This is a genomic window from Pedococcus sp. P2_E5, from assembly GCF_056403895.1.
The window spans coordinates 1-49,421 of record NZ_JBFUEP010000036.1 but is presented as its reverse complement, the minus strand read 5'-3'; the positions used below and the strand labels follow the sequence as shown (position 1 = coordinate 49,421).

Below are 49,421 nucleotides of genomic sequence, written 5' to 3'. Positions count from 1 at the left end.
GCTGCGGGCGTTGTGGCTGCGTGACGGCGGGTGCACCTTCCCGGACTGCACGGTGCCGGCGTCCTGGTGCGACGGTCATCATCTGCGGCACTGGGCCGACGGCGGTGCCACCGACCTGGGGAACGCCGCCCTGTTGTGCGGGCGGCACCACACGATCGTGCACCGCAAGGGCTACCATGCCGAACTCGTCGACGGGCGGGTCCGGTGGGACCTGACCGCCGGCGCCTACGACCACTGGCTCGCGGAGCTATCGAGCGCGGGCGCGGGCGGGGGTTCCGGCTTCGCAGAGCCGCCGGCGATCAGGACCTACGACGTGTGGGGCGAGCTGGAGACAGCCGCCGCCGGGCAGAGCGCCGTCGAGGGCGCGGCAGGGGCCCCACCCTGGCGACCATGACCTAGCCCCACAGCCCGCCACACCCGGCGGGCCCGCCGGCATGCCCGCTGGCCTGCCCGCCGGCGGGGCTGCAGGTCGACAGGGCGCGCGTCACACCGGGGCGAACGAGCGGTCGTCAGGGTGCCGCTCCCGCTGACGAGTGAGCGAAGTCTCTGGTCGCGCGGCCCTGGCATCGGCTACCGTCGCCGAGCACCGAGGAGGCGCCGATGTCACTCACACGGATCCACAACTTCTCCATCTCCCTCGACGGCTTCGCCACCGGCGAGCCGCAGTCCGCCGAGGCGCCGTTCGGTCATGCGGGCGAGCGACTGCACGAGTGGATGTTCGCCACCCGGTTCTGGGACGCGAGCGGCGGCACCGTCGGCGTCGACAACGCCTTCGCTGAGCGCCACAGTCCCGGCGTCGGCGCCGAGATCATGGGTGCCAACAAGTTCGGTCCGCCGGGTTGGCGGGACGATCCGGACTGGAAGGGCTGGTGGGGGCCGAACCCGCCGTTCCACACACCGACCTTCGTTCTCACTCACCATCCGCGGTCCTCGCTGGAGATGGAGGGTGGCACCACGTTCCACTTCCTCGACGCCACTCCGGCCGAGGCGCTCGAGGTCGCCCGCGAGGCAGCCGACGGGCAGGACGTCCGGATCGGCGGAGGGGCCACCGTCGTGCGCGACTTTCTCGTCGCCGGCCTCGTCGACCACATGCATCTCGTCCAGGCCCCGATCGTGCTCGGGCGAGGTGTCCGGATCTGGGATGGTCTGGAATCCCTCGAGGATGCCTACGACATCGAGGCGGTCTCGTCCCCCAGCGGCGTCACCCACCTCACGTTCACGCGCAAGATCCCCTCGTGAACGTCATCGCGAACGTCCGTCCTCAGGGCGAATCACGAAGGCTCAGGCCCGCGCCCAGCACCCACAGCGGTACGAGGAGCAGGGGCAACGTGTAGAGGCTGAACAGCTGCGCCGACGCGACGACGTACCCGGCAACACACATCCATCCAGGCAGCTGCCTCGTCCGCGCCGACGCTCGAGCCAGCAGGAGGATGGTGACCCCCGCGCAGAGCGCAGCCGGTACGAACATCACGACATATCCGAGCTGCGGTAGGAGCTCGCGTCCCTGTTCGATGCCCGGGTCGCCGGTGAGTCGACCGAATTCGACGCTGAGTGAGACCGTCGCGAACGCCGCCGCAGCCAGACCGGCAAGCGCTGCGAAGGCTGTTGCAGTCAGACGCGCCACGAGGTTCTCTGTGCTGCCAGAGCCCGGAGCGTCGAGGGACTGCGTCATGCGTACGACGAAGGCGATGAAGAGCAGCCCCGAGAGTGTCAGCAGATATCCGCCCGCAGCATGCCGCAGCCGGTCGACCGTGCTGTCGAAATAGGCGAAGGATGGAGCGGCATCCGCGAACGCGCCAACCAGGTCCCCGAGCAAGGCGGTCGACGATGCAGTGAAGAGCAGTGCAAACCCCAGGCCCAGGAGCCTCACGACTCGGGTGTGGCGGTCGCCGTGTTCCATGGGCCAATCGTCGCCCATCTGCAGCCGCGGCGCAGGGGTCGCCCTGGGGTCCACAGCTGTGGCCCAACAGCTGACGAAGTCGAGACCCTGGGGAGGATGACGGGAACGGCTGTTGGCGAGACTGTTGAAGCCCCACCCGGAAGGCGAAGAGAGATGCTGCACTCACCAGGGAACGACGCGCCGCGGAGCCCGACCAGGTGGGCGCGTCGAGGAGCGAGGCTGGCCAGCATGGGGTTCACGGTGGCCTTCATCGGGACGACCATGACGGCGTGCGCAGGGTCAGACGCCAACACGCCGGTCGCCCAGAGCCCTACCGCGAAGGACGAGGCGCCCACCACTGCCACCAAGGCCCCTTCGACGTCGGCCGCCGAGGTCACCTTCGTGCAGGATGCAGGAGGCGAGGGGGGTGAATCCTCGGGACGAGTCGAGATGGAGGTCATCGCTGCCTCCGGACTGGGGGTGCACGTCACCATCTCCATGTTCACCGACCCCGACGCCAAGGACCCTGAAGAGGTGATGAAGCAGACCTGGGACGGGTCCAGACTGCTCACCTTCGGCTCGATGAGCGATCCGCAGTACGTCCTCTATGAGGCAGTACAGGAACACCCCGACGCCTGGAGTGGCCTGGGCCTGTGGTCACGCGAGCTGATTGGACCGGCCACGGGGACGACCTGCGACGCCCGTGATCGAGGCCGCACCATCCTGAAGCGAGACGCGGTCGGATACCGCTGCGCGACCGTCGCCACCGCTCAGCAGGACGGCTTCAGCTCCGACTACTGGTTCGACAAGGACACCGGAGTGCTCCTGGAGACCGGGGCCCTGCACGCAGCAACCTTCACACTGCGTCCGCAGACGGATGCTGCGACCTTCTCCACAACTCCTCCATCGGGTTCGAGAGCCACCGTTGTTGCTGCGCGCAAGCCATCGGCGGCAGGCACTGACAAGGTGCCGCCCTTCAGCCTCGAGCTGCTCACCGGCGGGACGGCAACCTCGGCCGCGTACGGCGGACACTCCTACGTCCTCGCCTTCTTCAACTCAGACACCTACTGGGACTCGCCCGACTCCTGCCCTGGCTGCCTGTCCGCCCTCAAGGCCCTCCAAGAGATGACAGGCAAGGGCAGGACGCCCCCCGTGCTCGCGGTCCAGGTGGGCGAGAAGGGCAAACCAGGGTTCCCGCTGGTCCCGCCCGGCGTCACCCTGCCGATCGCCAACGCCCCGACACCCGAGCTGCGCAACGCCCTGGGCCTGTCCAACGAGCTGGCCATCGCGTTCGTCGGGCCGGACGGGACAGTGAAGGTCAGCTACGACTCGGCACCAACCCCTGCGCAGCTGCGGCAGGCACTCGCCACCATCAGCTGACGAGGGCCGACCCACGGCCAGAGCCCGCCCACCCGCCACAGACCTGAACGACCCCTGGGAGCCCTCATGTTTCGCCACCGAGCCGCCCGCTCCCTCTCCCGCTCCCGGTCCCTGCCCCGCTCCCGCTGCCCCTCAGCGCGGTACGTGGCGCGCGCGGCCATCGGGGTGCTGACGTTGACCCTGTTCGCATGCGGCTCGGCGCCTCGGGGCGACGAGATCGCCCGAAACGAGGGTGACTTGGTGGCGGGCGTACCTCCTGATCAGCTGCCGCGAGTTGCCGCCGAGCTGGCCGCCGCAGGGCGGATCGCGTACTACCTCGGGCCGACAGCGGCGGGTCACGATTTTGACGGGATCGCCTGGATCGACAACCAGGGACCACTGCTCATCATCGAGGCCAACTACGGCCCTTGCGACCCCGGGGTCGAGGGATACTGCGGCGACCCGATCTCTGTCAGCACCCAGGAATGGGAGCAGTTGCCGACCGGTTTCCCCTGTGCGCGGCTCGAGCCACGGCTGTCGGTGCCGACCGCCGTGATCAGCGGCCAGCTCCACCTGTTCACCGGGCGACTTCAAGTCAAGATCGTCGACGACGCCGATCTCGACGTCCCCGACCGCCCGGTCGAAAACGCCCTCGCACTGGTGGCCCAGTTGCGGAATCTGTCCGGCACGGAGCCACTGGGCCAGCTGCCTCCCCCTGCACCAGAGGTCGTCGGATGGCTGGACCAGAGCTGCCCTGCGGACGACTGACTGTGGACCTCGTGGAGTCGACGGGTGCGGATGTCGTCGTCGGGTTCAGCACCTGATCTCGCATTCCGATATCCGATCGGCGGCCGAGGTTGACACCAGAAGACCGACGGGTCGACCTTGGGGTGGTCCAGGAGCCCAGCCAAGGAGACGGTGTCATGGCCAGCTCGATCTTCGCCAGGATCGGCACGATCAAGGGCGAGTCCCGCGATGCCAAGCACAAGGACGAGATCGAGGTCCTGTCGTGGTCGTGGGGCGTGTCCCAGTCCGGCACCACAGGACACGGCGGAGGGGGTGGTGCAGGCAAGGCGAGCTTCCACGACTTCACCTTCGCCCACCACGTCGACAAGGCCTCGCCGCTCCTGATGAAGGCGTGCGCCACGGGGCAGCACCTCAAGGACGCGACGATCACCCTGCGCAAGGCCGGCAAGGGCCAGCAGGAGTACCTCATCATCACGATGACGGACCTCCTCGTGACGAGCGTCTCCACGAGCGTCAGCGCCGAGGGGGACGCCACGATGGAGAGCGTCGGGCTCGCGTTCGCCAAGGTCGACCTCGAGTACAAGCCGCAGAAGGCAGATGGATCGCTGGAGGCCGGAATCCACTTCAAGTACGACCTCAAGGCGAACAAGGAGGGCTGACCGTGGCACGCCCACAGGGGCACTAGTCTCGGTGGGTGAGGATCCAGGAGCTCGACTGGGGCACCACCCCGTGGGGGGAGATCAGCCTTCGCCAGCGCTGGGACCGCGTCACGGAGCGGGACGTGTACGAGGTCAAGCTCGGGGACGACTTCCTCATGTCCAGCCAGTTCACCGCGGGTGAGCGGGAGCTGGCGCGGATCGGCCTCGCGGCGGTCACCGGCGCCTCGCTGACCGTCCTGGTGGGCGGGCTGGGACTCGGCTACACCGCCGCGGCAGCGCTCGAGGACGACCGGGTCATCGAGCTGACCGTGGTCGAGGCCCTGCCGATGGTCATCTCGTGGCACGAGCGCGACCTGCTGCCCGACACCGTCGGGCTGGCAGCGGATCAGCGGGTGCGCCTGGTGAACGACGACTTCTTCGACGTGGTGCGCGCGGGCCGCGCCGACCGCACCTACGACGCCGTGCTGGTGGACATCGACCATGCACCCGACTGGCTGCTGCGTGACGACCACGGTGACCTCTACACGGTCGAGGGCTTCGCCCGGGTCGCCGCCATGATCACCGACGACGGGGCGTTCGCGCTGTGGTCGGACGAGCCGCCCGAGCCCGAGGTGGTGCGGCGCATGGGCGAGGCCTTCGAGCGCGCCGACGCCCATGTGGTGCCGTTCCCCAACCCGCTCACGGGCGGACAGTCGACCAACACCGTCTACCTGGCGGTCCGGCCACGTCGGTTGGTTCGGCCATGACGCACGGCGAATCCTCCGCTCGCGCCGGCGTCGCTCGATCCGCGGCCGCCCTCGCCCTCACCGCCACGCTCGCGATCATCGCGCTCTGGTCCGTCGCTGCCATGGAAATCCAGACCGCATTCTCCCAGTGGCTGTTCAATGACCACCTGCCCCTGGCCATTGCCCTCACGATCACGGGGGGAGCGGTCTCCGGCGGATTGGCGCTCATGGCCCTGAATGAACCCAGCAGCTCTGCGAGGTCAAGGACCCAGGCGCGATTCGCCCTCAGGTGCCTCGGCGTCGCTGTCCTGGTTTCAGCAGGCATGCTCCTCATCGTCAGCGGGCAGGGGGCGTGACCCGCCGCGCCCACTGACTGCCCTCCGCCTTGGTCCACTGACTGACTCAGCCTTGGCCCACTGACTGCCTCAGCCTTGGCCCGCCGACGGGCACATATTCGGTTGTCGTCAGGAGGGCGCCCTGAGAGGCTCTCGCCATGCAGCCCAGCGCCGTGGACCCGCCGTTCGACCAGCTCCTGGCCACCGCAGAGGCAGTAGCCCAGGCTCGTCCGGAGGTGGACCTCGAGATGGCTCGGGAGGTGTTCCTGGAGGCGGCGACGTTGCTCTACAACGGCCTGGCCCTCGATGGGCTCGACGAGCACGACGCCAACGCCGTCGTCGCTGGGCTGTGCCTCGACCTCGTTGCCGCGGATCCGGGCTCCGCGGTGCGGGCGCATGCGCTCGCAGCCCTGGAGGCACCCGGGGACCTGCATGACGCAAAGGGTGTGGCCGCGGCATACGAGGTCTCGGCGAGGATCCTGCAGCTCTGAGAAGGTGACGCTGGAAGCGGCACCCACCTTCGAAAATGTCGGGCGTCCAGTCAGTGCCGTCCGTCAGAACGCCGCGACTGTCAGAACGCCGCGACTGTCAGAACGCCGCGACCCCGACGGTCACCGCGAGGGCCAACCCGAACGCGTAGGTGCCCATGGCGCCGGTCATGCGTGGCGCAGACTCCGAAGCGAGGGTCGTGGACCTGAGCATCGAGTAGGCGTGCAGCAGGCGGGACGCTGTGGCGGCGACGATGAGCGCGGAGGCCCAGGGCCCCGGCGACAGCCATCCCACGAGCAGGAACAGGGCGATGAGGGTCGGGACGTACTCGGCCGCATTCCCGTGCGCCCGTTGCGCGATCAGCAGTGGGTCGGCGGGATCCGTCGGCATCTGGCTGCCGCCGCGCTTGGCTGCGTAGCCACGGTTCAGCGAGACGTTGAAGCCGAGGACGAAGATCGCGGCGGCCAGGATGGCTGAGCAGACGATGGCTGTGGTCATGACGGTTCCTTCCATGAGGTGTGGGTGAGGACGTGCGAGACCAGGTCGGCGCAGTAGGTCGTGCCCAGCAGGGCGTCGGCCTTGCGCAGCGCCCCGGGTGAGGTGACGTTGACCTCGATGAGGTGGTCGCCGATCACGTCGAGGCCCACGCACCGCAGGCCGTGCGCGCGCAGGGTGGGAGCGAGCCGGTCGACGATCTCGAGGTCGCGAGGAGTGAGCTCGGCCGGGCCGTCGGGGCTGACGATGCGGAAGTCACCCGGCACGGGGTGCCTGATGCTGGCACCGACGGCGACCCCGTCCAGCACGTAGATCCGCTTGTTGCCGGCTTCGACCTGCGCCAGGTAGGGCTGGGCGACCACCGTGCGAGTCCCACCTGACGTGGAGGTCTCGATGATCGACGCGAGGTTCGGATCGTGGTGCGACAGCACGAAGACACCACGTCCGCTGAACCCGTCCACCGGCTTGACGACGATGCGCTCGTGCTCGGCCAGGAAGGAGCGGATCGTCTCGCCGTGCGCCGTCACGACCGTCGGTGGCACGAGGTCCGGGAAGGACAGGCCCAGGAGGTGTTCGCTGCACGCCCGCACGCCGCCGGGGGCGTTGACCATCGCCGTGCCGCTGGGGTCGACCTGGTCGAGCACGTACGTCGCCGCGAGGAAGTCCAGGTCGATCGGGGGTTCGAGGCGCATGAACACCGCGGACACGTCCTCCAGCCGCACCAGCACCTCGGGCCCGGCGTCGTACCAGGGATCCGGCACGGTCCAGCGGCACCCGGCCGCCGGAGTGGACGGCGCGAGCTTCAGCGCCCGAGCCCGCGCCACGGCTCGTCCGTCGACGACCTCCAGCTGTCGCGCCTCGGTGACCAACACCTCGACGCCGAGCTCCTGCGCGGCGTGCATCAGGCCGATGCTCGTGTCCAGGGAGGCGTCGAGCCCGTCGAGCGGGTCGACGACGAACACGGTCCTCATGCCGCCACCTCCCGGGTGCCGACCAGGTCCAGGAGCTGGCTGGGGTCGGCCGTCTGCCACTGGTCCCCGTACGTCGAGAGCGTGGGTAACAGCAGCTCGAGCGCCTCGCGACGCAACCGCTCGTCGTACAGCAGCGCCCAGATGGTGCCCAGCAGCTCGGTCGTCGGGCGCTGGGAGTCGAGGTACCTCAGCTCCAGGTACCCGCCGCGGGGCCGGACCGGCGGGAAGATCGTGCCGAGGTGGTACCGGTCGTCCTCGGCTTCCGGGATCGGCAACCGTTCGGCGGCCAGGGCGAACGCGGCATACGCGCCGATCGGGTCCCGCACGTCGAGGTGCCGGCCGTCGTAGCCCGTCCTGGCCGGGTCGATGCCCTGCCAGATCAGGGTGCGCTCGAGAGAGTCGCCGTAGGCCGCGACCAGCGCCGGCCCGGCGAGGTTGGCGACCAGCCACTGCTCGCGACCGGCGGTGCCCGGCAGCAGGTCCACGCAGACCTGCAACGAGGCGGTGAGCCGCATCATCCGCCGGCCGGAGTCGCCGGTGCGGTCGAACAGCTCCTGCATCGCGAGGTATCGCGGCGTCGGCAGCGCCAGGGGAACCTGCGCCAGCGAGCGCCAGGGGTCGACGCCGGTGAGGGCGACCTCTGCGACCTCCGCGACCTCCGCACCCCCGGCGACGGGCGCGCTCCCGGTCACGGCGCGCAGGCTCCAGTCGACCTCCCGGAGCAGGGCCTCGACGGAGGTTTGCGGCGGCAGGCTGAGCTCGAGCTGGCCACCGGGTTCGTATGACGGGTGGCCGCGTTCGACGAGGTCGTCACCGATGCGCGGCGTGCCGAGGACGTGCATCTCGAGCTCCAGGCCGATCCGGCGCGGTCCGGTGGAGGGGCTGAACGCCCGAATCACTGCTTCCCTCATCGGTCCTTCTCCATTTCGGTGCAGTTGCACTGCGGTCAATTACCGCTAGAGTGACCCTCGTGGCCGAACCTGTCAAGAGGCATTACCGCTCGCCAGCTCGCACGGCGGCGGCGGAGGAGACGCGGGCCCGCATCCGCCGCGCCGCGCTCGAGCTCTTCGTCGAGCGCGGGTTCCAGGGCACGACGCTCAAGGACGTGGCCGACCGGGCAGGTGTCGGTGAGCGGACCCTCTATGACGGCTTCGGCACCAAGCTCGGCCTGCTCAGGCACACGATCGCCATGCTGACGATGGGTGACGAGTCCCGGGTGCGGGCCGTCGACCGGCCCGAGGCGGTCGCCGCTCGCTCGATGGACGACCCGCGCGAGGCGCTCGCCGCACACCTCAAGGGCGCGACCGACCTGATGAACCGTGCCGGCGACCTCATCCTGATGGGCGACTCCGTGCCGGGCGTCGACCCAGGCCTGGCACGCACCGTCACCCGCGGCAACCAGGCTGCCTACGAGCTGAACCTGAAGCTGGCACAGCGGTTCCACGACCGAGGTGAGCTCCGGCCGGGCCTGGGCGCTGCGGACGCCGCGGACATCATGTACACCCTCACGTCCCCCGGTGTGTTCCGCACGATGCGGCGCATGCGGCGCTGGAGCCAGCGCAGGTACTACGAGTGGGTCCTCTCCACCGCGACCCAGCAGCTGCTCTGTGACGGCAGCACGTGAGGTTCGCCATGCACGTTCGGCGCGTGAGACTGGCACACAACAGTCGCCAACATGAGACAGACTCAGGCTCATGACGATTGAGGAATCGGTTGCCAGCGAGATCCTCCAGGTCGCCCGTGAGCAGGTGCTCGAGCGCGGTGAGCCCCTGACCTACGGCCAGATCCTCGACGTGCTGAGGACCCCGGACGACCAGCTCGAGGAGCTCCTGGCGCTTGCCCACGAGGTCCGGCTGCAGTTCAACGGGCCCGAGGTCGAGGTCGAGGGCATCGTCTCGATCAAGACCGGCGGTTGCCCGGAGGACTGCCATTTCTGCAGCCAGTCCGGCCAGTTCAGCTCTCCGGTGCGCTCCGTGTGGCTCGACATCCCCGAGCTCGTGCGCGCCGCGCGGCAGACCCGTGACACGGGGGCGAGCGAGTTCTGCATCGTCGCCGCGGTGCGTGGACCCGACGCCCGCCTGATGGCCCAGATGCGCGAAGGTGTGGCCGCGATCAAGGCCGAGGTCGACATCCAGGTGGCCGCCTCCCTGGGCATGCTCAGCCAGGACCAGGTCGACGACCTGGTCGACATGGGCGTGCACCGCTACAACCACAACCTCGAAGCCGGGCGGTCGTTCTTCCCGCAGGTCGTGACCACGCACTCGTTCGAGGAGCGCTGGGACACCTGCCTCATGGTCAAGGAATCCGGGATGGAGCTGTGCTGCGGCGGGCTGGTCGGCATGGGCGAGACGCTCGAGCAGCGCGCCGAGCTGGCCGCCCAGCTGGGCGAGCTGGCCCCGCACGAGGTGCCGCTCAACTTCCTCAACCCGCGCCCCGGCACTCCCTTCGGTGACCTGCCGGTCATGGACTCGGGCGACGCCTTGCGCACGATTGCCGCGTTCCGTCTCGCGCTGCCGCGCACGATCCTGCGGTATGCCGGCGGACGCGAGCTCACGCTCGGCGACCTCGGCACCCGAGACGGCCTGCTCGGTGGGATCAACGCCGTCATCGTCGGCAACTACCTCACGACCCTGGGCCGCGACCCGAAGGAGGACCTCAGCCTGCTCGCGGAGCTCGAGATGCCGATCAAGGCGCTGAGCGAGACGTTCTGAGAGCGGGACGGGTATGCCGGGCGAGGACCCTTGGTGCGGCCGCTGCGGCCTCGCGCGCGAGGAGGTGGACCACTCCGCCTGCGACCGCGCGCTGGCGCTGGAGCCGCCCCGGTTCTGCGGTCAGTGCCGACGGCGGATGAAGGTGCAGGTCCTCCCTCGGGGGTGGTCGGCGCAGTGCGCCGTGCATGGAGAGACCCGCAGTGATAGCTGACGTCCATGGCTGACCTCGACCGCTTGATGGCTTTCGACCGCGACCATGTCTGGCACCCGTACTCGTCCGCCGGGACGGCCTCCGCGCCGTACCTCGTGGAGTCGGCGTCGGGAGTTCGGCTGTCATTGCGTAGGCCGGATGGCTCGGCTCTGGAGGCCATCGACGCCATGTCGTCGTGGTGGTGTGCGATCCACGGCTACGCCGTGCCCGAGCTCGACGACGCGGCCCGTTCGCAGCTCTCCCGGATGAGCCACGTGATGTTCGGTGGCCTGACCCATGAGCCGGCGATCGCGTTGGGCGAACGGCTCGTGGCGCTCACCCCGGAAACCCTGCAGCGCGTCTTCTTCGCCGACTCGGGCTCGGTGTCCGTGGAGGTGGCGATGAAGATGGCCCTCCAGTTCCACGTCGGCGCAGGCACACGACGCACGCGCTTCTTCACGATCCGTGGGGGCTACCACGGCGACACCTTCTCCCCGATGTCGGTGACCGACCCGGTCGGGGGCATGCACTCACTCTTCACCGGCATCCTGCCCGAGCACGTCTTCGCCCCCCTCCCGCCCGCCGGGATCGACGTCCCCGCCGACGACCCTGTCATGGCCGCCTGGGAGCGCGAGACCCGCGAGCTCTATGCGGCGCACGCGCACGACGTCGCCGCGGTCATCGTCGAGCCACTGCTCCAGGGCGCCGGAGGGATGCGGTTCCACAGCCCCCACGTGGTGCAGGTCCTTGCCGAGCTGGCGCGCGAGCACGGAGCCCTGGTGATCCTCGACGAGATCGCCACCGGCTTCGGGCGCACCGGTACCATGTTCGCGATGGAGCGGGCCGCGGTCGTCCCGGACATCCTGTGCGTCGGCAAGGCACTGACCGGCGGTTACCTCTCGCTGGCGGCAGTCCTGTGCACCGACGAGGTGGCCGAGGGCGTGAGCCGCGAGCTGGCCGGAGGCGCGCTCATGCACGGGCCGACCTTCATGGCCAACCCGTTGGCCTGCTCGGTCGCGCTGGCCAGCCTCAACCTGTTGCAGGACAACGACTTCAGCACCCAGGTGCGCCACCTGGAGACCGGACTCGCCACGGGCCTCGAGCCCGCCGAGGGCCTCGACGCCGTGGCCGACGTCCGCGTCCTCGGTGGGGTGGGCGTGATCCAGCTGCGCGCACAGGCGCGCGTGGCCGAGCTCACGGCTGCCGCGCTGGCGCGGGGGGTGTGGATCCGACCGTTCCGCGATCTCGTCTACACGATGCCCCCCTACGTCACGAGCCCCGAAGACCTGGCCACCGTCTGCGACGCCATGGTGCAGGCCGTCGCCACGGTCCACGGCTGAGAGGATGGACGCGTGAGCAGCTTCCTCGACTGGCTGGCCGACCGGGCCATCGAGCGTGACCGCAAGGGACTTCGCCGCGAGGTCAGGCCGTTCAAGTCCGGTGACCTGGTCGACCTGGCGGGCAACGACTACCTGGGACTGCGCCGACACCCGGCCGTGATCGCGGGTGCCGTCGCTGCCGCGGAGACCTACGGCGGTGGGGCCGGGGCGTCCCGGCTCGTCACCGGCACGCTCGAGATCCACGAAGAGCTGGAGCACGCGCTGTGCCTCCTCACCGGGGCACGCTCGGCGCTCGTGCTGTCGACGGGCTACCACGCCAACCTCGCCGTCCTCACGTCGTTGGCCGACCCCGAGACCCTCATCGTCTCCGACGCCCATGCCCATGCCTCCCTCATCGACGGCGCCCGCCTCAGCCGAGGCACGGTGGCCGTCAGCCGCCACAACGACCTCGCCCACGTTCGCGAGCTGCTTGCCGGCCGCACGCAGCCACGGGCGATCGTCGTGGTGGAGTCGGTGTACTCGGTCCTCGGGGACGCGGCTCCTCTTGCCGCGCTGGCAGACCTTGCCGAGGAGCTCGGCGCCGTGCTCGTGGTCGACGACGCCCACGGACTCGGCGTCGTGGGGGAGCGTGGAGAGGGCGGTGCCGCAGAGGCCGGGATCGCCACTCGAGACCACGTCGTGGTGACCGTGACATTGTCGAAATCGCTTGCGGCCCAAGGCGGGGCGGTCCTCGCCCACGATGGCGTGCGCGAACACCTCGTCAACACGGCACGGCCGTTCATCTACGACACAGGGCTCGCGCCGGCTGCCGCGGGCGCCGCCCTCGCCGCCCTCGACGTCTTGGCCGGGGACGACCGCCTGCCCGCCGCCGCACGAGCGAACTCGGCGCTGCTCGCCGCGGCCTGTGGCGTCGCCACACCCGCTGGGGCGGTCCTGTCAGTCACGATGCCGGGCCCTGCCGAAGCACTCGCGGCAGTCGCCCACGCCGAGCAACACCGCCTGCGCATCGGCTGCTTCCGGCCACCGTCCACACCGGACGGCAGCTCGCGGCTTCGGCTGACCGCCCACGCCGACCACGGCCCCGAGGTCCTCGACCATGCCCTCGACGTCCTGCGCGCACTGGTCGCCCATGACTGATCCGATGTCGCCATGACTGATCCGATGTCGACTGACCCGACGTCGCCTGACCCGATCTCGCTGCCCAAGGTCGTCGTCGTCACGGGTACCAGCACCGGAGTAGGGAAGACCGTGGTGACGGCTGCCCTCGCCGTGATGCTGCGCAGACGCGGTGCCATCGTGGCCGTGGTGAAGCCCCTGCAGACGGGCGTGACCTCCGACGAGGACGGCGACCTCCAGGTCGTGCAGCACCTGCTCGGCGAGGACCCGGGTGTCACCTTCCACGAGTTCGTCCGGCTGCACGCGCCGCTGGCGCCGGACACTGCCGCCCGGCTGGAAGGGGCGACCCTGCCACAGGTGGCCGAGCACGCCCGGTCCATTGCCGCCCTCGCCAGCGAGGTCGACGTCGTGCTCGTGGAAGGCGCCGGCGGGCTGCTGGTCCACCTCGACAGTCGCGGAGGGACCTTGGCCGACATCGGAACCGCGTTGCGCTACAAGGGAATCAGCGTCGGGTTCGTCCTCGTTGCGGGCCCGAGCCTCGGCACCCTCAACCACACCGCCCTCACTGGCGAGGCCCTTGCCTCCCGACACCTCCCGCTGCTCGGGGTCGTGGTCGGGTCGTATCCAGAGGATCCGGGCCTTGCCGAGCAGTCGAACCTCATCGACCTGCCGCGCACAGCCAAGGCACCCCTCCTCGGACGCCTGCCAGAGGGTGTCGGCGGCCTGACCAGCAGCGAGTTCGGCCTCCAGGCACCTGGCTGGCTGTTCAGGAGCTAGTCATCGCGTCCCTGCGCCAGGGACTCCGCCTCGGCCTGCCTGGCTCACGGACGTGCTATAACCCTCCGTCAGAGATTCCGACTCTCACGGGACCCCGCGGGAGTAGATTCCAGGTGACGGGCAGACTGCTTGTCACGGGGAGGTCTTGGGAATGTTTGCAGTCATCTTGTATGGCTTGTTCGGCCTGGGGGCGGTGGCCTTCCTGGCGGTGCTGGTGCTCGGCGCGGTCAACCGGGTACGGGGCCGCGACAACGGGGAGTGGCAGGACGAGCGTGTGGAGGGCCAACCGCCGAACGTGCGCCCAGGTCCCGGCTGGGGCAACGGGGGATCCTGGAACTAGCCGCGCCGCTGCCGGCGTGCCGGGACGGATCGGGGCCAGGTCAGGTGGCGTCGGTCGCGCGGTAGACCTGGATGCAGGTCGGGCCCACCTCGACCGGACCCGGAGGGGTCGGGGGAGCCGGAGGGCCGGGCCGCTCGTCGGTGGAGTCCCACAGCAGCTGGTATGCCGTGAGGCCGGGTACCTCGGGAAGCGTCACCTTCTCGGGATCGCGGCCGCCGTGGAGCACGACGAGCACCGATGCGTGACCGATCCAGGCGCCGTTGAGCAGCATCTGCAGCGTGCGGGTGGACGGGTCCTCCCACCGCCCGTTCTCCATCAGCTCCCCGTCGGCTCCGAACCACGCGAGATCGGTCGACCCGTCCTCGTGCACCTCGCGACCGGTGAAGAAGGTGCGCTGCCGGAGCACCGGGTGGTCGGCGCGCAGGCGCGTGAGGAACCGCGTGGTGGCGAGGAGGTCCTGCTGCCACCCGTCCAGTCCCCAGTCGAACCACGACGTCTCGTTGTCCTGGCAGTAGGGGTTGTTGTTGCCCCCCTGGCTGCGGCCGAACTCGTCGCCCGCGTTGAGCATGGGTACTCCGGTCGCGAGCAGCGTCGTCGCGAGCAGGTTGCGCGTCGACCGGCGCCTGGCTTCCTCGACGTCCGGCTCGGCGGGGCCGGTCTCCGGTCCCTCGACCCCGTGGTTCCAGGAACGGTTGTTGTCGCTGCCGTCGCGGTTGCCCTCGCCGTTCGGGCCGTTGTGCTTGGCGTTGTAGCGGGTGAGGTCGGCGGTGGTGAACCCGTCGTGCGCCGCGACGAAGTTCACCGACGCGACGGGCCCGCGGTCGCGGGAGCCGAAGAGGTCCTGGGACCCGGCCATCCGGGTCGCGAGCTCGCGCACGCCGTGGCCCTGGTGGTGGCCGGCCGCCTGCGCCTTGAGGTCGTCGAGCCAGAAGGTGCGCACGGAGTCGCGGAACCGGTCGTTCCACTCGGCGAACGGCGGCGGGAACTGGCCGGTGCGCCAGCCGTGCATGCCCACGTCCCAGGGTTCGGCGATCAGCTTGACGCGGGACAGCACCGGGTCGACGCGGAGCGCGACGAGGAACGGGTGGTTGGGGTCGTAGTCGTCGTTCTGGCCGCGCCCGAGGGCCACCGCGAGGTCGAACCGGAAGCCGTCGACGTGGCACTCGTTGACCCAGTACCGCAAGGAGTCGAGCACCATCTTGCAGACCATCGCGTGCCGCAGGTCGAGGGTGTTGCCGCAGCCGGTGACGTCGATGTCCTGACCGCGCTCGTCCAAGCGGTAGTAGGCCCGGTTGTCCAGGCCGCGCCACGACAGCGACGCCCCGGCGCGGCCGGACTGTTCGGCGGTGTGGTTGTAGACGACGTCGAGGATGACCTCGATCCCCTCGGAGTGCAGCAGTCGCACCATGCCCTTGAACTCGTCGAGGGCACCCTGCGGGTCGGGGGTCGAGGCGTACATCGCGTGCGGGGCGAAGAAGCCCAGCGTGTTGTAGCCCCAGTAGTTCGTCAGCCCGCGCTGGACCACCTCGGGCTCGGACGCGAAGGCCTGCACCGGCAGCAGCTCCACGGCGGTGGCGCCCAGGGCCTTGAGGTGGGCGATGACGGACGGGTGGCACAACCCGGCATACGTGCCCCGGAGGTGCTCGGGCACCTCGGGGTGCTGCATGGTGAGGCTGCGCACGTGGGCCTCGTAGACCACGGTGTCGGCCAGCGGCGTGTGCGGCGGCGCGTCGCCGCCCCAGTCGAAGCCCTCGTCCACGACCACGCAGCGCGGCACCGCGCCGGCGCTGTCCATCGTGCTCTGGACCAGGTCGTCGCCCTTGAGCCGGTGACCCACGCGGTGGGCGAAGACCTCCGGTGTCCACGACACGTCACCCTCGATGGCGCGCGCATAGGGGTCGAGGAGCACCTTGGCCGGGTTGTAGCGCAAGCCCTCTGCAGGGCGCCACGGTCCGTCGGCGCGCAGGCCGTAGCGCTGACCGGCCACGACGCCGGGGAGGAAGCCGAACCAGATGCCGTGGGTGCGCTCGGTGAGCGGCACCCGGCGCTCCGAGGTGCCGTCCGGGTCGTCGGTGTCGAAGAGGCAGACCTCGACCGAGTCGGCGTGACCTGCGTAGACCGCGAACTCCGCCCCGCCCTCGACGAGGGTCATGCCCAGGGTGGGAGGAAGGTCACGCGGGCGCGGGGCATGCGACATGGCCCCAAGCCTAGGCAGTGGTTACGGTTGGGCACATGACGGATCCCACCTCGCTGCCCAACTTCCCCCCGCCCGCGAACGAGCACCCGCTCCGCGGTCGGGTCCTGGACGCCCTGATCGACCAGGGACTGGCGCCCAACGTGGACAACGACGGCGATGTCGCCTTCACCGTGCAGGACCAGCAGCTGTTCGTGCGGTGCACCGAGGGCGACTTCCAGATCATGCGCCTCTTCGGCCAGTGGGCCATCAGCGACACCGTCCCCAGCGACCCGCTGACCCGCCTGGCGACCTGCAACGAGATCACGCTGCAGATGAACGTCGTCAAGGCCGGCCTCGCCAACGACACCCTGGTGGTCACCAGCGAGCACATCGTCGACCAGACCAGCAACGTGCCTGCCCTCGTCAACGTCTCGATCCAGCTCGTCCTGGCCGGCGTGCAGATGTGGCACGAGCGGATCATGGGCGGCGGGGACGGTTCCGGCCCCGACGCAGGCCAGCCCGCTCCCGAGGGCGACCCGGCATGAGCGACGGCACCTCCACCAGCGTCGTCTCCCTCGAGGTCGAGGGCGGCATCGCGACGATCCGCATCAACCGTCCGCCGATGAACGCGCTCAACGCCGAGGTGCAGAGCGCCCTGTCGGCCGCGGCCATCGAGGCCGGTCAGCGTCGCGACGTGTCGGGCGTGATCCTCTACGGCGGCGAGAAGGTCTTCGCCGCCGGCGCGGACATCAAGGAGATGGAGCGGATGTCCTACACGGACATGGCCGATCATTCCGTCTCGCTCCAGGACTTCACCCGCACCATCGCCAGGATCCCCAAGCCGACGGTCGCCGCCATCACCGGCTACGCCCTCGGCGGTGGCTGCGAGGTGGCCCTCGCGTGCGACTTCCGCGTCGCCGCGAAGAACGCCAAGCTCGGCCAGCCCGAGATCCTGCTCGGCGTGATTCCCGGCGCCGGCGGCACCCAGCGGCTGGCTCGCCTCGTCGGGCCGGCCAAGGCCAAGGAGATCGTCTTCTCCGGCCGTTTCGTGTCCGCCGACGAGGCGCTCGCGATCGGGCTCGTCGACGAGGTCGTCGAGGCCGAGGACGTGTATGCCGCCGCGAAGGCGCGACTTGCGCCGTACGTCGGCGGTCCCGCCTACGCGATCCGCGCCGCCAAGGAGGCCATCGACCGGGGGATGGACACCGACCTCGAGACCGGTCTGGAGATCGAGCGGATGCTGTTCAGCTCGCTGTTCGCCACCAAGGACCGTGAGATCGGGATGAAGTCGTTCGTCGAGAACGGCCCCGGCAAGGCGAAGTTCGAGGGCGCCTGAGCGATGGCCCCCCCGACCAAGGCGGCCAAGGCCGAGGCAGCCGCGACCAAGGCCGCCCCGGCCAAGGCCGCCCCGGCCAAGGCTGCCACGGCCGAGCAGGTGGCCGCCGCCTACGCCGACAACAAGCTGGCCCAGGTGCTCTACCACGACTGGGAAGCCCAGACCTATGACGAGAAGTGGTCGATCTCGTTCGACCGCCGCTGCATCGAGTACGCCCGCGACCGGTTCGACGCCATCACCGGCTCGCCCGATCCGTTGCCCTATGCCACGGCCCTCGAGCTCGGGGCGGGCACGGGATTCTTCTCGCTCAACCTCAAGCAGGCTGGCATCCTCGATGCGGTGCACGTCACCGACCTGTCGCCGGGGATGGTCGAGGCAGCCAAGGCCAACGCCGAGATGCTGGGATTCCCGGTCGAGGGCAGGGTCGCCGACGCCGAGCGAATTCCCTACGACGACAACACGTTCGACATCGTCGTCGGCCACGCCGTGATCCACCACATCCCCGACGTCGAGGCTGCGTTCCGCGAGATCCTCCGCGTGCTGAAGCCGGGCGGGCGGTTCGTCATCGCCGGCGAACCGACCACGGTGGGGGACCGTTATGCCCGCCGGCTCGGCAGCCTCACGTGGAAGGCGACCAAGGCCGTCACACAGCTGGCGCCCCTTCGTGAGAAGTGGGCCAAGGACCAGGAAGCCCTCGACGAGTCGTCCCGGGCCGCTGCGCTCGAGGCAGTCGTCGACCTGCACACGTTCGACCCGGACGACCTGGCGCGGACGGCCCTGCGAGCCGGTGCCATCGGGGTACGCACCCAGACCGAGGAGCTCACCGCGGCCTTCGCCGGGTGGCCGATCCGGACCTTCGAGGCGGCCGTGAAGCCCGGTGCGCTGGGGTGGAGCTGGGCGATGTTCGCGTACGGCTCCTGGAAGCGGCTGTCGGCCGTCGACCGGGTCCTCGCCAAGGCCGTGCCCGCGCGGTTCTTCTACAACGTCGGCATCACCGGCGTGAAGCCCTGACGGCTCGACCTCGCCACGACCTGGAATCGAGTCACGTGACCTCGGCAGCCAACGCGGACATGTCGCCCGCCGACCACGGCGAGCGGGCCGAGCACGGTCCCTTCGGGCTGCCCCGACCCCTCGCCTGGGCTCGCTGGGTGGGCTGGGCGATGGCCAACCGCGCCTTCACGCGCCACCACCTGTTGAGCTACCTGCGGATGGCCCGGGCCAGCGCCCGATACCCCTCGTTGCGGTTCGAGGGGCCGTGCTTCATCGGTCCCGACGTCCGGTTCGAGGTGCGCGAGGGCTACGGCAGGCTGGTCGTGGGCGCCTACACCCACGTCGGGGCGCACGCACGGTTGCGGGCCCACGAGGGGACCCTGCGGGTCGGACCCAAGTCGGTCATCGGCATCCGCAACACCATCAACTGCTGGATCGACATCTCCGTCGGTCAGGCCTGCCTGTTCGGCGACGACGTCTACATCTGCGACTTCGACCACGTGACGACCTCGCTCGACGTGCCGATCAAGGACCAGGGCATCGTGAAGTCACCGGTCCGGATCGGTGACGACGTCTGGCTCGGCACCAAGGTCGTCGTCACCCGGGGCGTCGACATCGGGGACCAGTGCGTGGTCGCGGCCTCCGCCGTCGCGCGCGGTGAGTACCCGCCGAGGTCGGTCGTCGCCGGCATACCCGGCAAGGTCGTCAGGACGCGCACCTAGGAAGGTTCACCCGGGTGGGCCCGGCGAGCGTGGTCAGCCGACGACGGCAGCTGCGAGCCTGGCGTCCAGCGAGGGGAACGTCGCGTCCCGCGCCGCCAGCCGCGCGGCCTCAACCCGGGCATCGTCACGGCGACCGTCCTCGACGAGCTGGGCCAGCTGGTGGAAGTCGCGCCGGTGCCCTTCGGCCCGTCGCCGGGCGTAGTCGACCGACTGCCCGCGGGTCACCAGGAACGCCCAGTCGCTCGACAGTGCGTGGAACAGCGACGTGAGCAGCTGGTCGAGGTCTGGCCTGCGGGTCTGCAGCCGACCCGCGCCCCGCTCCCTGGCGACGAGGTCGAGCCAACGCCGCTGCAGCCACTCGTTCTCGTGGGCGATCTGCCGCACCCCCGGACCGTCCCACACGGAGAAGTCCTTGCCGGCTCCCCAGGAACCGGGACCGAGGTCGAGCTCGCCGGCGACGTGCCCGGCAGCGATCGCCTTCTCGAGGGTGGTGACGGTGACTCCGGCCGCCCGAAGGGCTCGGATCGCCTTGCCCAGGAACGCCGGACCTTCGTGCCACCAGTGCCCGAACAGCTCGGTGTCGTATGCCGCGACGACCAGTCCCGGAGCCCCGGTCACCTCGTGTGCGTGGCCGAGCCTGGCACGGACTGCGGCGACGAAGTGCTCGACGTCGGCGTCGACCTGGGCCGCTGCCGAGACCGGGTCGTAGGGCGACTTGTGCTCGACCCCGACCTCTGGCTCGGTGATCGCCCACAGCCGGATCCCGGTGAACTCCTCGCGGGCGTGGAAGTCGCGATAGGCCCCGGCGCCCGGGTAGCCGCTGCGCGAGGACCAGATGAGGTTGGTGACCTCGAGGTCGCGGGGGACGGCCACCAGGTCGCTCCCGCTGACTCGCCAGGCGCCGTGCGGGTGTCCACCGGCGTCACGGACGGTCTGCTCGTCGACGACGAAGTGGCTGATCCCGGCGGAGGTGAAGGCGGAGGCCAGGGCCGGGGACCAGGCGCACTCCGGCGCCCAGATGCCGTGGGGCCGGACGCCGTGTCGCCACGCACTGTCGGCCAGGCCCGACTCGAGGGCGACCTGGACGAACTCGGGTTGGAGCAGCGGCAACAGAGGGTGCGCGGCCGGGCCGCCCAGCAGCTCGACCACGCCGTCGTCGCGGAGCGCGCGCAGCACGGGGGAGCCCCCGGCACGCCACCGCGAGGTGAGCAGCCCCTGGACCCGGCTCGCAGCGGCATACTCCACCGCGGCCGTCTCGCGACGGTGTGGATCGCCGTCGAAACCCATCTCGCGGGCTCGCTGTTGCCACAGCCCGACCCAGGTCTGGGTGTCCTGCCGCATGCGGGGGTGGTCGAGCTGGGCGGCGAGCACGGGAGTGACGCCGAGGGTGAGGACGTCGCGATGACCTTCTGCCGCAAGGGAGTCCAGCTCGGCGACCAGGGGAACGTAGGACTCGGCCCAGGCCTGGAACAGCCACTCCTCACCGAGCGGCCAGATGCCGTGCCCGGGCAGCCAGGGGAGGTGGGAGTGCAGGACAAGACAGAAGGCGCCCGGCACCGAGGAAGTCACGAGGCACAAGTCTGCCGCACCCTCGGCTCTCAGCCCGCTGGGCGGTCCACGAGTCTCGCGAGCTTCTGCGGCGCCATCAGGCAGTAGCTCTCGGTCAGCAGCTCGGTGACCTCTGCCCAGTCGACGTCGGTGGTGAGGACCAGCCCGACGACCTGGGGGTTCCACTCGGGCTTGTAGAACGGGAAGCCCGAACCGACCAGCGCCTCGAGCTCGTCGCCGGAGGAGCGGAAGGTGATGACGTCGATGGGTCCGGTGGCACGGGCGGCCCGGCCGAAGACCGAACGCCCGGCCGGGTCGATGCGCGCCAGGTGGGCGAAGGTCCGCTGCCTGATCCGCCAGCGCACACCGATCCAGGCGTCCTGCTCGTGGGACTCGGGCAGGGACAGGCAGATCCCGCCGACCCGTGCGACCAGGCCCGGGGCCAGGTCGAGTTCGAGGGCGCTCATGGTGCCGACGCTACGACGCGCCACCGACAGGTGGCCACGCTGTGGTGGAGTGGACTCGTGACGACACCGCTGGCGGGACGACCCCAACCGGGCACCGCCCTGTCCGTGCCTCCTGGTCCCGGGTTGCGCCACGGCATGGTCATCGACGCCGGCGAGCTCGTCGAGCGGTTCTCCCGTTCCTCCGGCCCCGGCGGCCAGGGGGTCAACACCACCGACAGCCGGGTCGAGCTCGACTTCGACCCGAGCACCTCCCGAGCCGTGGCGGCGCTGCCCGAGGCCACTCGCGAACGCCTGCTGGACCGGCTGGCCCCGAGGCTCGTGGGCGGCAGGCTGATGGTGGTCGCCTCCGAGCACCGCTCCCAGCGACAGAACCGCGTGGTCGCCCGCCAGCGCCTGGTCACCCTGCTGCGCGAGGCTGCCGCACCGGATCCACCGACGCGTCGCCCCACGCGGCCGACCCAGGGTTCCCAGCGGCGCCGGATCGAGAGCAAGAAGCGCAGGGGTCAGCTGAAGACCGGTCGCCGCACCGTCGACGACGGATAGCCCTTGCAACGGGACGAGCCCCGGCGGTAGGTCTTACGGGGCAAGCCTCACGATGCCGAAGAGGTCGAGGCAGCCGTCGACAGGTGGACCCAGGACGAAGTCGTCCACCGTCACCGAGCCGACGATCGCCCGCACTTCTCGGTCCCAGTCCTCGGGTGGATGCGCCTGTTGGGCTGCCACGAGGGACCCATGGGTCGACTCCCGGGCGAGCAGCCGCTCACCGTGGCCGAGGCCGGTCACCGTGACGTCGAGCCCGGGCAGCCACCGACCCAGCTCGGTGGCCAGCTCCTCGGCGTCGTACTCCCGGCAGTGGTAGAGGTTCGAGGGCTTGTCCCGCCGCCCGAGCCCGGGGGAGAAGGTCAGCCGGTTGGGTGTCGACAGCACCAGCACGCCACCGGGTCGGGTGACCCGGGCGAGCTCTCGCACGTAGTCGCCCGGCGTCCAGATGTGCTCCAGCACCTGGAGCGAGACCGTCACGTCCGCAGCGCCTGTCACCAACGGCAGCGCCGTGAGCGCACCCCCCAGGTATGCCGCCCGCTCACCTCCGTGGGTCCGCGCGGCACGGACCGTGGTCGCCGCGTCGTAGTCGACCCCGACCACGCCCACGTCCGGCCACGCGCGGCGCAGGAGGCCCGCGGCATACCCCTCGCCGCAGCCGGCGTCGAGGACGACGCCAGGTGATGTGGGCACCCAACTGGGGACGGCGGCATACCCCGCCTCGTGGCGACGGAACCAGTAGTTCTCATGCCAGATTCCCGGGGCCGTGCGCTCTCCAGTCAATGAGAGGACGTGGGGCTCGACCTGCGGAGCTACCGATGGTGGGGCCACGTGAAAGCCTCTCCTCGGCGCTGGACGTCTCAAGGGGTCAAGATATCCCCACCGTGGTCGCTCAGCGACGGAAGGATGTGGTCAGAAGGAGCTATTGCAGTCCGGGTACAGGGCGGCGAAGACTGCGACGTGCAGGGGTAAGCAGCTACCACCTGGGAGGCCATCATGCTGCGACGACTTTCGCTTGTCCTTCTGACCGGATTCCTGGTCCTGCTCGGCGGTCCCGCCTATGCGGCACCCACCACCGAGACCCACACCGCGAAGGGGGTCGTCGAGACGTTCGTGGACGTCGTCCCCACCTGTGAAGGTGGCGGGGCGCTGTACACGATCACGACGACGGCCAACTCGATCGAGCACGTGACCGCCTTCGACGACGGCCGCTCACACGAGACGTTCACGCAGACGGGCACCTTCACTGCGACACCGCTCGAGGACCCGGCCCTGCCGAGCTACACCGGCAAGTTCACTGTCTGGGGCGGCTTCAACGCGAACGGGTCAACGGTGAACGGGACGTTCACGTTCAGCGTGCGCGGAACAGGCTCGGACGGCTCAACCTTCTCGAACCAGAGCGTGAACCACTTCAACCAGCGGCCCGACGGCACGGTCCACGAGTTCTTCCACTGCCACTGAATGGTGACCGAAGGTCTTGGCCTAGCCACCGGTTAAGGGGCTAGCCAAGGCCCTCGCCATGCTCTGACTGCGGGCGCACCGTGTCTGACTACAGGCCGCCTCCGCCGTCCCCCGGGCCCCACTGGCCCGGAGGGCTGCTGCCCAGTCCCTGCCCGGATCGGGGGTCGTCCGGCCGGTAGCTCGGGTCGCCCGTTGAGGTGCCGCGTCTGTTGAGCACCAAGACCAGCACGCCAATTGCCGCGACGATGATCAGGATCCACAACCACCACATGGCCCGCTCCCTCCCATGACGTGGTCGCAAGGACGACCGGCACCGAGTGTCTCGCCGGTAGCTGACCCCTGTCTACGTGCAGGGCACCGCCGAGTTCGGACGAGAGTCCACCGTCTTCATCGCTGGCCGCCCGGCTGCGCGATCGTGGTGCACCTGTGGTGTGGGCACCGTCACTCCTCCTGCGCGACTGCGGACTTGCGCGGGGTGCCTCGTGGTGAGCGTCACGCGGTGCTGGCGTGTCGATTCCGGGCACGGGCTGTAAKGATGGCACCTGACCCAATTTCGATCCCATCGACACCCATTCAAGAAGGGGACGATCAGTTCATGAACATCGTCGTCTGCGTGAAGTACGTGCCGGATGCACAGTCCGACCGCACGTTCAACGAGTCCGACAACACCACCGACCGGGTGGGCGTTGACGGTCTGCTGTCCGAGCTCGACGAGTACGCCGTCGAGGAGGCCCTCAAGCTCGTGGAGGCCGGAGAAGGCGAAGTGACTGTCGTCACCGTCGGCCCGGACCAGGCTGCCGACGCGCTGAAGAAGGCCTTGCAGATGGGCGCCGACAAGGCGGTCCACGTCAAGGACGACGCGATCCACGGCTCCGACGCCGTGGCGACCTCGCTCGTCCTCGCCGAGGCCATCAAGAAGACCGGCACGCCTGACCTCGTCATCACCGGCATGGCGTCGACCGACGGCACGATGAGCGTCGTCCCGGCGATGCTCGCCGAGCGCCTCGGCCTGCCGCAGGTGACCTTCGCGTCCGAGCTGTCCGTCGACGGTTCCACGGTGACGATCCGCCGCGACGGTGACGCCGCCTCGGAGACGATCGTCGCGACGCTGCCCGCGCTCGTGTCGGTCACCGACCAGATCAACGAGCCGCGCTACCCCTCGTTCAAGGGGATCATGGCGGCGAAGAAGAAGCCGGTCGAGGAGTGGGCGTTGTCCGACCTCGGCATCGACGCCTCCCAGGTCGGCCTCGACGCCGCCTGGACCAAGGTCGAGTCGTTCACCAAGCGCCCCCCGCGCGAGCAGGGCCAGATCGTCACCGACGACGGCGACGGCGGCACCAAGCTCGCGGAGTTCCTGTCCGCGCAGAAGTTCATCTGAGCCGGCCAGAACAGAAGAGAGGAACCACTCATGGCTGAAGTACTCGTCCTGGTCGACCACGCGAACGGCACCGTTCGCAAGACCACCTCAGAACTGCTCACCATCGCCCGCCGCCTCGGCGAGCCCAGTGCCGTCTTCGTCGGCCCCGGGTTCGACGCTGCGAAGGAGACGCTGGCCAAGTACGGCGCGGAGAAGATCTACCGCGTCGAGAACGCCGATGTCACCGACTACCTCGTGGCGCCCCAGGCCGAGCTGCTCGCGCAGCTCGTCGAGAAGACCTCCGCCGCCGCGGTGCTCATCCCGAGCAACTCCGCCGGCAAGGAGATCGCCGCGCGCCTGGCGATCAAGACCGACTCCGGTCTGATCACCGACGCCGTCGACGTGCAGGCTGGGGAGGGCGGTGGCGTGTCCACCACCCAGTCGGTCTTCGCCGGTTCCTACAGCGTGAAGTCGACCATCACCAAGGGCACCCCGATCATCACGGTCAAGCCCAACTCGGCCGCTCCGGAGGAGGCTCCCGGCGCTGCCGCCGACGAGGCGTTCGAGCCGACCATCTCCGAAGCTGCCAAGGGCGCCAAGGTGACCGAGTCCAAGCCCAAGGAGGCCACCGGCCGCCCTGAGCTGACCGAGGCCGCGATCGTGGTCTCCGGTGGTCGTGGCACCGGCGGTGACTTCTCGCCGGTCGAGACCTTCGCGGACTCGCTCGGTGCCGCCGTCGGCGCCTCGCGCGCCGCCGTCGACGCCGGCTGGTACCCGCACACCTCGCAGGTCGGCCAGACCGGCAAGCAGGTGTCGCCGCAGCTCTACGTCGCGTGTGGCATCTCCGGCGCCATCCAGCACCGTGCGGGCATGCAGACCTCCAAGACGATCATCGCGATCAACAAGGACGAGGAAGCCCCGATCTTCGAGCTCGTCGACTTCGGCGTCGTGGGTGACCTGTTCACGGTCCTCCCGCAGGCCACCGAGGCCGTCAACGCGTCAAAGGGCTGAGGCCCCGAAGGGCTGACACCCACCCGGGCTGAGCACCGCTCACGCCACGCCGAAGGCCCCCGACCAGCTGGTCGGGGGCCTTCGGCGTGGGCCGGCCACCCGGCACACCGAGAAGCGGGCGGGTGCCGGCCACCCGGCATGCCCACGAGTGGCGTATGCCGCGTGGCCGGGCGCCGAGAACGCCCCGGACCACAGGGGGTGGTCCGAGGCGTTCCCCCGGTCTGCGCCGTGCGCACGCAGGTTCCGGACGAGGTTCCCGGGTCCCCCTCACAGGGCCCGGGAACCTCGCGACCCTCCGCTGGCTGCTAGCGGATGGCGTTGGCGGCAGCGACGACGTCGACAAGGCCGTGGCCCTTGTCGAAGCTCGTCGTGCCGTTGGTGCCGGCTTCGTAGGCGGCACCGTCGGCGTACTTGTACGCAGTGGTCTCCAGGGCCGCCTCGATCTGCGCCGGGGTGGCGTTCGGGTTGGCCTGGAACAGCTGGGCGACGATGCCCGAGATGTGCGGGGTGGCCATCGAGGTGCCGCTGATCGTGTTGTAGTCGCCGCCGTCCTTCGGGTCGAGCCCGGAGGAGCAGATCGGCAGGTAGACGCGGCACGAGCTGGTGATGTCCTCACCGGGCGCCGAGATGTCCGGGTAGGTCGACTGGTTGCCGGCCTTGCCGCGGCTCGAGAAGTCCGACACGGTGCCGTCCCGGGTGCCGGTGTTCCGGTCGAAGAACGAGGCGACCGACAGGATGCCGGGGGTGGGGTCCTTGCCGGGCGGGTTGGACAGGTCCTCGGACCCGTCGCCACCGTCGTTGCCGTTGGCCCAGACCGAGACGACGCCTTCCTTGACCAGGGCACGCTGGATCTTGGCCGTGGCCGAGTTCGGGTCGAACGCGCCACCACCGCTGGGGCCGTAGGAGTTCGACGTCACCTTGATCGGCGGGCAGGTGCTGGCCGCGACGCCCGCGCCACACGGGGCGTTGTGGTTCTCGAGCACCCAGTTGAGGGCCGCGTCGGCGCCGATGATGAACAGCACGGCACCGGTGCTGATGCTGACCAGGCTCGAGCCGGGGGCGGCGCCGTGCATCTTGGTGCCGTCGGACAGCGTGACGTCGCGACCGGCGACGATCCCGTTGACGTGCATGCCGTGGCCGCCACCCGACAGCAGGTCGGTGTTGGCCGAGCCGGCGTCGACGGGGGCGCAGGTGCTCTCGGTCAGCGGTTCACAGACCATCTTGAGGTTCTTGACCACGGCGGAGGTGCCGTCGGGGTTCTTCAGGAACGGGTGCGTCGGGTCGACACCGGAGTCGATCACGGCGACGGAGACGCCCTTGCCGTCCAGGGCCGTGCCGTTGGCGCCGGTGAGGGTGGTGCGCGCCTCGTCGCCGCGGGTGGCCTTGTTGGAGGTCGACAGCAGCATCTCGATGGGCTGGTTGCCCTCGACGTACGTCACGCCGGGCTGCGAGCGAACCGCCTGCACCTGGGCGGGCAGTCCCGTGGCCACGACGACGCCGACCTTGTCGAACGTCGTCACCGTGCGCAGACCAACGGCCTGCACGGCCTGGGTGGCGGCCGCGGTGTCGGTGCCGTGCACGAGGACGGTGGTCGGGGTGGCGGCCTTGAGCACGCCCAGCTGCGAAGCCAGCCAGGGTTGGACCGGCGCGAGGGACGCACCTTGGCGTGGCAGGCCTGAGGACAGCAGGCCAGCCGAAGCGGGCGTGGCGAGGGCCAGGGCGGCCAGGGCGGCCGTGGCGGCCGTGGCGGCCGTCGCGACGACTGCCCGGGTTCTGTTCGGGGTGTGCATGTAGTTCCCTTCGTGGACCAGCAACGACGATGGTCGGTATGCCGTGTCCAACGAAGGGATGCGGGTGCGGTTACGCCGCGGTTGGTAAAGGGACGGTCAGGAAAACAGTCGGGCCCCGCGCTACCGGGTCACGCTGATGCCACCGGGGCGACCGGCGAACTCCGCGTGGAGGCCCACCACCTGCTCAGGGCTGCCCTCGACGAGCACGGCGAACACGGTGTACGGCAGGACCACGAGGTTGGCGAGCGCCGGGATGCCCACCCGCACCCCGCCTTCCACCGTCGGCCGGACGGACTTGATCCCCTGGGGGAGTACTCCCCACACCAGGGACCGGCCGTCGGCCAGGGAGATCGTGGCGTAGCCGAAGGCGGTCTCGGGGTCGGCGCCGACGAGCTGGGTCTGGAGCCCCCCGGACCCCGCGACGACGGCACCTGCGTCGACGCTCGCCGTCAGGGGCGCTCCCATGCGAACCTCGCCCAGCGAGATGGTCAGCTCCACGGCCTTCCTCGGCGGCGTGGTCGTCGACGGCGGTCCGGTGACGGTCACGTCGTACGGCGGCAGCAGCGAGGGCGCCTCACCGTCCATGTGCAGCGCCAGACCCGCGCTGCCCCCGCCGTCGCTGAGGGCCCAGGTGGGCATGCCCGCACTCGTTGTCAGCCAGCCCACGTCCCTGGCTATCGTGGTCACGTTCTGTGGCACGGGAAACGAGATGACGTATGCCGTGAAGTCACCGGCCGCCCGCGTCACCACGGTGTGCTCGGCCATTGAGGCGGCGACGCTGGGCTCGTAGACGACGTCCTCGGCCTCGCCGGGGACGACCCCGACGAGGACGCGCTGCCCCGATGTGCCGTCGACCTCCCGCCACGCCGCCCCGGTGCTGAGCAGGGCGGCGCTCAGGGTCGCCGCGCCCGCACCGTCACGGGCGACCTTGACGGTCATCACGCCTCCGTCAACCCGCAGGGCGTAGGAGACCCCGGACGCCACGATGGTCGCCGCACCTGAGAGCTCGGGCTGCGCGGGCTGCCAGACGTAGCTGCCGGAAGAGATGCCGCTCGGGGTGCCTGCGGGTGGCGCCGTGCGTGCGGGACCGGCCAGCTGGAGCGCAACGACCACCACCAGGGCCGCGGCGGCGGCCGCCGCAGCACCGGCAGCAAGCCACCGGGCGGTCCGCCGGTGCTGGCGTCGACGGCCTTGGGCGAGGACGTCCGCGATGGAGACGTGCATGGCCGGGGCGGGGTCGGTGCGGAGGCGCTCGATGAGGTCGAGGTCACTGGACATGGGCTTCCCCCTTGTCGGAGATGAGGCTTCGCAGGCGTTCGAGCCCACGCGAGGAGGAGGACTTCACGGTGCCGACGCTGACCCCGAGCAGCTCGGCGACCGCGCGCTCGGACAGGTCTGCGTAGTGCCGCAGGACCACGACCTCGCGCTCGCGGGCCGGCAGCTCCTGGAGGGCTCGCACGAGGTCGAGTCGCGTGCCGGCGTCGTCGGTCGCCGTGCGCCCGTCGACGTCGTCGCGGACGTCCGCCACCAGCACGAGCCGGCGATCCTTGCGCCACGTGCTGACCACGAGGTTGCGCAGGATGCGGTGGCAGTAGGCCTCGGGCTCGTCGTGACGGACCCTCGACCAGACCCCGAACAGCCGGACGAGCGACTCCTGCACGACGTCCTCCGCCCGGGTCGGGTCTCCGGTCAGGAGCCAGGCCGTCCGCAGGAGTCGGGGCATGGCGCGTTCGGCGAACTGCTCGAACGCGGCCTCCTGGCCCTGATGCACCCTGCCCCCTTCCACCAGACCGTGCCGAGCCCTGACGGTAGTCCTGTACTCGGTGGCGGCCGAGGTTCGTCGCCCGCTGACGTACCCAACGCCACAGTCCGGCCGAAGGTTGAGCGGTTGACGCGTAAACTTTCGACGGTGACCGCCTACCTGGACCATGCCGCCACCACGCCGATGCTCCCGTCGGCCATCGCGGCGATGGCCGACCAGCTGGCCACGACCGGCAACGCGTCCTCGCTGCACACCTCTGGCCGAATGGCCCGCCGCGTCGTCGAGGAGTCGCGCGAGCGGCTGGCCAAGGCGCTCGGAGCGCGGCCGTCGGAGGTGGTGTTCACCTCCGGGGGCACCGAGTCCGACAACCTGGCCGTCGCCGGCACGTTCGAGGCGCGGCGCGAGGCAGACCCGGGCCGCGTGCGCATCGTGTGCAGCGCGATCGAGCACCACGCCGTCCTCGACTGCGTCGAGCACCTGGTCGCCCTGGAGGGCGCAAAGGTGACGTGGGTGGAGCCGGACGCGCTGGGCTTCATCACGACCGACGCGGTGCGTGCCGCGATCGAGGAGGACCCGGACTCGGTGGCCCTGGTCACCGTCATGTGGGCCAACAACGAGGTCGGCACCGTGCAGCCCGTCGCGGCGCTCGCGGCGCTCGCCCATGAGTTCGGGGTGCCGTTCCACACCGACGCGGTGCAGGCCGCCGGACACCTCCCCGTGGACTTCGCCGAGTCCGGAGCCGACCTGATGACGGTGACCGGCCACAAGGTCGGTGGGCCGCTGGGCGTCGGTGCACTGCTCGTGCGGCGCGACGCAGTGGTCGTGCCGCAGACCTTTGGCGGGGGACAGGAGCGACAGATCCGCAGCGGGACCCTCGACGTCCCCGCGATCCGTTCCTTCGCCGTCGCCATGGAGGAGTCCGTCGCCACCATCTCGGTGGAGGCGCCGCGGCTGATGGCGTTGCGGGACAGGCTGATCCGCTCGGCGATGGATCTCGGCTACGACATCACGGCGACGGGCGCCTGGGAGGCCGGCGACGGCATACACAGGCTGCCCGGCAACGCCCACCTGCTCGTGCCGGGCTGCGAAGGCGACTCGTTGCTCTATCTCCTCGACGCCGCGGGGGTCGAGTGCTCGACCGGTTCGGCGTGCCAGGCCGGCGTGCCGCAGCCGTCGCACGTGCTGCTGGCCATGGGGATCCCCGAGGATTCGGCGCGGGGCGCGCTGCGCCTGACGTTCGGCCACACGTCCACCGATGCCGACGTCGACGCCGTGCTGGCCGCGCTGCCGGCAGCGATCGACCGCGCCCGGCGGGCCAGCGGGTGGACCGACTGATGCGGGTTGTCGCCGCGATGTCCGGCGGGGTCGACTCCGCCGTCGCCGCAGGACGGATGCTCGACGCGGGACACGAGGTCGTCGGCGTGCACCTCGCCCTGTCGCAGAGTGCCGCTACGCTGCGCGAGTCGGCGCGTGGCTGCTGCACGATCGAGGACGCCGGGGATGCCCGCCGCGTGGCCGACGTGCTCGGAATCCCTTTCTACGTCTGGGACATGGCCGAGCGGTTCAAGCGCGACGTGATGGAGGACTTCGTCGCGGAGTACTCCGCCGGACGCACTCCCAACCCCTGCCTGCGCTGCAACGAGAAGATCAAGTTCTCCGCCCTGCTCGACAAGGCGGTCGCGCTGGGCTTCGACGCGGTGGCGACCGGTCACTACGCGCAGGTCGTCGAGCGCGACGACGGCGGCCGAGAGCTGCACCGTGCCGTCGACATGGCGAAGGACCAGTCCTACGTGCTGGGCGTGCTCGACGCCGAGCAGCTGGACCGGGCGTTCTTCCCCCTCGGTGACACGGCGAAGCCCGAGATCCGCGCCGAGGCCAAGGAGCGCGGCTTCTACGTCGCGAGCAAGCCCGACTCCCACGACATCTGCTTCATCGCCGACGGTGACACCCGTGGCTGGCTGACGTCTCGGCTGGGGGAGCAGCCCGGCGAGATCGTCGACGCGTCGTCCGGCGAAGTGGTTGGCGCGCACCAGGGTGCCTATGCCTACACCGTCGGTCAGCGGCGCGGGCTGGGTCTCGACCGGTCGGTCATGGACGGCGACCCGCGCTACGTCGTGTCGGTGGACGCGGCCGCCAACCGGGTCATGATCGGCACGTCAGACCTGTTGGGGGTCAACGCGATTCGCGGTGACCACGCCCGATGGTGCGGGCCGCCGCCCGAGGGTGTCGTCGAGGTGGGCGCCCAGGTGCGCGCGCACGGCGAGGAAGTGCCGGCGCAGGCGTGGGCGTCCGGGGACGACGTGGAGGTGCGCCTGTCGGGCCGACTCCGCGGGGTGGCTCCCGGCCAGTCCGTGGTCCTCTACGAAGGGACGCGCGTGGTGGGTTCGGCCACCATCGCGTCCGCCTGGCTCGAGAGATAGACACGGAGCGGCGACGAGAGGGGGAGGACACGAGCGACGAAGGAGCGAGGCCCGGAGCCCCGAGGACCGCGACAGACAGTCACGTGCCGCGTGGCGAGATCCGGGACGGGTCACCGCTCGCGAGGGTGCGGTCGCTGTGTCTGGCGTTCCCGGCGACGGAGCAGCGTGAGTCGCACGGCGAACCCTGCTGGTTCGCCGGTGGGAAGAAGACGTTCGTGATGGCGGCGCAGGAGCACCATGACCACCGCACAGCGATCTGGACGGCTGCACCCGAGGGGGTGCAGTCCGCGCTGGTCGCAGCGGAGCCGGGTCGCTACTTCCGGCCGCCGTACGTGGGTCATCGCGGGTGGGTGGGGGTCTACCTCGACATCGACGACATCGACTGGCCGCACGTCGAGGAGATCATCGAGGACGCCTGGCGCTGCGTTGCTCCGCAGCGGCTGATCGCGGAGTACGAGGCGAACTGAGGCTGGACGTGAGCGCGGGGTGGTCCGGGGGCGAGCACGGACCACCCCGGCAGGCTGTGCCTGACGCCGCTGCTGTCAGACCATCTCAGGGAGGTGGAGATGAGCGAGCGCCACCTCCATCTCCATCACGTCGTCGATCGTCGCTCCGATGTCCCTGCTGGCTGCTTCGCGAATGCTGGCAGCGGCATCACGGCTGGCCTCGAGCTGCTCGCGCCGCTCGAAGGTGACGGTGCCCACCGCTCTGCCGGTCTCGCGGCTGATGAGCAGACTCGCGCTGCAGAAGCCATCGAGCTCCTGAACCCTGGGCAGGACGGCCATCCTGAAGACGTCAGAGGCACGTTCGGCGTGGTCGGCCATCCCGCTCAGCCACGTGATCCTGGCGCAGGCGCCGTCGGGCATGGCGTGGTCGCGGTGGACGACTGCGACCTCCCACGTGTCCACGGTGCTGGTGCTGGCACCCAGGGCCAGCTCTGCTGCATCCCGGAGGGGAAGGACCTTGTCTGCGCTGTCCCGCAGCGCGGCTTCTGACTCCCACGACGACGTGGCGATGCAGCGTCCGGACGCGCGGTCCACGAGCATCGACATCCCGACACATCCATCCATCGCGGTGATCGCCGGCGTGACCTCGTCACGGACATTGGCGATCCCGTCGTCGATCTTGGAGGGGTCTGCCTGGACGGTGGTGGTACGTGCATACACGACGAAACTCCTCTGCTCGGGGCGGCGCCCCGACGGCGCTACCGTCACGGCTAACACTGCTCCCACCTCCGCGCCCCGGCAAGAGTGATTCCCGAGTTCTTCTCCGTCATGAGTCGCTCAGGCGCGAGGGATCCAGCCCGGAGCCGACACGCCGTTGCCGGTGAGGTCGTCGCACTTGACGAACTGGGTCCCCACCCGGGTGAGGGGGCAGCGGCCGTCGTCGGGGATGGTGTGGACGACGGTCGGGCCCGCGTCCTGGCGGGCGGTGGCGGGGAGGGAGCCAGTGCCCAGGAGGAGCAGGCTGGCCAGCGCGATCGTGGTGGTGATGGTGCGGCGAGTGGTGAACATGATCGGTTCCTTCGAGGGTCGAGGGCGGTCGACCTGAGTGCCGGACCTCCCGTGGTCAGACCGTTCTGACACGAGGTGGTTCCAGGCTGGTGCTGCCCCGGTATCAGCCGGGTATCGGCACGATCGACCCCGGTCCCAGATGCTGCCAACGGCACCACATGACGAGGCCCACCCTCCCCGTCGGGGAGAGTGGGCTCAGTCGTGTTCAGGCAGAGGAGGAAGCCAGTAGCCCTGCTACAGCGAGGATGCGCGCCGCAAGCTGGATGCGAGTTCCCTCCCCGCGCTGCGTGTTACGGCTCCTCGCCACCACCACCGGCGAAGAAGCCGCGGTGACCGTTGCAGGAGTCGCCGGGCTGGAAGCCGGACGCCTTGAGATCGGCCGGAGTGGCGCCCGCGGCCCGCTCAGCCTGCTGGACGTGCCCCCAGTTCTGGGGCGGTGCGCCGGGACCGGACGGGGAGCCGGGGGGAAGGTCCTCGCCGTCCTCCAGTCCTGAGAACGTGCAGATGGAGTTGGCGTGGGCGGGGCCCTGCGTGGGCTTGCCGTTGCCGGTGATCTCGCCGGCACTGGCGGCTGACACCCCGACGAGGACGAGAACCCCGGCTGCCGCCGGGACGATGATCAGACGCTTGAGGCGCATGGGTGCTCCTTCGGTTGCAGATGGCCGCCCTGCTCATGGCGCGGCGTGAATCGACGCTAGGGCTCCCCGCCTGCTCCCCGCCTCCACCGACGCCATGACTCTGCCTAGAACATCTGCGGTGCTTCGGCATGCGTCGTGGGCGCAAAACGGCCGATTCAGGGCACCTTCTTGTCGAGGTCGTCCCCGGCGATGACCGTCGTCATGAACTTGTAGTGGTTGTTGACGACGAACCGTGGGTCGCCGCGGAGGACCTTCATGAACTTCTTGTGCTCGGCGTCGTTCTGGCCGACCAGGCACCCAGCGCTGAGCTTGCCGATGTCCCCGGCCGGCTGGTTGAGGCCGGAGTGCTGGTTGATGCCTGCCCCACTGCCGACGGTGAACTGCTTGTCGCCCGGCCGGATCCCGTCCTTGTTCTTGTCGCGGAAGATCTTGACGTTCGCGACCTGGACGAGCGCCTCGTGGCGTCGCGGTGCCGTGAGCTCCGGGTGGTGGATCCCGACGGCCCACGACTTGTACTGGCCGAACGCGATCCGCGCCGCACCGTCGGGGTTGAGCGGGTGCTGGGTGAAGAAGCGGCCGGGCTCGGTGGTGCACAGGACGTTGAGGTCCATGACCGGCTTGCCGAACTTGTCGAAGTGGAACACCGTCCGGCGGTCGTTGAACACGTTGAAGGTGTCGGCGTTGTGTCGCCCGTTCGCGTCGGACCCCTCGACATAGACGATGTTGAAGAACCCCGGCAGCCGCGCGACGAAGAACTTCTGGACCTGCAGGTAGCGGACCATGCGGCTGGCGAAGTCGCCGCTGAGCCGCAGCGGCAGGATGGCGTCGGCCTTGTCGGTGAGCAGCCCCTTGGCGATCTGCGGCGACAGGGCGTCCTTGAAGGCGAACCCCCGTAGCTTGGCGTACCGCGACAGCGTGAGCTTGCTGGCCGACCCGAACTGCCCGTCGGCGGGCGGGTCGAGGCAGCCCAGGGCGGCGAGCCGGGTCTGGACCTCCTTGGCGAGGGCGGTGTCCTGACCGAGCTTGGTGACCGGGACAGAGGCGGACGCGGCGGCGATGGTGGACAGGTTCATGGCTTCGCTCCCCTGTGCGAAGAGGTGGGACGAACGGGAGCGGCCCGGACCACGGGCACACCCCGGTTGGGAGCCGTCAGGCCCCGGGCACCCTGCGTCGCGACGGTCCCTCACGGGAGGGACGTTCCGAGGCTAACGACCGCGAACCGCTGACACCCCAGTCAAATGACGCAGTGTGCGGTCCACCACCCGCGCGGGCCGACGGTGCCGTTCGCCGTCGGTGAACCCAGGAATCCCACCGTGGTCACCGCTCGTTGTCACTGGCATGAGCACTGACCCAGCCGCGGAGTCGGCAGAGTCGGCCGCGCTGGACGCCTACTCCGCGATCGTCACCTCCGTCGCGGCCCAGCTGACGCCGAAGGTTGCCGCGCTGCGGATCCGGTCGCGCCGCGGCGAGTCCGCGGGGTCGGCCGTGGTGCTGACCGGCGAGTCCCACCTCGTCACCAATGCCCACGTGGTCGGCGATGCCGGCGGAGGCACGGCGGAGTTCGCCGACGGCACCGTCGCCCACTTCGAGGTCGTGGGCCGTGACCCGTTGTCCGACCTTGCGGTCATCCGTGCGGACCGTGAGGTGCCTGCCCCGCCCGAGTACGGCGACGCGAGCTCACTCCTCGTCGGGTCGCTGGTCGTGGCCGTGGGCAACCCGCTTGGTCTGTCGGGCACGGTGACGGCGGGCGTGGTGAGCGCCCTCGGCCGCAGCATGCCGGTGCGAACCCGAACGACCGCGCGTCTGATCGAGGACGTCATCCAGACCGACGCGGCGCTCAACCCCGGCAATTCCGGCGGAGCGCTGGCCGACAGCCGAGGTCGCGTCGTCGGGATCAACACGGCCGTCGCCGGAGTGGGCCTCGGCATGGCGGTGCCGATCAATGCCACGACGCACCGGATCATCCACGCGCTGATGCACGACGGACGGGTGCGGCGCGCCTACCTCGGTCTCGTGAGCACCCCTGCCCGACTGACGCCCGCCCAGGCCGAGCGGTACGGCCAGCGCGGCGCGCTGCGAGTCGTCGAGGTCGTGGAGAGGAGCCCCGCCGCACGGAGCGGCTTGCTCGCGGGCGACCTGGTCCTGGCGATCGACGGCGCCCCGCTCGGCGATGCCCAGTCGTTGCAGAAGCGCCTGTTCACCGACKCGATCGGGCAGCGGATGGAGGTCACGGTGATCCGGAACGGCGCACTGGTGGACGCCGTGGTCCTGCCGAGCGAGCTCCCGGACTAGGGACCCCTGCGCCGACGACGGTGTCGGTGCCGCTGACTAGTCTCGGGGCGTGGCTCGCGCAACTGGCATCGGATCTCTCCCGGGCACCGACATCCGCGAGGCCCTCAAGGGTGTGCGCGACATCCTCGGTGACGGGCACCTGCCCTACCTCCCCGAGCTGCCGGCCCGCGGCCCCGGCGCCGACATGATCGGTCGCGCCGCCGGCCTGCTGGTCGACCTGCACGTCGACCTCCAGCCCAGCGGCTGGCGGTTCGTCGAGCGCGGCGGGCACGACGCCCAGCGCACCAAGGCCCTGCTGCGCCAGGACCTCGACGAGCTCGCCGAGGCGTTCGACGGCTACGAGGGCGACCTCAAGGTCCAGTGCACCGGCCCGTGGACGCTCGCGGCCGGCATCGAGCTCCAGCGCGGTGAGAAGGCCCTGGCCGACCCCGGCGCTCTGCGCGACCTCGTCGGCTCACTGGCCGAGGGGCTGCGGGTCCACCTCGCCGACGTCGCCCGCCTCGTCCCGGGCGCCTCGCTCGTGCTCCAGCTCGACGAGCCGTCCCTGCCCGCCGTCCTCGCGGGCCACCTGCCCACCGCCTCCGGCTACGGCCACCTGCGCCCCGTCGACCCCCTCGCCGCGATGAACGGCCTGCGCGACGTGCTCGCCGCCGCGACCGACAACCCAGCCATCGAGGCGGCGACGGTCGTGCACTGCTGCGACCCCGGCATACCCCTGCCTCTGCTCCGTGCCACCGGGGTGGGCGCCGTCGCGCTGGACGTCACCGCCCTCACCCCCCAGCGCTGGGAGTCGATCGCCGCCACCGTCGAGGACGGCGTCGCCCTGTATGCCGGGTGCCTCCCGACCGATGCCAGCGGCACCGTGCGCGGGGCCGCCGGGGTCGTGACCCGGGGCTGGCACGACGCGGGCATGTCCGCGAAGACCCTGGGCGACCTCACCGCGAGCCCGGCCTGCGGGTTGCCCGGACTCACACCAGAGGGGGCCTGGCGCGTTCAACGTGCAGCGGTCGCCGTGGCCGCGGAATGGTCGGAACGAGCCGAGAGTTGACGCACCAATGAGCAGCAGTGTCGCCACCACCCCCACCATCGCCCAGACCCCGGTGACCCGCGTGCCCTGGCAGGCCAAGTACGTCCTGCTCGCGTTCATCTGGGGATCCAGCTTCCTGCTGATGAAGGTCGGGCTGCGCACGATGGCGCCGCTGCAGATCTCGGGGCTGCGCATCTTCGCCGGCACCGCGACGCTGCTGGCCCTGTTGGCCGTCACGGGTGGCCGCCTGCCCCGCGCGCGCCGCACCTGGGCTCACCTCGCCGTGTCGGGGGTGTTCCTCACGGCGCTGCCGTTCAGCCTGTTCGCCGCCGGCGAGGTGCGCGTCTCCTCCGCACTGGCCGGGATCGGCAACGCCACCACGCCCTTGGCCGCCGTCTTCTTCGCCCTGGCCCTGCTGCCCAGCGACCGGCTTTCGCCGCGCAAGCTGGCGGCCGTCGTCATCGGGTTCGCGGGGGTCATCGTCATCATGCAGCCGTGGGAGTCGGCGGGACGCCCTGACCTGCTCGGATTCGGCATGACCCTCGTGGCCGGTGCGTCCTACGGCCTGGGCTGGACCTACAACCGGCGGTTCCTCGGGGGTGCCGACCTGGGTGGGCTGTCCATGCCCACGGCGCTGCTGCTGGTGGGGTCCGCCCTGATGGTGCCGGTCCTGCTCGTGTGGTGGCTGCTCAACCGCGACGCGTACCCCGCGCCGTGGTCCGGGCACGTCGACCTCGACGGCGGGGGCGTGCTGCTGCCGCTGCTCTGCGTCCTGGTGCTGGGCGTCGTGGGGACGGGGCTCGCCTACATGCTGCAGTTCGACGTGGTGCGTGGGGCGGGTGCCACGGTCAGCACCACCGTCACGTACCTCATCCCCGTGGTGTCGGTGCTGCTGGGCGTTGCCGTCCTCCACGAGCACCTGGCCTGGCCCCAGCTGCTGGGCGCCGCCATCGTGCTGGTCTCGGCCGTGGTGATCGGCCTGCCGGCCAAGCGCCGCGCCACCACCTGACGACCCCGCCGCCGAGTCTGAAGGATCCTCCGGGTCCTGACCCGCAGGATCCTTCAGACTCGCGAGGAACGGGCTCAGGCGTCGGCGGGCTTGTGCACCTCGCGGCGCAGGATCTTGCCGGTGGGGCCCTTGGGCAGCTCCGGGACGGCCCAGATGTGCCGCGGGTACTTGTAGGCGGCGATCCGTTCCTTGACGAAGGTCTGCACGTCCTCCAGCGTCGCGGTGGCACCGGGACGCAGCGCGACGGCAGCCCCCACGTCCTCGCCGAGCAGCTCGTCCGGCACTGCGACCACGGCGGCCTCGAGCACGTCGGGGTGGGTGTAGAGCACCTCTTCGACCTCTCGCGGGTACACGTTCATGCCGCCGCGCAGGATCATGTCCTTCTTGCGGTCGACGATCGTGTAGTAACCCTCGTCGTCCACGGTGGCCAGGTCGCCGGTGCGGAACCAGCCGTCCGGGATGGCCTCGGCGGTGGCTTCGGGGTTCTGCCAGTAGCCCTTCATCACGTTGTCACCGCGGATCGCGATCTCGCCGACACCCTCTCCGGCCGGGACGTCGTTGCCCTCGAGGTCGACCAGCTTCATCTCACAGCCGGGGATCGCGATGCCGATGGTGCCGGGCTTGCGCTCACGCGTCGGCATGTTGAAGGACGCCACCGGAGAGGTCTCGGACAGGCCGTAGCCCTCGAGGATCATGCAGCCGAACTTCTCCTCGAACGCCTTCATGACCTCGAGCGGCATCGCTGACCCGCCCGAGCAGCAGGTGCGCAGCGAGGTCGCGTCGAGGGCGTCGGAGTCGGGGTGGTTGAGGATCGCGGCATACATCGTGGGGACGCCCATGAAGATGGTGACCTTCTCGTTGCCGATGACCTTGATGGCCTCGGCCGGGTCGAACCGGGGGATGAGCGCCAGCGCCGCGCCGGCGATGACCGCGGCGTTGAGGCCCACGACGAGCCCGAACACGTGGAACAGGGGCAGGCAGCCCATCACCACGTCGTCGGGCGTGGTGGCCTGGATCTCGACGGCGCTGYGGTGGGCGTTGAGGTGGACGTTCCTGTGGGTGAGTTCGGCACCCTTGGGGCGACCCGTCGTGCCCGAGGTGTAGAGCACGATCGCGGTGTCCTCGTCGTCCCGGTCGACCGGCTCGGCGATCGGGTCGCCACCTTCGAGGGCGCCCTCGGCCGGCCCCATCGGTCCACAGGGGATGATCCGGGTGCCGGAGTTCTTGGCGCCCTCGGTCGCCTCGCCGACGAAGTCCGGCCACACGAAGGCCACCTTGGCCCCGGAGTTGGTGAAGAAGAAGTCGATCTCGCCGGACTTGAGCAGTGGGTTCATCGGCACGAGGATCGCGCCGGCCAGCAGGGACCCGAAGAACACGACGGGGAACGCCGGCACGTTGGGGAGGATGATCGCCACCCGGTCGCCCGGCTCGACCCCGGCGGCGCGCAGCGAACCCGCCACCTTCGCCGCCATGCCGTGGATCTGGGCGTAGGTGATGTCGTTGCCCATGAACTTGATGGCCGGCTGGTCCGGCCGCTCCTGGGCGGTGGTCACCAGGTTGGTGGCGAGATTGGTCATGGCGCAGGCTCCTCGGGCGGTGGGGGTCCGGTTCCCGCCATCCTCGCCGAGAGCGGGTCCTTTGGCTACGGATTCCGGTATGCCGTGTGGCCGGCCTGCGCCCGACCTGCGCCTGACCTGCGCCCGACCTGCGCCCGGCCCTGGGTTGGTTGGCGACACTGGTGTCGGAGGCGTACGGCAGGATGGGCCGCGTGACTGAGAACGACTCGACGGCTTCCCCTGGGTCTGTGCTGGAGCCCGCCACGGACGCGGCTCGCCACGAGTGGGCAGAGCTGGCCGAGCAGGCCACGGCGGCCCAGTTCGCCTACCACGTCAGGGATGCGCCCACGATCAGCGACGGCGACTACGACCGGCTGATCCGGCGGCTCAACGCGCTGGAGGAGGAGTTCCCCGAGCTGCGCACGCCCGAGAGCCCGACCCAGCAGGTCGGCGGCGCCGTCTTCTCGACCGACTTCACCGCGGTGGACCACCTCGAGCGGATGCTCAGCCTCGACAACTGCTTCTCGCCCGAGGAGCTCGCCGCGTGGGCGGCGAGGGTCGCGCGCGATGCCGGCTCCGCGGCATACCACTATCTGTGCGAGCTGAAGATCGACGGGCTGGCCGTCAACCTGCTCTATGAGAAGGGTCGCCTCGTGCGGGCCCTCACGAGGGGCGACGGGCGCACGGGCGAGGACGTGACCAACAACGTCAAGACGATCGAGGGCATCCCGCACCAGCTGGCCGGGTCCAACCACCCGGCGCGGGTCGAGATCCGCGGCGAGGTCTACTTCCCCGTCGAGGCGTTCGGCGACCTCAACGCGAGCCTGGTCGAGGCGGGCAAGGCGCCCTATGCCAACCCGCGCAACACGGCGGCGGGTTCGTTGCGGCAGAAGGACCCTCGCGTCACCGCCAGTCGTGGCCTGCGGATGCTCGTGCACGGCATCGGGCTGCGCGAGGGCTTCGAGCTGACCCGGCAGTCACAGRCCTACGACCTGTTCCGCGAGTGGGGACTGCCGATCTCGACCCACTACCGCGTACTCGACTCGATCGACGGCGTCCAGCAGTTCATCGACCAGTACGGCGCCGAGCGGCACAGCGTCGAGCACGAGCTGGACGGGATCGTCATCAAGGTCGACGAGATCTCGTTGCAGCGCCAGCTCGGCTCCACCTCGCGGGCGCCGCGCTGGGCCATCGCGTTCAAGTACCCGCCCGAGGAGGTCAACACCAAGCTCCTCGACATCCTGGTCAACGTCGGGCGCACCGGTCGCGTGACGCCGTTCGGGGTGATGGAGCCGGTCGTGGTGGCGGGCTCGACGGTCGAGCGAGCCACCCTGCACAACGGCGACGAGGTGCGTCGCAAGGGCGTGCTGATCGGCGACACGGTGGTGCTGCGCAAGGCCGGTGACGTGATCCCCGAGATCCTCGGGCCGGTCGTCGACCTGCGCGACGGCACCGAACGCGAGTTCGTCATGCCCACCGAGTGCCCCTCCTGCGGGACGCCCCTGGCGCCGGAGAAGGAGGGCGACAAGGACATCCGCTGTCCCAACTCCCGCACCTGTCCCTCCCAGCTGCGGGAGCGGCTGGCCGGGCTGGCCGGGCGCGGAGCGTTCGACATCGAGGCGCTCGGCTGGGAGGGGTCCGTCGCCCTCCTCGAGTCAGGCGTGCTCGAGGACGAGAGTGGTCTCTTCGGGTTGGCCGGTGAGGCGGGGCGTGCCCGGCTCGCGACGGTCCCGCTGTTCACGCGGGCCGCCAAGAAAACCGACCCCGCGGAGGCCGTCGTCGACGGAAAAGTGCTGTCCGCCAACGGGATCCGACTCTCCGAGAACCTTGAGCAGGCCAAACTGCAACCCTTGTGGCGGGTCATCGTCGCCCTGTCGATCCGCCACGTCGGGCCGACGGCGGCGCGGGCGCTGGCTCAGCACTTCGCCACGATGGACGCGCTCCGCGAGGCGGCGAAGGAGCGTCCCGAGGAGCTGGCGGGCGTCGAGGGGGTCGGCGGGGTCATCGCCGAGGCCGTGGCCGCGTGGTTCGCCGTCGACTGGCACGACCAGATCGTGGCGCAGTGGCAGGCCGACGGAGTGGTCATGGCGGACGAGCGCGACGAGTCCGTCGAGCAGACCCTGGCCGGTCTGACCATCGTCGTGACCGGGTCCCTCGAGGGCTTCTCCCGCGACTCCGCCAAGGAGGCGATCCTGTCGCACGGAGGCAAGGCGTCGGGGTCGGTGTCGAAGAAGACCGACTACGTGGTGGTGGGGGAGAACGCCGGGACCAAGGAGGACAAGGCCCGCGAGCTGGATCGGCCGATCCTCGACGAGGCCGGGTTCCGCCGGCTCATCGAGACGGGCCAGCCGTGATCGACAAGGACACCTACCTGCGCTTCTGCGACGAGGCGCTGGTGGCGATGCGCGACATCGTCGTCCAGCTCGGCGACGACCTGGCCAACCGGCGGCCAGACCTGCCGGGTGCCAACAGCCCGTTCGCGATCCTCACGCACTGCCTCGGGATGTGCGCCGCCTGGGCGTCGACCACCAACCTCGGGCTGGTCGTCCCTCGGGACCGTCCGGGCGAGTTCACCGCCACGGGCGCGGTGACCGACCTCGCGGCCCGGACCGATCGGCTGCGTCGGAGCCTGTCCGAGTGGGTGGCGGCCAGCGACGTGGGCGCTCCGCCCGCCAACCCGGGCCCCCGCGACGGGTACGCCACCCAGGGAGAGGTGCTGCTGCACGTCTACGAGGAGCTCGCCCAGCACCGTGGTCAGCTCGAGCTCACCCGTGACGTCCTGCGCACTGCGGCGGACGAGGCAACTGGGTCCCTCTGAGAGCGAGGTCCTCGTGACGGTGAGGTCCGCGTGAGGGCGCCGGCTCAGTTGATGCTGCCGTAGTTGGCGATCCCGTTGGCGGCCACCGAGCGGTCGTTGCCGAGTCCGGTCCACTTGTCCTTGAGGCACTTGGCACAGCGCACGAACTCCTCCCCGTCGTCGGTCGTGGCCATCTCCCACTTGTGGTGCAGCCCCGTCCGACACAGGAATGGCTGGGCTCGGCGCGTCGTCATGTTGTACCCAACGCATGAGGTCGCCAAAAGGTTGACCACCGCCGAGGCCGCCCGCGACCACCACCCTGAGGGTCGATCGCTGCGGGGGCACGCCCGCGGCGGCACGCCGGCCGGGTGACGGTGATCAGCCGCCGCCGCCGCCAAAGCTGCCCATGCTGGCGCCTCCGGTCCACTGACCGCCGGCACTGGAGTCCTTCTCCTTCAGGCAACGCGCGCACCGGATGTAGCGCTCCCCGTCCGGAGTGTTGGCCCACTCCCAGTGGTGGTGTGCGTTGGTCCTGCACAACAGCGGCTTGGTCGGTCTGCTCATGGCGTCCTCCACAGCTCCGGCCTGGGTGCCGTGCACTGCCGCGCGCAGCCCCAGGGAATGGGTCAGGATCCCCGCCGCGTGGCGGGCCTGGTGTGAGCCGGGCATCCCTGCGAGCTCGGCGAGGAACTCCTGTCGGTAGCGGTCACGCACTGCTCCAGCCGGGAGGGCATGCGTCGCCAGACGCACCATGCGTGAGGGCCAGGGCTGGACGGGCGCCCACGGTGTCGTCACCGGCCTGGGCATGGTCATCACGCTGTCCCTCCCAGCGGGCGGGGCCGAAGGGCCGCGCGGCCGCGATAGGCCCGCGACACTGCCTCGCGGGCGCTGTCCGCGCCGGTCGCTGTGAGTCGGTAGTAGCGGCGCTGGGGCCTGCCCTCGGCGCGCGGGTCGATGTCCTCCCACTCCGACTCCACCCAGCCGATGCCCTCGAGGCGAGCCAGGATCGGGTGGATGGTCCCGCTCGGCAGTCCGGACTGCTGCCCGACCTCGAGGCCGTAGAGCTCAGCAGCCGGGTCGGCGAGCAGCACCTGGAGCACGAGCTGGGTCGCGATGGTCATGCGGGGCTCGGTACGGCTGGGCATGGTCTTACTCTACCTAGCCCCTAGGTAGAGTACAAGGGAGGTGACGACTGGCCCGGTCTGGCACACGCGGCATACGGGGTTTGTGTGGGGCACCCACATTGAGGGGTGCCCCCGCGTGGCCTTGCATGAGCACCATGCCACTCACCATCGCGCCACTGACAACGACGTCACGCCGCCGCACCGCAGCCCTGGCCACGACAGCCGTCCTCGCCGTCGGGGGAGTGCTCGCCACGGCAGGCCCGGCCGCCGCGGACAAGCCGCAGGGTGAGCACTGCGCCCGCCAGAGCAAGATCGCGGTGCCGGGCGCGCAGGTGCAGGAGGTCGCGTGCCTCGACGACCTCACCACGGCCGGCACGGTCGCGAGCGGGCACACCAACCCCAACGACTGGGCCGGCCTCAACGCGGCGGGCACCAAGAACCCCAGCGGCGTGCCGGGCATCCAGGTCGACGGGTACTTCCCCGACACCTCGACCACCAACGCCAACAACGGCTGGAAGCACGACAGCCAGTTCGTCATCCGGATCCCGGACGACTGGAACGGCGGCCTCATCGTCAGTGGCGCGCCCGGCGTCCGAGCGCAGTACGCCAACGACTTCATCATCGGCGACTGGGTGCTGAGCAAGGGCTACGCCTTCGCCTCGACCGACAAGGGCAACACGGGCACGTCCTTCTACGACGACGGGTCCGTGCCCGGTGGGTCCATCGCGGAGTGGAACCACCGCGTCACCCAGCTGACCCTCGCCACCAAGCGCGTCGTCAAGCAGGTCTACGCGAAGGCCCCCGCGCGCACCTACATGTTCGGGATCTCCAACGGCGGCTACCTCACCCGGTGGCAGCTCGAGAACCGTCCCGACCTCTACGACGGTGGGCTCGACTGGGAGGGCACGCTGTTCCGCGCGGAGGGCCCGAACCTGCTCACCTACCTGCCCACGGCCCTGAAGAACTACCCCCGGTATGCCGCGACGGGCGACCCGGCCGCCCATGACGCGATCATCGGGGCCGGGTTCGTGACCGGGTCGGAGTTCCTGTGGCCGTTCCACGAGGCCGTCTACTGGGACCTCACCCAGCGCATCTACCGCGAGGAGTTCGACCCGACCTTCGACGGTGACCTCAAGGCGGGAATTCCCTTCTGCGCCAGCGGAACTCCGCACTGCGACGCTGACTACGACTACGCCTCGCGGCCCCGGTCGGTGAAGGACGCGGTGGCCTCCGTGCAGCTCACCGGCGCCATCGGAAGGCCCATGCTGACGGTGCAGGGCACCCTCGACACGCTGCTGCCGCCGGCCACCGACGCCGACGTGTACGACCGACTGGTCGACCAGGCCGGGGCCGGTGCCTTGCACCGGTACTACAGCGTCGCGGACGGCACCCACACGGACGGCTTGTACGCCGCCTTCCCCGACCGGCTGCGTCCCCTCCTGCCCTGCGCGCGTACCGCCTTCGACGACCTGACGGGATGGGTCGAGCGAGGGGTGCAGCCGCCTGCCGACGGGGTGCGAGCACGCCCGGTGTCGGGCGACCTCGTCAACACCTGCGACCTGTGAACCAGCCGCCGGGGGGTCAGCCCTGGTGCCCGGGGTCCTTGGCCTCGCGCACGGCCGCGCTCGCCTCGTCGATGATCGAGGCCATCGCGCTACCTGCGGCCTTGCCGTCCCCGGAGCCGATGGCCTGGGCCACTTCGCCGTGCAGGCGGATGGCCGCGGGGTTCGGGGTGCGCGGCATCAGGTCGTGGTGGGTTCGACCGGAGAGCACCTCGTCGACGACGCTGGCCAGGGCGGCCAGCATCTCGTTGCCCGACGCCTCGAGCATGGTGCGGTGGAAGTCCTTGTCGGCCTCGAGGTAAGCCACCAGGTCCCCGGACTTGGCGTGCACGGTCATCTGCATCACGGCCGCGGCCATCGCGCCGCACTGGTCGGGGGTCGCCCGGTCGGCGGCGAGCTCGGCGGCCACGGGTTCGAAACCACGCCGCAGCTCGCCGAGCGACACGAGCTGGTCCTGACGGTCTGGGCCGTCGAGGCGCCAGCGGATGACGCGTGGGTCGAAGACGTTCCACTGCGACCGGGGACGCACCCGCACCCCGAGCCGGCGCCTGGTCTCGACCAGTCCCATGGACGACAGCACGCGCACGGCCTCGCGCACGACGGAGCGGGAGACGCCGAAACGCTCGTCGAGCTGGTCGATCCGCACGACGCTGCCCACCGGGACCGTGCCCGACACGATCTCCTGACCGAGCTTGTCGAGCACGCTGGCGTGCAGCCCGAGCTCGTGCCCACCCTCGGTGGGGGAGTCGTCGGGCGAGGTGTGGTCGACGGGCATGGGCCCAGCCTGCCAGACAGGACGTGTCAGTGAGTYGGAAGCATTAAATAATATTTATTGAGTCAAAGGTCTTGTTAAAACTGTTCTTATGCTTCACGCTGTTCTCCAGGACCTCGATGACGAGCCCGAGCCGACACAGGAGTCAGCCCATGCCTGAAGTGCCCATCCCCGACGTGATGGAACATCCCGCACCGCCCCTTGTCGTGATGATGGGGGTGTCCGGGTCAGGCAAGACGACCGTCGGCGCGGCCCTGGCCCAGCGACTGCGCGTCCCGTTCGCGGATGCGGACGACTTCCACCCCGAGGCCAACATCGCCAAGATGTCGGCGGGGATCCCGCTCGACGACGACGACCGGGGGCCCTGGCTCCAGGCCATCGCCGCCTGGCTGGTCGAGCACAGCCCCACCGGGGGAGTCGCGAGCTGCTCGGCCCTCAAGCGGAGCTACCGCGACGTCCTCACCCACGCCGCCCCGCACGCCGTGTACCTCCACCTGCACGGGGATCGCGACGTGCTGGCTGCCCGCGTCGCGGGCCGTCCCGGGCACTTCATGCCGGCCGCGCTCATCGACTCACAGTTCGCCACCCTCGAGGTGCTCCAACCAGATGAGCTCGGTGCCGTCCTCGACGTGGCCGAGCCGGTCGACACCCTCGTCGACGAGTCCCTCACCCTCCTCACCTCCCTCGTTACCTCCCCCGCTTCGAAAGGCGTGACCCAGCCGTGAACACCGACTTCCTCTCCTTGCTGCAGCCGGCCCTCAGCGCGGCTGATGCCGCCCCGCTCCCGGACATTCCGGCCGCGCGGCTGATCCCAGCCGCGCTGCTGGGCATCGCCGTGATCGTCCTGCTCATCACGCGCTTCAAGCTGCACCCGTTCCTCGGGCTGACGCTCGGGTCGCTCACCGTCGGCGCCGTGGCCGGCGTGGCGATGTCCGACACCATCGCCAGCTTCACCAAGGGCTTCGGCTCGACGGCAGCCGGCGTCGGCACGCTGATCGCCCTCGGCGCCATGTTCGGCAAGCTGCTGGCCGACTCCGGTGGCGCGGACGAGATCGTCGACACCATCGTCGGTCGGTCCTCCGCACGCACCCTTCCGTGGGCGATGGCGGGCGTGGGCGCGCTCATCGGCCTGCCGATGTTCTTCGAGATCGGCCTCGTCCTGCTGATGCCGGTGATCTTCCTGGTCGCCCGTCGTTCGGGGCTGTCCATCATCAAGGTCGGCATCCCCGCCCTGGCCGGTCTGTCCGCGATGCACGGCCTGGTGCCCCCTCACCCCGGGCCCCTCGTTGCCATCGACGCCCTGAAGGCCAACCTCGGCATCACCCTGGCCTTCGGTGTCCTCGTTGCGCTGCCGACCATCGCGATCGCCGGTCCGCTCTTTGCCCGCTTCGCAGGTCGCTGGGTCGATGTGCCCGCACCCGAGCTGTTCGCGACCGACGGCGAGCGCGAAGCCAGGCTCCAGCGCCCGACGTTCGCGGTCACCCTGCTCGCAGTCCTCACGCCCGTCGTCCTGATGATGGGCAAGGCGCTTGCCGACATCTTCGCCGCGGAGGGCAACCCCGTCCGCACCGTGCTCGACTTCCTCGGGACGCCGCTCATCGCCCTGCTCATCGCCGTCATCGTCGGCATGTTCACCCTCGGTCGCGGCGCCGGCATGGGCACCAAGGAGCTCTCTTCATCTCTCGAGAAGTCGCTCCCTCCGATCGCCGGCATCCTGCTCATCGTCGCCGCCGGTGGCGGTTTCAAGCAGACCCTCGTCGACACCGGCATCGGCGGTCTCGTCGCCGACTGGGTGCAGGGCAGTGGCGTGAGCATCCTCCTGCTCGCCTGGGTGGTGGCCGTCATGATCCGGCTCGCCACGGGCTCGGCGACCGTCGCCACGGTCACGGCTTCCGGCATCCTCGCGCCGCTCGCGGCCGGCATGAGCGCCCCCGAGGTCTCGCTCCTCGTCCTCGCGATCGGCGCCGGCTCGGTGTTCTTCTCGCACGTCAACGACGCCGGCTTCTGGCTGGTCAAGGAGTACTTCGGCCTCTCGGTCGGCCAGACCATCAAGACCTGGTCGCTCATGGAGACGCTCCTGTCCGTGTCCGGCCTGGTGTTCGTCCTCATCCTCGGCCTGGTCGTCTGACCTCCACCCCGCACCAAGCCCGGGTATGCCGCGCGGCCCAGCCGCGCGGCATACCTGCGTCGTGGTGGTGGGCTCCGTGGTGGTGGGCTCCGTGGTGGTGGGGTCCGCGGCGGTCCGGGTGCACGCGAGGGGGCATTAGAGTTGTGTCTCGTGGCCGTCGACTTCCAGCAAGAGATCAAGCAGCTCCGCAACACCATGGACTCCGTGCGTGAGGTGACCGACCTGGCGTCCGTCCAGCAGCAGATCACCGAGCTCGAGGCCAAGGCCTCGGTGCCGAACCTCTGGGACGACCCCGAGGCAGCCCAGCAGGTGACCTCCGCCCTGTCGAGGGCGAACTCCGAGTACGAGCGCGTCACCGGCATGGACCAGCGGATCGACGACCTCGAGACGCTCGTCGAGATGGGCACCGAGGACGGCGGCGACCCCGAGACGATGGTCGAGGCGGAGAAGGAGCTGGTCTCCCTCCAGAAGGCCGTCGGCGAGCTCGAGGTCCGCACGCTGCTGTCGGGCGAGTACGACGAGCGCGCGGCCGTCATCACCATCCGCGCCGGGGCCGGCGGCGTCGACGCCGCCGACTTCGCCGAGATGCTGATGCGCATGTACCTGCGCTGGGCCGAGCGCCACAACTACCCGGCCCAGGTCATGGACACGTCCTACGCCGAGGAGGCCGGGCTCAAGTCCGCGACCTTCGAGATCAACGTGCCGTACGCCTTCGGCAACCTCTCGGTCGAGGCGGGCACCCACCGCCTCGTGCGGATCAGCCCCTTCGACAACCAGGGGCGACGCCAGACGAGCTTCGCCGCGGTCGAGGTCATCCCGCTCATCGAGCAGACCGACTCCATCGACATCCCCGAGAACGAGATCAAGGTCGACGTCTTCCGCTCCAGCGGCCCCGGCGGACAGAGCGTCAACACCACCGACTCCGCGGTCCGCATGACGCACATCCCCACGGGGATCGTCGTGTCGATGCAGAACGAGAAGTCCCAGATCCAGAACCGCGCGGCAGCCCTGCGCGTCCTGCAGTCCCGCCTGCTCGTCCAGCGCCAGGCCGAGGAGGCTGCCGAGCGCAAGGAGATGGCGGGCGACGTCAAGGCCAGCTGGGGCGACCAGATGCGCTCGTACGTCCTGCAGCCGTACCAGATGGTCAAGGACCTGCGCACCGAGTTCGAGGTCGGCAACCCCTCCGCGGTCTTCGACGGCGACATCGACGGCTTCATCGAGGCCGGGGTCCGGTGGCGCAAGGAGCAGGAGAAGCTGGCCGCGGGCTGAGGCCCCACCCAGCACAGGAA

General features: G+C 70.2%; 55 protein-coding genes. 35 read left to right on the top strand and 20 right to left on the bottom strand.

All coding sequences use genetic code 11. The features are described from left to right. Both AC1DVZ_RS13535 and AC1DVZ_RS13530 read left to right on the top strand, forming a co-directional pair. On the top strand, positions 1-394 hold a 394-nt coding region (locus tag AC1DVZ_RS13535), incomplete at its 5' end, for an HNH endonuclease signature motif containing protein (protein ID WP_477618721.1). Between the two features lie 206 nt (positions 395-600). Beyond that, on the top strand, positions 601-1,239 hold the full coding sequence (locus tag AC1DVZ_RS13530; RefSeq protein ID WP_477618720.1) for a dihydrofolate reductase family protein: 639 nt from the start codon (positions 601-603) through the stop codon (positions 1,237-1,239). A 22-nt stretch (positions 1,240-1,261) separates the two neighbouring features. Here the strand turns inward: AC1DVZ_RS13530 and AC1DVZ_RS13525 are convergent, their stop codons facing one another. Further along, a complete protein-coding gene (locus AC1DVZ_RS13525) occupies positions 1,262-1,900 on the bottom strand; it encodes a hypothetical protein (RefSeq protein WP_477618719.1) in 639 nt (212 codons plus the stop codon). Positions 1,901-2,128: 228 nt separating this feature from the next. Here AC1DVZ_RS13525 and AC1DVZ_RS13520 point away from each other — a divergent pair, with 228 nt between their 5' ends. The 6 genes from AC1DVZ_RS13520 (at position 2,129) to AC1DVZ_RS13495 (ending at position 6,195) form a co-directional block, all read left to right on the top strand. Continuing rightward, positions 2,129-3,259: a hypothetical protein gene (locus tag AC1DVZ_RS13520; protein ID WP_477618718.1), complete on the top strand. Its 1,131-nt coding sequence runs from the start codon at positions 2,129-2,131 to the stop codon at positions 3,257-3,259. Positions 3,260-3,403: 144 nt separating this feature from the next. Next, positions 3,404-4,006 (top strand): hypothetical protein, encoded by a 603-nt coding sequence (locus tag AC1DVZ_RS13515; protein ID WP_477618717.1) that lies wholly within the window; start codon positions 3,404-3,406, stop codon positions 4,004-4,006. A 155-nt stretch (positions 4,007-4,161) separates the two neighbouring features. Beyond that, positions 4,162-4,644: an Hcp family type VI secretion system effector gene (locus tag AC1DVZ_RS13510; RefSeq protein WP_477618716.1), complete on the top strand. Its 483-nt coding sequence runs from the start codon at positions 4,162-4,164 to the stop codon at positions 4,642-4,644. Between the two features lie 35 nt (positions 4,645-4,679). After that, on the top strand, positions 4,680-5,390 hold the full coding sequence (locus AC1DVZ_RS13505; protein ID WP_477618715.1) for a spermidine synthase: 711 nt from the start codon (positions 4,680-4,682) through the stop codon (positions 5,388-5,390). Further along, the gene (locus AC1DVZ_RS13500) at positions 5,387-5,725 is read left to right on the top strand and encodes a hypothetical protein (RefSeq protein WP_477618714.1); all 339 of its coding nucleotides are present in this window, start codon (positions 5,387-5,389) and stop codon (positions 5,723-5,725) included. Before AC1DVZ_RS13505 ends, AC1DVZ_RS13500 begins: the two co-directional genes overlap by 4 nt. A 137-nt stretch (positions 5,726-5,862) precedes the next feature. Further along, the gene (locus AC1DVZ_RS13495) at positions 5,863-6,195 is read left to right on the top strand and encodes a hypothetical protein (protein WP_477618713.1); all 333 of its coding nucleotides are present in this window, start codon (positions 5,863-5,865) and stop codon (positions 6,193-6,195) included. A gap of 97 nt (positions 6,196-6,292) precedes the next feature. Here AC1DVZ_RS13495 and AC1DVZ_RS13490 read toward each other — a convergent pair whose 3' ends face one another. From AC1DVZ_RS13490 to AC1DVZ_RS13480, 3 genes are read right to left on the bottom strand one after another with little or no spacing between them, the layout of a single operon-like run. Next, positions 6,293-6,691: an MAPEG family protein gene (locus AC1DVZ_RS13490; protein WP_477618712.1), complete on the bottom strand. Its 399-nt coding sequence runs from the start codon at positions 6,689-6,691 to the stop codon at positions 6,293-6,295. Further along, positions 6,688-7,659: a glutathione synthase gene (gene gshB / locus AC1DVZ_RS13485; RefSeq protein WP_477618711.1), complete on the bottom strand. Its 972-nt coding sequence runs from the start codon at positions 7,657-7,659 to the stop codon at positions 6,688-6,690. Before gshB ends, AC1DVZ_RS13490 begins: the two co-directional genes overlap by 4 nt. Continuing rightward, positions 7,656-8,570: a glutamate-cysteine ligase family protein gene (locus AC1DVZ_RS13480; RefSeq protein WP_477618710.1), complete on the bottom strand. Its 915-nt coding sequence runs from the start codon at positions 8,568-8,570 to the stop codon at positions 7,656-7,658. Before AC1DVZ_RS13480 ends, gshB begins: the two co-directional genes overlap by 4 nt. Before the next feature lie 59 nt (positions 8,571-8,629). Between AC1DVZ_RS13480 and AC1DVZ_RS13475 the strand changes: the two genes are divergently transcribed. From AC1DVZ_RS13475 to AC1DVZ_RS13445, 7 genes are all read left to right on the top strand, one after another. After that, on the top strand, positions 8,630-9,283 hold the full coding sequence (locus tag AC1DVZ_RS13475) for a TetR/AcrR family transcriptional regulator (protein ID WP_477618709.1): 654 nt from the start codon (positions 8,630-8,632) through the stop codon (positions 9,281-9,283). A gap of 70 nt (positions 9,284-9,353) precedes the next feature. After that, complete coding sequence (gene bioB, locus AC1DVZ_RS13470; protein ID WP_477618708.1) at positions 9,354-10,370, top strand: biotin synthase BioB; 1,017 nt, start codon at positions 9,354-9,356, stop codon at positions 10,368-10,370. A 13-nt stretch (positions 10,371-10,383) separates the two neighbouring features. Further along, the gene (gene bsaP / locus AC1DVZ_RS13465; protein WP_477618707.1) at positions 10,384-10,581 is read left to right on the top strand and encodes a biotin synthase auxiliary protein BsaP; all 198 of its coding nucleotides are present in this window, start codon (positions 10,384-10,386) and stop codon (positions 10,579-10,581) included. A gap of 5 nt (positions 10,582-10,586) precedes the next feature. Continuing rightward, positions 10,587-11,900 carry an adenosylmethionine--8-amino-7-oxononanoate transaminase gene (locus AC1DVZ_RS13460; protein ID WP_477618706.1) on the top strand — a complete coding sequence of 438 codons (1,314 nt, stop codon included), beginning with the start codon at positions 10,587-10,589 and terminating at the stop codon, positions 11,898-11,900. A 12-nt stretch (positions 11,901-11,912) separates the two neighbouring features. Then, positions 11,913-13,037 (top strand): aminotransferase class I/II-fold pyridoxal phosphate-dependent enzyme, encoded by a 1,125-nt coding sequence (locus AC1DVZ_RS13455; protein WP_477618705.1) that lies wholly within the window; start codon positions 11,913-11,915, stop codon positions 13,035-13,037. A 12-nt stretch (positions 13,038-13,049) separates the two neighbouring features. Further along, a complete protein-coding gene (bioD, locus tag AC1DVZ_RS13450; protein ID WP_477618704.1) occupies positions 13,050-13,793 on the top strand; it encodes a dethiobiotin synthase in 744 nt (247 codons plus the stop codon). A 151-nt stretch (positions 13,794-13,944) separates the two neighbouring features. After that, the gene (locus AC1DVZ_RS13445) at positions 13,945-14,133 is read left to right on the top strand and encodes a hypothetical protein (RefSeq protein WP_477618703.1); all 189 of its coding nucleotides are present in this window, start codon (positions 13,945-13,947) and stop codon (positions 14,131-14,133) included. A gap of 40 nt (positions 14,134-14,173) precedes the next feature. On the opposite strand, the gene glgX is transcribed toward AC1DVZ_RS13445, so the two are convergent. After that, positions 14,174-16,330, bottom strand: coding sequence for a glycogen debranching protein GlgX (glgX, locus tag AC1DVZ_RS13440; RefSeq protein ID WP_477618702.1), 2,157 nt, complete (start codon positions 16,328-16,330; stop codon positions 14,174-14,176). A gap of 35 nt (positions 16,331-16,365) precedes the next feature. On the opposite strand from glgX, the gene AC1DVZ_RS13435 reads away from it, so the two are divergent. Genes AC1DVZ_RS13435 through AC1DVZ_RS13420 form a run of 4 tightly spaced genes read left to right on the top strand, consistent with a single transcriptional unit; the run spans position 16,366 to position 19,357 of the window. Next, complete coding sequence (locus tag AC1DVZ_RS13435) at positions 16,366-16,854, top strand: T3SS (YopN, CesT) and YbjN peptide-binding chaperone 1 (RefSeq protein ID WP_477618701.1); 489 nt, start codon at positions 16,366-16,368, stop codon at positions 16,852-16,854. Continuing rightward, complete coding sequence (locus tag AC1DVZ_RS13430; RefSeq protein WP_477618700.1) at positions 16,851-17,645, top strand: enoyl-CoA hydratase/isomerase family protein; 795 nt, start codon at positions 16,851-16,853, stop codon at positions 17,643-17,645. Before AC1DVZ_RS13435 ends, AC1DVZ_RS13430 begins: the two co-directional genes overlap by 4 nt. 3 nt (positions 17,646-17,648) lie before the next feature. After that, positions 17,649-18,656: a class I SAM-dependent methyltransferase gene (locus AC1DVZ_RS13425; RefSeq protein WP_477618699.1), complete on the top strand. Its 1,008-nt coding sequence runs from the start codon at positions 17,649-17,651 to the stop codon at positions 18,654-18,656. Between the two features lie 35 nt (positions 18,657-18,691). Beyond that, a complete protein-coding gene (locus AC1DVZ_RS13420; protein WP_477618698.1) occupies positions 18,692-19,357 on the top strand; it encodes an acyltransferase in 666 nt (221 codons plus the stop codon). A gap of 33 nt (positions 19,358-19,390) precedes the next feature. Here AC1DVZ_RS13420 and AC1DVZ_RS13415 read toward each other — a convergent pair whose 3' ends face one another. Further along, positions 19,391-20,926, bottom strand: a complete 1,536-nt coding sequence (locus AC1DVZ_RS13415; RefSeq protein ID WP_477618697.1) for a 1,4-alpha-glucan branching protein domain-containing protein — start codon at positions 20,924-20,926, stop codon at positions 19,391-19,393. A 29-nt stretch (positions 20,927-20,955) separates the two neighbouring features. Then, complete coding sequence (locus tag AC1DVZ_RS13410) at positions 20,956-21,372, bottom strand: MmcQ/YjbR family DNA-binding protein (protein ID WP_477618696.1); 417 nt, start codon at positions 21,370-21,372, stop codon at positions 20,956-20,958. 135 nt (positions 21,373-21,507) lie between these two features. Here AC1DVZ_RS13410 and arfB point away from each other — a divergent pair, with 135 nt between their 5' ends. Further along, positions 21,508-21,915 (top strand): alternative ribosome rescue aminoacyl-tRNA hydrolase ArfB, encoded by a 408-nt coding sequence (gene arfB / locus AC1DVZ_RS13405; RefSeq protein WP_477618722.1) that lies wholly within the window; start codon positions 21,508-21,510, stop codon positions 21,913-21,915. A 33-nt stretch (positions 21,916-21,948) separates the two neighbouring features. Here arfB and AC1DVZ_RS13400 read toward each other — a convergent pair whose 3' ends face one another. Further along, a complete protein-coding gene (locus AC1DVZ_RS13400; RefSeq protein ID WP_477618695.1) occupies positions 21,949-22,743 on the bottom strand; it encodes a class I SAM-dependent methyltransferase in 795 nt (264 codons plus the stop codon). A 165-nt stretch (positions 22,744-22,908) separates the two neighbouring features. Here AC1DVZ_RS13400 and AC1DVZ_RS13395 point away from each other — a divergent pair, with 165 nt between their 5' ends. The 3 genes from AC1DVZ_RS13395 to AC1DVZ_RS13385 all read left to right on the top strand — a co-directional run bounded on the left by AC1DVZ_RS13395 (position 22,909) and on the right by AC1DVZ_RS13385 (position 25,741). Then, the gene (locus AC1DVZ_RS13395; protein ID WP_477618694.1) at positions 22,909-23,373 is read left to right on the top strand and encodes a hypothetical protein; all 465 of its coding nucleotides are present in this window, start codon (positions 22,909-22,911) and stop codon (positions 23,371-23,373) included. A gap of 595 nt (positions 23,374-23,968) precedes the next feature. Further along, positions 23,969-24,751, top strand: a complete 783-nt coding sequence (locus AC1DVZ_RS13390; RefSeq protein WP_477618693.1) for an electron transfer flavoprotein subunit beta/FixA family protein — start codon at positions 23,969-23,971, stop codon at positions 24,749-24,751. 30 nt (positions 24,752-24,781) lie between these two features. Next, complete coding sequence (locus AC1DVZ_RS13385; RefSeq protein ID WP_477618692.1) at positions 24,782-25,741, top strand: electron transfer flavoprotein subunit alpha/FixB family protein; 960 nt, start codon at positions 24,782-24,784, stop codon at positions 25,739-25,741. Positions 25,742-26,046: 305 nt separating this feature from the next. On the opposite strand, the gene AC1DVZ_RS13380 is transcribed toward AC1DVZ_RS13385, so the two are convergent. The 3 genes from AC1DVZ_RS13380 to AC1DVZ_RS13370 form a co-directional block, all read right to left on the bottom strand. Next, positions 26,047-27,531, bottom strand: coding sequence for a S8 family peptidase (locus AC1DVZ_RS13380; protein WP_477618691.1), 1,485 nt, complete (start codon positions 27,529-27,531; stop codon positions 26,047-26,049). A 120-nt stretch (positions 27,532-27,651) separates the two neighbouring features. Further along, positions 27,652-28,809, bottom strand: a complete 1,158-nt coding sequence (locus AC1DVZ_RS13375; RefSeq protein ID WP_477618690.1) for a hypothetical protein — start codon at positions 28,807-28,809, stop codon at positions 27,652-27,654. Then, positions 28,799-29,302: a SigE family RNA polymerase sigma factor gene (locus AC1DVZ_RS13370; protein WP_477618689.1), complete on the bottom strand. Its 504-nt coding sequence runs from the start codon at positions 29,300-29,302 to the stop codon at positions 28,799-28,801. Before AC1DVZ_RS13370 ends, AC1DVZ_RS13375 begins: the two co-directional genes overlap by 11 nt. 138 nt (positions 29,303-29,440) lie before the next feature. On the opposite strand from AC1DVZ_RS13370, the gene AC1DVZ_RS13365 reads away from it, so the two are divergent. The 3 genes from AC1DVZ_RS13365 (at position 29,441) to AC1DVZ_RS13355 (ending at position 32,180) form a co-directional block, all read left to right on the top strand. Continuing rightward, positions 29,441-30,628 (top strand): cysteine desulfurase family protein, encoded by a 1,188-nt coding sequence (locus tag AC1DVZ_RS13365; protein ID WP_477618688.1) that lies wholly within the window; start codon positions 29,441-29,443, stop codon positions 30,626-30,628. Beyond that, on the top strand, positions 30,628-31,713 hold the full coding sequence (mnmA, locus tag AC1DVZ_RS13360; protein ID WP_477618687.1) for a tRNA 2-thiouridine(34) synthase MnmA: 1,086 nt from the start codon (positions 30,628-30,630) through the stop codon (positions 31,711-31,713). Before AC1DVZ_RS13365 ends, mnmA begins: the two co-directional genes overlap by 1 nt. Positions 31,714-31,796: 83 nt before the next feature. Continuing rightward, positions 31,797-32,180, top strand: a complete 384-nt coding sequence (locus AC1DVZ_RS13355) for an MmcQ/YjbR family DNA-binding protein (RefSeq protein ID WP_477618686.1) — start codon at positions 31,797-31,799, stop codon at positions 32,178-32,180. A gap of 75 nt (positions 32,181-32,255) precedes the next feature. Here AC1DVZ_RS13355 and AC1DVZ_RS13350 read toward each other — a convergent pair whose 3' ends face one another. The 4 genes from AC1DVZ_RS13350 to AC1DVZ_RS13335 all read right to left on the bottom strand — a co-directional run bounded on the left by AC1DVZ_RS13350 (position 32,256) and on the right by AC1DVZ_RS13335 (position 34,938). Beyond that, complete coding sequence (locus AC1DVZ_RS13350; RefSeq protein WP_477618685.1) at positions 32,256-32,879, bottom strand: antibiotic biosynthesis monooxygenase; 624 nt, start codon at positions 32,877-32,879, stop codon at positions 32,256-32,258. A 117-nt stretch (positions 32,880-32,996) separates the two neighbouring features. Next, positions 32,997-33,227 (bottom strand): hypothetical protein, encoded by a 231-nt coding sequence (locus AC1DVZ_RS13345; RefSeq protein ID WP_477618684.1) that lies wholly within the window; start codon positions 33,225-33,227, stop codon positions 32,997-32,999. A 290-nt stretch (positions 33,228-33,517) separates the two neighbouring features. After that, on the bottom strand, positions 33,518-33,865 hold the full coding sequence (locus AC1DVZ_RS13340) for a hypothetical protein (RefSeq protein ID WP_477618683.1): 348 nt from the start codon (positions 33,863-33,865) through the stop codon (positions 33,518-33,520). Positions 33,866-34,020: 155 nt separating this feature from the next. After that, on the bottom strand, positions 34,021-34,938 hold the full coding sequence (locus AC1DVZ_RS13335) for a peptidoglycan-binding domain-containing protein (RefSeq protein ID WP_477618682.1): 918 nt from the start codon (positions 34,936-34,938) through the stop codon (positions 34,021-34,023). Positions 34,939-35,203: 265 nt separating this feature from the next. Between AC1DVZ_RS13335 and AC1DVZ_RS13330 the strand changes: the two genes are divergently transcribed. Genes AC1DVZ_RS13330 through AC1DVZ_RS13320 form a run of 3 tightly spaced genes read left to right on the top strand, consistent with a single transcriptional unit; the run spans position 35,204 to position 38,193 of the window. Continuing rightward, complete coding sequence (locus tag AC1DVZ_RS13330; protein WP_477618681.1) at positions 35,204-36,157, top strand: S1C family serine protease; 954 nt, start codon at positions 35,204-35,206, stop codon at positions 36,155-36,157. A gap of 49 nt (positions 36,158-36,206) precedes the next feature. After that, positions 36,207-37,205, top strand: a complete 999-nt coding sequence (locus tag AC1DVZ_RS13325) for a uroporphyrinogen decarboxylase/cobalamine-independent methonine synthase family protein (RefSeq protein WP_477618680.1) — start codon at positions 36,207-36,209, stop codon at positions 37,203-37,205. Between the two features lie 7 nt (positions 37,206-37,212). Continuing rightward, a complete protein-coding gene (locus AC1DVZ_RS13320; RefSeq protein ID WP_477618679.1) occupies positions 37,213-38,193 on the top strand; it encodes a DMT family transporter in 981 nt (326 codons plus the stop codon). A 74-nt stretch (positions 38,194-38,267) separates the two neighbouring features. On the opposite strand, the gene AC1DVZ_RS13315 is transcribed toward AC1DVZ_RS13320, so the two are convergent. Next, a complete protein-coding gene (locus tag AC1DVZ_RS13315) occupies positions 38,268-39,770 on the bottom strand; it encodes a long-chain-fatty-acid--CoA ligase (protein ID WP_477618678.1) in 1,503 nt (500 codons plus the stop codon). 182 nt (positions 39,771-39,952) lie between these two features. Here AC1DVZ_RS13315 and ligA point away from each other — a divergent pair, with 182 nt between their 5' ends. Together ligA and AC1DVZ_RS13305 are read left to right on the top strand one after the other, a co-directional pair. Next, complete coding sequence (ligA, locus tag AC1DVZ_RS13310; RefSeq protein WP_477618677.1) at positions 39,953-42,103, top strand: NAD-dependent DNA ligase LigA; 2,151 nt, start codon at positions 39,953-39,955, stop codon at positions 42,101-42,103. After that, positions 42,100-42,567, top strand: coding sequence for a DinB family protein (locus tag AC1DVZ_RS13305; protein ID WP_477618676.1), 468 nt, complete (start codon positions 42,100-42,102; stop codon positions 42,565-42,567). The genes ligA and AC1DVZ_RS13305 overlap by 4 nt, the downstream gene beginning before the upstream one ends. Positions 42,568-42,611: 44 nt before the next feature. On the opposite strand, the gene AC1DVZ_RS13300 is transcribed toward AC1DVZ_RS13305, so the two are convergent. The 3 genes from AC1DVZ_RS13300 to AC1DVZ_RS13290 all read right to left on the bottom strand — a co-directional run bounded on the left by AC1DVZ_RS13300 (position 42,612) and on the right by AC1DVZ_RS13290 (position 43,691). After that, positions 42,612-42,800: a hypothetical protein gene (locus AC1DVZ_RS13300; protein WP_477618675.1), complete on the bottom strand. Its 189-nt coding sequence runs from the start codon at positions 42,798-42,800 to the stop codon at positions 42,612-42,614. A 124-nt stretch (positions 42,801-42,924) separates the two neighbouring features. Further along, positions 42,925-43,359: a hypothetical protein gene (locus AC1DVZ_RS13295; RefSeq protein WP_477618674.1), complete on the bottom strand. Its 435-nt coding sequence runs from the start codon at positions 43,357-43,359 to the stop codon at positions 42,925-42,927. Next, positions 43,359-43,691 (bottom strand): PadR family transcriptional regulator, encoded by a 333-nt coding sequence (locus tag AC1DVZ_RS13290; RefSeq protein WP_477618673.1) that lies wholly within the window; start codon positions 43,689-43,691, stop codon positions 43,359-43,361. The genes AC1DVZ_RS13295 and AC1DVZ_RS13290 overlap by 1 nt, the downstream gene beginning before the upstream one ends. Before the next feature lie 134 nt (positions 43,692-43,825). On the opposite strand from AC1DVZ_RS13290, the gene AC1DVZ_RS13285 reads away from it, so the two are divergent. Next, positions 43,826-45,235: a tannase/feruloyl esterase family alpha/beta hydrolase gene (locus AC1DVZ_RS13285; protein WP_477618672.1), complete on the top strand. Its 1,410-nt coding sequence runs from the start codon at positions 43,826-43,828 to the stop codon at positions 45,233-45,235. Positions 45,236-45,251: 16 nt separating this feature from the next. Here the strand turns inward: AC1DVZ_RS13285 and AC1DVZ_RS13280 are convergent, their stop codons facing one another. After that, positions 45,252-46,007 (bottom strand): FadR/GntR family transcriptional regulator, encoded by a 756-nt coding sequence (locus tag AC1DVZ_RS13280; protein ID WP_477618671.1) that lies wholly within the window; start codon positions 46,005-46,007, stop codon positions 45,252-45,254. Positions 46,008-46,156: 149 nt separating this feature from the next. On the opposite strand from AC1DVZ_RS13280, the gene AC1DVZ_RS13275 reads away from it, so the two are divergent. The 3 genes from AC1DVZ_RS13275 (at position 46,157) to prfB (ending at position 49,401) form a co-directional block, all read left to right on the top strand. Next, entirely contained in the window at positions 46,157-46,729 is a 573-nt protein-coding gene (locus AC1DVZ_RS13275) for a gluconokinase (RefSeq protein ID WP_477618670.1), read from the top strand. Beyond that, positions 46,726-48,132, top strand: coding sequence for a GntP family permease (locus AC1DVZ_RS13270; RefSeq protein ID WP_477618669.1), 1,407 nt, complete (start codon positions 46,726-46,728; stop codon positions 48,130-48,132). The genes AC1DVZ_RS13275 and AC1DVZ_RS13270 overlap by 4 nt, the downstream gene beginning before the upstream one ends. Before the next feature lie 150 nt (positions 48,133-48,282). Further along, positions 48,283-49,401: a peptide chain release factor 2 gene (gene prfB, locus AC1DVZ_RS13265; protein WP_477618668.1), complete on the top strand. Its 1,119-nt coding sequence runs from the start codon at positions 48,283-48,285 to the stop codon at positions 49,399-49,401. Positions 49,402-49,421 lie beyond the last annotated feature (20 nt).

What these genes read in the sequence shown, in the direction of transcription:
- AC1DVZ_RS13280 (WP_477618671.1), bottom strand. Translation starts at nt 46,007, where the DNA reads ATGCCCGTCGACCACACCTCGCCCGACGACTCCCCCACCGAGGGTGGG.
- AC1DVZ_RS13395 (WP_477618694.1), top strand. Translation starts at nt 22,909, where the DNA reads ATGCTGCGACGACTTTCGCTTGTCCTTCTGACCGGATTCCTGGTCCTG.
- AC1DVZ_RS13285 (WP_477618672.1), top strand. Translation starts at nt 43,826, where the DNA reads ATGCCACTCACCATCGCGCCACTGACAACGACGTCACGCCGCCGCACC.
- bioD (WP_477618704.1), top strand. Translation starts at nt 13,050, where the DNA reads ATGACTGATCCGATGTCGACTGACCCGACGTCGCCTGACCCGATCTCG.
- bsaP (WP_477618707.1), top strand. Translation starts at nt 10,384, where the DNA reads ATGCCGGGCGAGGACCCTTGGTGCGGCCGCTGCGGCCTCGCGCGCGAG.
- AC1DVZ_RS13340 (WP_477618683.1), bottom strand. Translation starts at nt 33,865, where the DNA reads ATGCGCCTCAAGCGTCTGATCATCGTCCCGGCGGCAGCCGGGGTTCTC.
- AC1DVZ_RS13490 (WP_477618712.1), bottom strand. Translation starts at nt 6,691, where the DNA reads ATGACCACAGCCATCGTCTGCTCAGCCATCCTGGCCGCCGCGATCTTC.
- AC1DVZ_RS13385 (WP_477618692.1), top strand. Translation starts at nt 24,782, where the DNA reads ATGGCTGAAGTACTCGTCCTGGTCGACCACGCGAACGGCACCGTTCGC.
- AC1DVZ_RS13495 (WP_477618713.1), top strand. Translation starts at nt 5,863, where the DNA reads ATGCAGCCCAGCGCCGTGGACCCGCCGTTCGACCAGCTCCTGGCCACC.
- AC1DVZ_RS13435 (WP_477618701.1), top strand. Translation starts at nt 16,366, where the DNA reads ATGACGGATCCCACCTCGCTGCCCAACTTCCCCCCGCCCGCGAACGAG.
- AC1DVZ_RS13345 (WP_477618684.1), bottom strand. Translation starts at nt 33,227, where the DNA reads ATGTTCACCACTCGCCGCACCATCACCACCACGATCGCGCTGGCCAGC.
- AC1DVZ_RS13380 (WP_477618691.1), bottom strand. Translation starts at nt 27,531, where the DNA reads ATGCACACCCCGAACAGAACCCGGGCAGTCGTCGCGACGGCCGCCACG.
- AC1DVZ_RS13500 (WP_477618714.1), top strand. Translation starts at nt 5,387, where the DNA reads ATGACGCACGGCGAATCCTCCGCTCGCGCCGGCGTCGCTCGATCCGCG.
- AC1DVZ_RS13390 (WP_477618693.1), top strand. Translation starts at nt 23,969, where the DNA reads ATGAACATCGTCGTCTGCGTGAAGTACGTGCCGGATGCACAGTCCGAC.
- AC1DVZ_RS13530 (WP_477618720.1), top strand. Translation starts at nt 601, where the DNA reads ATGTCACTCACACGGATCCACAACTTCTCCATCTCCCTCGACGGCTTC.
- bioB (WP_477618708.1), top strand. Translation starts at nt 9,354, where the DNA reads ATGACGATTGAGGAATCGGTTGCCAGCGAGATCCTCCAGGTCGCCCGT.
- AC1DVZ_RS13430 (WP_477618700.1), top strand. Translation starts at nt 16,851, where the DNA reads ATGAGCGACGGCACCTCCACCAGCGTCGTCTCCCTCGAGGTCGAGGGC.
- AC1DVZ_RS13335 (WP_477618682.1), bottom strand. Translation starts at nt 34,938, where the DNA reads ATGAACCTGTCCACCATCGCCGCCGCGTCCGCCTCTGTCCCGGTCACC.
- AC1DVZ_RS13510 (WP_477618716.1), top strand. Translation starts at nt 4,162, where the DNA reads ATGGCCAGCTCGATCTTCGCCAGGATCGGCACGATCAAGGGCGAGTCC.
- AC1DVZ_RS13320 (WP_477618679.1), top strand. Translation starts at nt 37,213, where the DNA reads ATGAGCAGCAGTGTCGCCACCACCCCCACCATCGCCCAGACCCCGGTG.
- glgX (WP_477618702.1), bottom strand. Translation starts at nt 16,330, where the DNA reads ATGTCGCATGCCCCGCGCCCGCGTGACCTTCCTCCCACCCTGGGCATG.
- mnmA (WP_477618687.1), top strand. Translation starts at nt 30,628, where the DNA reads ATGCGGGTTGTCGCCGCGATGTCCGGCGGGGTCGACTCCGCCGTCGCC.
- AC1DVZ_RS13445 (WP_477618703.1), top strand. Translation starts at nt 13,945, where the DNA reads ATGTTTGCAGTCATCTTGTATGGCTTGTTCGGCCTGGGGGCGGTGGCC.
- AC1DVZ_RS13275 (WP_477618670.1), top strand. Translation starts at nt 46,157, where the DNA reads ATGCCTGAAGTGCCCATCCCCGACGTGATGGAACATCCCGCACCGCCC.
- AC1DVZ_RS13410 (WP_477618696.1), bottom strand. Translation starts at nt 21,372, where the DNA reads ATGAGCGCCCTCGAACTCGACCTGGCCCCGGGCCTGGTCGCACGGGTC.
- AC1DVZ_RS13425 (WP_477618699.1), top strand. Translation starts at nt 17,649, where the DNA reads ATGGCCCCCCCGACCAAGGCGGCCAAGGCCGAGGCAGCCGCGACCAAG.
- AC1DVZ_RS13460 (WP_477618706.1), top strand. Translation starts at nt 10,587, where the DNA reads ATGGCTGACCTCGACCGCTTGATGGCTTTCGACCGCGACCATGTCTGG.
- gshB (WP_477618711.1), bottom strand. Translation starts at nt 7,659, where the DNA reads ATGAGGACCGTGTTCGTCGTCGACCCGCTCGACGGGCTCGACGCCTCC.
- AC1DVZ_RS13520 (WP_477618718.1), top strand. Translation starts at nt 2,129, where the DNA reads ATGGGGTTCACGGTGGCCTTCATCGGGACGACCATGACGGCGTGCGCA.
- AC1DVZ_RS13300 (WP_477618675.1), bottom strand. Translation starts at nt 42,800, where the DNA reads ATGACGACGCGCCGAGCCCAGCCATTCCTGTGTCGGACGGGGCTGCAC.
- AC1DVZ_RS13290 (WP_477618673.1), bottom strand. Translation starts at nt 43,691, where the DNA reads ATGCCCAGCCGTACCGAGCCCCGCATGACCATCGCGACCCAGCTCGTG.
- AC1DVZ_RS13295 (WP_477618674.1), bottom strand. Translation starts at nt 43,359, where the DNA reads ATGACCATGCCCAGGCCGGTGACGACACCGTGGGCGCCCGTCCAGCCC.
- AC1DVZ_RS13480 (WP_477618710.1), bottom strand. Translation starts at nt 8,570, where the DNA reads ATGAGGGAAGCAGTGATTCGGGCGTTCAGCCCCTCCACCGGACCGCGC.
- arfB (WP_477618722.1), top strand. Translation starts at nt 21,508, where the DNA reads ATGGTCATCGACGCCGGCGAGCTCGTCGAGCGGTTCTCCCGTTCCTCC.
- AC1DVZ_RS13525 (WP_477618719.1), bottom strand. Translation starts at nt 1,900, where the DNA reads ATGGAACACGGCGACCGCCACACCCGAGTCGTGAGGCTCCTGGGCCTG.
- AC1DVZ_RS13375 (WP_477618690.1), bottom strand. Translation starts at nt 28,809, where the DNA reads ATGTCCAGTGACCTCGACCTCATCGAGCGCCTCCGCACCGACCCCGCC.